Here is a 57,671-nt window from a genome sequence, read left to right as displayed (position 1 = left end):
TCCTCGACGAGGGTCGCCGGGACCCACTCGAGCGGTGAGTAGGCGCCCATGCCTCCGGTGTTCGGACCCTGGTCGCCGTCGTGGATGCGCTTGAAGTCCTGGGCCGGCGCGAGCGGGACGACGGTCCGCCCGTCGGAGAGGACGAAGAGGGACACCTCGGGTCCGTCGAGGTATTCCTCGATCACCACCGTGCCCCCCGCCGCGAAACAGGCGGACGCATGGGCGCGGGCTTCGTCGAGGTCGTCGGTGACCACGACTCCCTTACCCGCGGCGAGGCCGTCGTCCTTCACCACATAGGGGGCGCCGAAGGTGCAGAGCGCCTCACCGGCCTCCTCGTCGGTCGCGGCGACGCGCGCCATCGCCGTCGGCACACCGGCAGCAGCCATGACCTGTTTCGCGAAGGCCTTGGAGGCCTCGAGCTGCGCCGCTGCCCTGGTAGGGCCGAAGACGGGGATGCCCTCGTCAAGGAGCGCATCAGCGATACCCGCGGCGAGCGGCGCCTCGGGACCGATGACCACGAGGCCGACGCCGAGGCGTCGGGCGAGGCCTGTCACCGCGGCCGGATCGCTGGCATCGATGTCGTGGGTCGGCACGTCCTCGGCGATCCCGGCGTTGCCGGGTGCTGCGTGCACCTCCCGGACGAAGGGGTCGGCCAGCAACGCCCGGACGATGGCATGTTCGCGGCCTCCGGGGCCCAGCACTAGAACCTTCACAGTAGGACAGCGTACTGGAGGTGCCCGGGCCCACACAGTGTGCGGCGCCTGTTACGGAGGCCGGTACCCATACTGCCCCGCTACCTCTCCGAATACTTCGCATGAGCAACTCCACCAAGCCCCGCCGCGGCATCCCCCTCCTTGCCGCGCTCGCAGGCATCATCGCTGCGGGCATGGTGCTCGGTGTCGCCGAGCTCGTCGGCGCTTTCTTCCGTGCCAGCGCCACACCCGTCATCGCCATGGGATCCACCTTCATCGACTTCACCCCGCCTTGGATGAAGGACTTCGCGATCGCGACGTTCGGGACGAACGACAAGCTAGCCCTGCTGATCGGGATGGGTGTCACCATCACCCTCCTGGCTGCGATCCTCGGCCTCGTCGCCTTTCGGAGGTGGATGCTGGGCGCCGCCGGAGTGCTCCTCATGGGTGCGATCATCGTGGCCTGCGTCCTGACGCGCGCCGGAGCCTCGCTCCCCGACGCCATCCCCACGGTCGTCGGCACGACTGCAGGCCTGCTCGCCCTCCGCTGGCTCGTCGCCCGCCTGCGCCACGCCGCCGTCGCTCCCGCCATCGCCACACCCGCTCCCGCAGCCAAGAACCCGGGCTCGGACCGCACTCGTCCCGGCGTGACCGTCGTCGAGTCGGGCGAGGGGACACCCCGGAACGACGACGTCGCGGGCCCGGTTGCCGCAGCCACCTCGAGGACCCCCGGCAGCACCTCGCGCCGCGGGTTCTTCGCCGCCGCCGGTGTCACCGCCGTCGTCGCCGCCGCGGCTGCCGGTGGTGGGCGCCTGCTGTCGGGAGCACGCAACAACATCGCCGCCGTGCGCGACAGCCTGGAGTTCCCCTCACCGTCGAGCCCGGCTCCCGCCCTCCCCGCCGGTGTGCAGTCCCCCGTTCCGGGCGTGACACCCTTCGTCACCCCGAACGGGGACTTCTACCGGATCGACACGGCGCTCAGCGTCCCTCAGCTCACGACCGACGACTGGGTGCTCCGCGTCCACGGGATGGTGGAGGAAGAGTTCGAACTTACCTTCCAGGACCTCCTCGACGCCGACCTGATCGAGCGCCACATCACCCTGACGTGCGTCTCGAATCCCGTGGGCGGTTACCTGGCCGGCAACGCCAAGTGGCTCGGATACCCCCTGCGCGAGGTCCTCGCCCGGGCGAAACCCCTCGAAGGCGCGGACATGGTCCTGTCGACGAGCTCGGACGGCTTCAGCGCCTCCACTCCCCTGCCCGTGCTGCAGGACGACCGCGACGCCATCCTGGCAGTCGCCATGAACGGCGAGCCCCTTCCCGTGGAGCACGGCTTCCCCGTCCGGATGGTGGTGCCTGGCCTGTTCGGTTACGTCTCAGCGACCAAGTGGGTCGTCGACCTGGAGGTGACGCGGTTCGCCGACAGGACGGCCTACTGGACCGATCGCGGCTGGTCCGAGCTGGGCCCCATCAAGACGATGGCCCGCGTCGAGGTACCGCAGTCCTTCGCCTCGCTGGACGCCGGCGCGGTGATGATCGGTGGTGTCGCCTGGTCCCAGCAGCGGGGCATCACCAAGGTCGAGGTGTCCGTGGACAGCGGCGACTGGGAGCCCGTGACCCTCGCGGCCGAGGCCTCGGTGGACACCTGGCGGCAGTGGTCGCACGAGCTCACCCTGGACGCCGGGCTGCACACAGTACGGGCCAGGGCCACGGACGCGGTCGATGGCGTCCAGACCGACGAGCGTGCAGAGACCGTCCCCAACGGCGCGTCGGGCTGGCAGTCCGTGCAGTTCACGGTCAAGTAAACGGCAGACCGACCCCTGAGCCAGGAGCGGCGCGCTCCACACGACCTGCGCCCACCGGATGACCGTCCACTCCGGTGGGCGCAGCCGTGCAGGCCGGGCCCTGAACCCACAGCGATCACACGGAGAGGATAGGGAATACTGGAATCATGCCCTCCACCTTCACTACGGCTGACGCCGTGGACTTCGCCGTCCTCGAACGCAACGGCTTCATCGAGTCCCGCCACGTCGGTGCCGCCGTCGTCCTCGCAGCGGACGGTTCGGTCGTGACCGAGCTCGGGGACATCACGAGCCCGATCTTCCCCCGCTCCACCCTGAAGCCGTTCCAGGCGCTGGCCAGCATGAAGGCCGGCGTGCCGTTGCGCGGACCGCAGGTGGCTCTCGCGGCCGCCAGCCACGTCGCCAGCAAGGAGCACATGGACGTGGTGCGGACCATGCTCGATGCCGCCGGCGTCACCGAGGAGCACCTCCAGTGCCCCGAGGACTGGCCGCAGGACGAGGAAGCCCGCAACGACCTCGTTCGGGAGGGCAAAGGCAAGCAGCGCATCGCCTTCAACTGCTCGGGCAAGCATGCGGCCTTCCTGTGGGCCTGTACCGAGAACGGGTGGGACACCTCGACCTACCTCGAACCCTCCCATCCGCTCCAGCGCTCGGTGGCCTCGGTCATCGAGGAGTACACGGAGGAGCCGGTGTCGGCCTGGGGCATCGATGGTTGCGGTGCTCCCGTCGCCGCCGTCTCGCTGACGGGACTCGCACGGGGCATCGGCAAGGTGACCAGGGCGCCGTCGGATAAGCACGCTGATGCCCGCGCGGCGACCATCGCGACCGCGATGCTCGACTATCCATGGGCCGTGCACGGCAACGGGATGGAGAACTCGGTGGTCATGGAGGACCTCGGAGTCGTCGCCAAGAGCGGCGCGGAGGGCGTGCTCGTCCTGGGCGCCCGGACAGGGGCGTCGCTGGCCCTTAAGGTCCTCGACGGCAACTCCCGCGCGGCCACCCTCGTCGGCCTCACACTCTTCGCCGCGTCCGGAGCGATCGACGCCGAGAAGGTGGGCGCCGTCCTCGAGAAGGTCGTCCAGCCGGTCTTCGGTGGAGGCCGTCCGGTCGGCAGCCTGCGCCTCGCCGCCCCGGTCATGGCCCTGCTCGACTAGGGACGGCCCGGACCATGGCACGACGACGCATCACGCCGGAGGACGGCCGGCGGGCACTGACGTCGGTTGCCGCCGGGTCGGCCGGCCGCCCGGACCTCGCGATGGCGGTGCGCTTCACCCTCGAGGAACTCGCCGAGCTGGCGCCCGGCAACAGCGTCGAGGTGCGCGTGCCACCCTTCGGCGTGACGCAATGCGTCGAGGGCCCGCGCCATACCCGCGGCACTCCCCCGAACGTCGTCGAGATGGATGCGTCCACGTGGCTGGCCCTCGTCGAGGGAAGGACGACGTGGCCGGATGCCGTCGCCGCAGGCAAGGTCGCTGCGTCCGGACAGCGGGCCGACCTGAGCGCCTGGCTGCCTCTCTTCGGACCTCGGGGATGAGTACCGACCGACCGTCCGCGGCGGGAACGACCGGAGCCGGCACTGCAGGGCGCGCCTCCACGGCAGCCGGCCACCGCTCGTCCGGCGATCGGGCGGACCGGCTCCGAACCCTCCGCGAGCGCTCCGTCGCAGCCCTGCACCGCCAGCCCCTCGGAGCCTGGCTCACCGGCCTCGCCGCGACGCTCATCTACTCGGTCTTCTCGGTGACCCAGTGGAACACCCTGGAGTCGCCGTCGTGGGACCTCGGGATCTTCACGCAGCTCGCGAAGGCATACGCGGGCTTCGGCACACCGATCGTCCCGATCAAGGGGGAGGGCTTCAACCTCCTGGGGGACCACTTCCACCCCCTCCTCGTGCTGCTGGGACCTGCCTACGCGCTGGCGCCCTCGGGCCTCACCATCCTCATGGTGCAGAACCTCCTCTTCGGGCTGTCGGTGGTGGTGATCGCCCGAACCGGCATGCGCCTGGTCTCACCGGTGATGGGGATCGCCGTGGGGGTCGCGTATGCCCTGTCCTGGGGGCTGCAGTCCGCCGTCGCGGCGCAGTTCCACGAGATCGCCTTCGCCGTCCCGCTCCTCGCCCTGAGCCTGGAAGCCCTGCTGCGGCGGCGCATGCTGCCCGCCGTCGTCTGGGGCGGGCTGCTGGTCTTCGTGAAGGAGGACCTCGGGCTCACGGTCATGGCCCTCGGACTGGTCATCGCCTGGCGGCTCCGGACCGCGGCGGGGCTGTGGCTGTCCCTGTGGGGGGCACTCTGGCTGATCGCCTCGGTCCGCCTGATCCTGCCCGCCCTCAACGCCACCGGCCAGTACGACTACTCGGACCGGATCGACCTGGGCTCGATGATCGCCGACCCCGGAGGCGCCGTCGTCGACCTCGTCTCCGGCACCGCGAAGCACGAGACACTCCTGCTGCTCCTGGTCTCCGGCGGCTTCCTGTTCCTCCGGTCCTCGCTCACCCTCGTCCTCCTGCCGACGCTGCTCTGGCGGTTCGCCTCGGGCCAGGAGGGCTACTGGGGTCCCGAATGGCACTACAGTGCGGTCCTCATGCCCGTCCTGTTCCTCGCCTTGCTCGACGGCGTGCTCTCGCTCCGCAGGAGCCGCCGCAGCTGGGTCCGCGCCGTCACCCTGATGGGGGTCCCGGCCGCCGTCGCAGCCTCCCTGGTGCTGCTGCCCAGCCAGAAGTTCGCCGTCCTCGCCGAGCCGGAAACCTACCGGCAGTCGGAGCGCTGGGACGCGGCGCACCGCATGATGCGGCTCATCCCCCAGGCGTCGACGGTCGAAACCGGCGTGGTGCTCATGGCGTACCTGGTCCCCGAGACTCGGGTCTACTGGCTGGGCAACCTCAACCCGCCGCCGGACTACCTCATCGTCGACGCCGATGACTGGAGCTGGGGGCCGGTCAGGCCGGGGAACGCCGAAGCCCACGCCGAGCAGCGCTATCCGGGGTCCGACTACACCCTGGTGTTCAGCGAAGCCGGCTACCAGCTCGTCCAGCGGGAACGCTGATGCCCGGTAGCCTTAAAGCATGACCTCCGAGCAGCCCACGCCGAGCAGCACCCCCGAGCAGCCCGATACGCGCGGCGCCGTGCCGGCGGACGGGCAGCCCGGGCCTGCCGACCGCGTGGCACCGCCGGTCGGACAGCCGTCGGAGCCCGCCGCCGCGGCCCGGATCGATCCTTCCGCCTACCGCGAGGTGACCGTGCGCCGGGCTCCGAAGTTCGTGCCGTTCATGGCGGTCGGTGCGATCGTCGGCTTCCTGGCCGCGCTCGTCGTCGCCTACACCGGTCCGGTTGATCCCACCCTCACGCGTGAATCCGTACTGGGCTTCTTCACCGTCGCCTTCGCGCTGCCGGGGCTGCTCCTGGCAGCCCTGCTGGTCCTCGTCTTCGACCGCCGCAGCATCAAGAAGGCGGAGCGTGCCCGGGCGGAGCGCACGTTCGACGACGACGCCGCCTGACGCCGCAGGGCTCGACAGGGCTCGGCAGGGCCGGACGCAACCGACTCTTCGCTCGGGTGGCGTTGCGTGCCGTGAGAGAATGGCCGAATGGTGCGCGGCGACGGACAACTTTCCCACGATCTTCTTCCCGGCGAAAAAGGACCACAGGATGCCTGCGGTGTTTTCGGCGTCTGGGCGCCCGGTGAGGAGGTGGCGAAGCTCGCCTACTACGGCCTGTACGCGCTGCAGCACCGCGGCCAGGAATCGGCAGGCATCGCGACCAGCGACGGCCGCCGGATCAACGTCTACAAGGACATGGGCCTCGTCTCCCAGGTCTTCGACGAGTCCACCCTCAATACCCTGACCGGGCACATCGCCGTCGGGCATTGCCGGTACTCGACCACAGGGTCCTCGCACTGGGCCAATGCGCAGCCCACGCTCGGCGCCACCGCTGCCGGCACCGTGGCCCTCGCCCACAACGGCAACCTGACGAACTCCGCCGAGCTCTACCAGATGGTCCTCGCGCGCCACGGCAAGCCCCGGGCCGGTGAACTCGCCCAGGGCAACACCACCGACACCGCACTGGTGACCGCACTCCTCGCCGGCAACGACGGCCGCTCGCTCGAGGATACGGCGATGGAACTCCTGCCGAGCATCCGCGGTGCCTTCTGCTTCGTCTTCATGGACGAAGGCACCCTGTACGCCGCCCGCGACGCCTACGGCGTCCGTCCCCTCGTCCTCGGTCGCCTCGAGCGCGGGTGGGTGGTCGCGTCCGAGCAGGCAGCCCTCGCGACCGTCGGTGCGAGCTACATCCGCGAGATCGAGCCCGGCGAGGTCATCGCCATCGACGAGGACGGCGTGCGCAGCAGCCGCTTCGCGACGCCGACGGCCGCCGGCTGCGTCTTCGAGTACGTGTACCTCGCCCGGCCCGACGCCGCGATCGCGGGCCGCTCGGTCTACGAGTCCCGTGTCGAGATGGGCCGCCAGCTGGCCCGGGAGAACTCGGCGGAGGCGGACATCGTGATCCCCGTCCCGGAGTCGGGTACACCCGCCGCCGTGGGGTTCGCCGAGGAATCGGGCATCCCCTTCGCCCATGGGTTCGTGAAGAACGCCTACGTGGGCCGGACCTTCATCCAGCCCAGCCAGACCCTCCGACAGCTCGGCATCCGGCTGAAGCTCAATGCCCTGGAATCCGTCATCCGCGGCAAGCGCATCATCGTCGTCGACGACTCGATCGTCCGCGGCAACACGCAGCGCGCCGTCGTCCGGATGCTCCGCGAGGCGGGGGCAGCTTCGGTGCACGTGAAGATCTCGTCGCCGCCCGTGCGCTGGCCCTGCTTCTACGGCATCGACTTCGCCTCCCGCGCCGAACTCATCGCCAACGGCGCCGCGATCCACGAGATCAGTGCGTCGATCGGAGCCGACAGCCTCGCGTACATTTCCGAGGACGGCATGATCGACGCCACGCAGCAGCCCCGCGAGCGCCTGTGCACGGCGTGCTTCACCGGCACCTACCCCATCGAACTGCCCGATGACGACCGTCTCGGCAAGAACCTGCTGGAACGCCTCGACCCGGCCGACAAGTCCGGTGCCACGGGATGCGATCCCGGGCCGGATGCCGAGTTCGAAGCGGTCCTGACCGACGAAGACAAGAAAGAGCGGGTATGAGCGCGTCCAACCCCACCACGTATGCCAGCGCCGGAGTGGACGTCGAAGCGGGTGACCGGGCCGTCGAGCTGATGAAGGACGCCGTGCGCGCGACGCACGGCGAGCAGGTCGTCGGCGGGGTGGGCGGTTTCGCCGGTCTCTTCGACGTCTCCCGCCTCCTGACCTACACACGGCCCCTCCTGGCGACGTCGACGGACGGCGTCGGCACGAAGGTCGCCATCGCCCAGGCCATGGACATCCACGACACCATCGGGTTCGACCTCGTGGGCATGGTGGTCGACGACATCGTGGTGGTGGGCGCGGAGCCGCTCTTCATGACCGACTACATCGCGTGCGGCAAGGTGGTCCCCGAGCGGATCGCCGATATCGTCCGCGGTATCGCGGCCGGTTGCTCCGCCGCCGGCACCGCCCTCGTGGGTGGGGAGACCGCGGAACATCCGGGACTGCTCGGCGAGCACGAGTACGACGTCGCGGGTGCGGCGACCGGCGTGGTCGAGGCCGACCGCGTGCTCGGCCCCGAGCGCGTGCGCGAGGGCGACGTCGTCATCGGCATGGCCTCCTCGGGACTGCACTCCAATGGCTACTCCCTGGTGCGCCGGGTGATCAACCAGGCGGGCTGGGCGCTCGACCGGCAGGTCTCGGAACTCGGACGGACACTGGGCGAGGAACTCCTCGAGCCCACGCGCATCTATGCCGCGGACTGCCTCGCACTGACCCGCAACGACGCCGCACAGGTGCACGGCTTCAGTCACGTCACCGGTGGCGGACTGGCGGCGAACCTCGCCCGCGTGCTGCCCCGCGGGCTCGAAGCCTCGGTAGACCGTTCCACCTGGGAGCTGCCGCCGATCTTCACGCTCGTCTCCCAGCTCGGCAACGTGCCGCTGCCGGACCTCGAGCGCACCCTCAACCTGGGCGTCGGCATGGTCGCGATCGTCGGGGCGTCGGGCGCGGATGCCGCGCTCGCCCAGCTGAACGCCGCCGGACTGCCGTCCTGGGTCATGGGAAGCGTGCGCGCCGCGAGCGGCGGGAGCATCGACGGGCCCGATTACATCCAGGGCGCCAAGGGCGTCGACGGCGGGTCGGTACGGCTGCTCGGCAGCTACGCCTGACCTCCCCTCGGTCTCCGGGGAGTCACCCGGACCTCGCTCCGCGCGCGGCTCTGCCCACTCATCGGCCCCCTTCAGTGGGCAGGAACAACTCCTGCCCACTCATCGGGTCACTACAGTGGGCAGGAACAACTCCTGCCCACTCATCGGGTCACTACAGTGGGCAGGAACAACTCCTGCCCACTCATCGGGTACCTACAGTGGGCAGGTTCGAACATTCCCACCGAACGACGTCGATCAGTGGGAGGAAGCGCACCGCCAACCGGCATCGGACGACACGACGAAGCCCCTGCCCTCCAGGAGGACAGGGGCTTCGTCGTGCAGCGGGACCCGTCAGGGCTTCCCGTGCAGCGTGCGTGTGACGACGACGTCGAACGAACTGGTCCGGACATTGCCCGCCTCGTCCGCAGCCGTGCAGGTGACCGTCGTGACGCCGATCCTGAAACGGGTACCCGGAGCGGGTACGCAGTCCAGCTGGACGGCGCCGTCGAGGGTGTCGATGGCGGACGGCAGGGTGTACGCCACCTTGGCGCCGCTGGCACCGTTGGAGACGGCCTGGACGTCCGACTGGTCGGCGATCCGCGGCGGCAGCACGTCGGCCGGACGGGCCGGGAGCCGCGACGGATCGACGATGCCCCAGTAGGCCGGAGTGACCTGCAGGTCGTCGTCGAAGGGCAGCGGCTGCTCCCATGGCCGGGCCATGGGCCACGTCCGCAGCCAGGTGCGCGCGTTGCTGATTCCCCAGAACGTCACCGAATCGACGGACTCGTTGTGCTCGCGAAGCATCGAGAACAGGTCCCGGTAGTAGTAGCCCACCTCGGCTGCCGCGTCCTCGTCGTTCTCGAAGGCGGGACTGTAGGGGTCCACCGGCGCGCCACTGACATCGGCACCCTGGTTCTCCGTCGAGGCGTTGACGTCGAGTTCCGTGATGGCCTGCAGGAGCTCGGGGTTCAACGCCTCCACGGCCTTGATGGAGTCCTCGAGCCACTGCACGGGCCGGGCGACATCGACGTGGGCCTGGTGCCCGACGCCGTCGATCGGTACGTTTCGGGCCTCGAGTCCGCGGATCAGGTCGAGGTAGTCCGCGCGCTTCTCGGGCATCTCGGTGTTGTAGTCGTTGATGAACAGCGCGGCGTCGGGGAAGTAGCGGTCGGCCAGGCGGAAGGCCTCGTCCACGAAGCCCTCACCCAGGACCTGGAACCAGCGGCTGTCCCGCATGTCGTGCGGGTTCGCCGTGTCTCCGTCCGCGATGACCTCGTTCACGACGTCCCAGGCCCAGATGGGGCTGTCGCCCTCGGGATAGCGCGCATCGATGTGATCCGCGATGCCCTTGATATGGGCCTCCATGCGGGCTTTCAGCAGCGCCTGGTCGGCAGGGCTGTTCGTCAGGTCCCGGGTGCCGTCCTTGAAGAACCAGGCAGGCGTCTGCGAGTGCCAGGCGAGGACGTGTCCGTACACCTCGACGCCGTTCGCGTCCGCGAAATCCAGGAGCTGGTCGAGCTGGGTGAAGGCGAACTGACCCTCGACCGGCTGCACGCTCTCGGGCTTCCCGGCATTTTCCGGGGTAAAGGCGTTGAAATGCTTCCGGATGAGGTCCGCCGCTGTTCCCGTGGTTTCGCGTGCATCGATGGCGACACCGACGTGCTCGATGCCGTCGGCGCCGAGGACGTCCTTCAGCCCCGGGACGTCCGTCTGGATCGGCTTCTCCGCGAAGGGAGCGAGGCTGAAGTCGTCGAGGACGAAGTCGACGCCGACGGGGCCCTCCACGTAGACCTGAGCCTTGTCCGCCTCGCCGCCGAGCGTGTAGGTGCCCTTCAGCTGCGTCCAGCCGTCGGCGGTGACGGTCGCGCCTGCACCGGCCACGCCGTCGTAGGCGCTCCCTCCGCCGTTGTCACGCTGCACGGACACCTTGAGGGAGGCCGGCTGCTGTCCCGGTGCGAGCTTCGCCCAGACCGACACCTCCACCGCTACTCCCACGGGTAGTCCCGCGGTGACGTCGAGGGCCGCGCCGTGCCAGGGCTGGGTGCGGTTGGTGACGAGCAGGCTCCCGGTCCCGGTGCGTGCGTCGCTTCCGGCGGTGACCTGCACGCCGTCGCCCCGCGCCGTCCAGCCGTCCGTGCCCGACTCGAAGCTGCTCGTGATCCCGGTTGTCTCCCCGGCGCTCGCTCCACCACTCGGCAGCGCGAAGGTCCAGCCTTCGGCCAGCTTCTCACCGACGACGGTCGTCACGGCCCGAACCGTGTTCGACCGGTCGCCGCCGCCGTCGTGTGCGAGCACGACGGCTCCGGGGGTGAAGGCTTTGCGGAGATTCTCCGTGAGCGTTGCCTCGCTGAGGTCGTTGCCGTCCCAGTCGAAGATGACGTTCCCGAGACCGAGCGGCTGCATGCCGAGCGCTGCGGCCACCTCGCCCGTGGCGCCCCAACTGCCGTTGGGTGCCCGGAAGTAGGGCACCGCCAGCGCAGGGTCGCCCACGGCTGCGCGGATGATGCGGAGGTTCTCCTTCAGATCGGACTCGACCTGCGCCTGTGTCCACGAGCCCATGTCCGCGTAGGACGTCCCGTGGTTGCACAGGGTGTGCCCTTCGGCGACGATGCGCCGCAGCAGTTCGGCTCCGCCGTCGGCCTGAACGTTCTGGCCGATGATGCAGAAGGTCGCGGTGATGCCCTTGTCCCGCAGGAGGTCGAGGATCGCGGTTGTCTCGCCGGGGTTGGGGCCGTCGTCGAAGGTGAGGGCGACGACGTTCCCGGTGCCGCGGGCCGTCGCGACGGGTGTGGCGGTCGGGTTGACGGCACCGCCGGGCACGAAGGCCGGGTCCGGGGTGGGCTGCCAGGTTCCGCCATCGCCCGGTTCGGCGGTGCCGGTGATCACGACGTCATCCACGAGGTAGTCATAGGGCGCCCCGAGATCCCCTGTTCCCAGGTAGGCGCGCAGGGTGGCGGGATCCGCACCGGCAGGAGCATTAAAGGTTCCGCTCACCGTGGTCCACGCATCGGCGGACACCGTCGTGTTTCCCACCCAGCTGTACGCGGGTTCGACGACGAAGCGGGCCGACGTCGTCGTTCCGGCGGCGGCGGACAGCTTCACCTGCGCCGAGAAGGAGTACGTGCCACCGGCCTGCAGGAGGTTGGCCGGCGTCTTCACGCCGTCGTAGTCGTTCGCCCTGCCCTTGACCAGCAGTGCTTTGTCACCGTCGGCGTCGACCACGGACAGGGCAGCCCCGCCGTTCTGGGTCAGCGGACCGAAGTCACCGTCCTCGAAGTCCTCGCTCAGGAGCACTGCCGGCTCCTCGGCGTTCGCCGCCGGCAGCGCCAGGGCACCGGCTCCGGCCACCAGGCCGAAGGCCGTGGCGCCCGCAATCAGACAACGTCGTCTCATCATTCTCCTTGTTCTGTCGCCCCGCTCCCGGTCAGGGGCGAGGCGGCGGCCGCGGGCATTCCGCGGCCGCCGGGGGTGCTGCTCTTCTTGTTTCATGACGTGCTTCGTGTCGAACAACCGATTCCGCTACGGTCCGGGCGGGCCCCCTGCCCGCCCGGACCAGCGGGCTGGCCGGCTAGCGGTTGCCGCGTCCCGAGGATGCCTGCTCGAGGGTGTCCTGCAGCGCGTAGTAGGCGGGCTTGCGCGTGAAGTCGTTCCACATGACCGTCGCCTCGCCCTCGCCGCTGAAGAAGACGGGCACCCAGGAGTACTTGTCGGTGAAGCCCCAGATGGTGAAGGAGTTGCACTCCTCGACCGAGACGCAGGCCTCGAGGGCCCGCTGGTAGTAGCTCGCCTGGGTCGCGAGCTGCGCGTCGGTGGGTGTTGTCCCCGCCGCGACATCCATGCGCACGTCGATCTCGGTGATCGCCGTCTCGAGGCCGAGGGCGTCGAAGCGCTGCAGGTTGGCCTGGAGATCGCCCGGGAACCCGTAGCGCGTGCTGAGGTGCCCCTGGATGGCGAAGCCGTCCACCGGGACGCCCTGTGCCTGCAGCTTCGGAATCAGGTCGAGGTAGGCATTGCTCTTCGCGTTGATGCCCTCCACGCCGTAGTCGTTGAAGAACAGCTTGGCCTTCGGATCCGCTTCGTGCGCCCAACGGAACGCGTCGGCGATGATCTCGGGGCCGAGCTCACGAATCCAGATGTTGTCCGTCGTCCGCAGCGTCCCGTCTTCGTTGAAGATCTCGTTGGCCACGTCCCACTGCTGGATCTTCCCCGCATAGCGGCCGACCACGGTCTGGATGTGGTCCTTGAGGATGGCGCGCAGCTCGTCCTTCGAGAAGTTGCCCTCCTCGAGCCAGGCCGGATTCTGGCTGTGCCAGAACAGGGTGTGGCCGCGGACCACCTGCTTGTTCTCCTGGGCGAACTGCACGATGGCGTCCATCTCCGCGAAGCGGTAGGTGTTGCGCTCCGGGTGGACGAACTCCCACTTCGACTGGTTCTCGGGGGAGACGGAGCTGAACTCGGCCGCGAGGCGCTGCCGGTACTCCTGGTCGAAGGTGAACGGGGCCGGGTAGGGCTGCGTCTCGTGGTGGCCGCCTCCCGCGACGGCCGTACCGATCTTCAGGTCCTGCGGCGCCACCCAGCGGAGGGTGTCCTTCTTCTCGACCGCCTGCGAGCGGGACGGCTGATCGGGGGCCGCGAGTGCCGGGGCTGCCATGGGGAGGATCATGGCCGACGCGAGGACTGTTGCGGCGATGGATGAACGAACCTGCATGAGCTCTCCTTTGAGGTGCTGAGGTGCGGTGACCGATACTTCGGTCTCTGATTTCCGGAAGTTTCCGGAAATACCCTTGCTGTAGGTTAGGAACATTGCACCCGAGAGGTCAAGGGTGAAATGTATTTCGCTTCCGGGGGTGCGCAATTGCAGCGTCGGTGTTCCCGAGGAGGATGAGTGCAGGACAATGCCCAACCAGTGGTGACCATCTCCGCCATCGCCTCTGCGGCGGGCGTCTCCGTTCCCACCGTGTCCCGTGTCCTCAACGGCCGGTCCGACGTCGCCCCCGCCACGCGCGAGCGCGTCGAGACGTTGCTCCGCGAGTACGGCTACCGGCGCCGCGGCACTACCACCCCCACTCCGTCTGGCCTCGTCGACCTCGTGTTCAACGATCTCGACAGCCCCTGGGCTGTCGAGATCATCCGTGGCGTCGAGGAATCGCTCAACGGCGACGGCCTGTCCGTAGTCGTCTCGGCGATCCACCGGCGCGGAGGCGCCGACTCGACACGCAAGTGGCTCGACATCCTGGCGGCCCGGGCGAGTGACGGGGCCATCCTCGTCACCACCGACCTCGACTCGTTCCTGCACGCGGAACTCCAGCGCCTCAACCTCCCTGTCGTGGTGATCGACCCTGCAGGAGTGCCCGACCTCGAGGTACCCACCATCGGTGCCACCAACTGGACGGGTGCCGTGACGGCCACCGAGCACCTCCTCGGACAGAACCACCGTCGCATCGGCTTCGTCGCCGGACGGCCGGGACTGTGGTGCAGCAGGGCACGGCTGGACGGCTACCGCGCAGGGCTCGACGCCGCCGGCCTGGCCTTCGACCCCGCCCTGGTCATCAGCGGCGACTTCGACTACCACTCGGGTTTCTCGGCCGGGACCGAGCTCCTCACCCTCGCGGAACCCCCCACCGCCATCTTCGCCGCGAGCGACCAGATGGCCCTCGGGGTCTACGAGGCCGCGCGCCAGCAGGGGCTGCGCATCCCGGACGACCTCAGCGTGATCGGCTTCGACGACCTGCCCGAGGCATCCTGGGCATCGCCGCCCCTGACCACCGTCCGGCAACCGCTGTCGGAGATGGGGACGCTTGCCGCCCGCACCCTCGTACGTCTGATCAGGGGCGAGCCGGTCGAGAGCCCCCGCATCGAGTTGTCCACCCGGCTGATCCCCCGGGCCAGCGTCCGCCCACGGCCCGCCTGACCGGATAGCACCGGAACGACGCCACCGGAACGCAAGCACATGGTTCCCCTTGACTCCCCCAGCGCGGAACGAATATGTTTGTAACGGCAACATATTGGTCACACACACTTCCTGGAGCACTCAATGGCGATCGAGCCCACTCGCGACGACAAATTTTCCTTCGGACTCTGGACGGTGGGCTGGGAAGCCCAGGACCAGTTCGGTTCCGCTACCCGCGCCCCCCTCGACGCAGTCGAGGCCGTCGAACGCCTGAGCGACCTCGGCGCATACGGCATCACCTTCCACGACGACGATCTCTTCCCCTTCGGTTCCACCGCCGGTGAGCGCCGGGCGCAGATCGACCGGCTGAAGGGCGCCCTCGACTCCACCGGCCTGATCGTGCCAATGGTGACGACGAACCTCTTCAGCCACCCCGTCTTCAAGGACGGCGGTTTCACGAGCAACGACCGCGGCGTCCGCCGCTTCGCCCTGCGCAAGGTCCTCGACAACATCGACCTCGCAGCCGAGCTCGGCGCCAAGACGTTCGTCATGTGGGGCGGGCGCGAAGGCAGCGAGTACGACGCCGCCAAGGACATCCGCGGAGCCCTCGAACGCTACCGCGAAGCCGTCAACTTGCTCGGCGACTACGTCACCGACAAGGGCTACGACATCCGCTTCGCGATCGAACCCAAGCCCAACGAACCGCGCGGCGACATCCTGCTGCCCACGCTCGGACACGCGATGGCGTTCATCGAGACGCTCGAGCGCCCTGAACTGGTAGGCATCAACCCGGAGACCGGCCACGAGCAGATGGCCGGCCTGAACTTCACGCACGGAATCGCCCAGGCCCTATACCAGGGCAAGCTGTTCCACATCGACCTCAACGGCCAGCGCAGCATCAAGTTCGACCAGGACCTCGTGTTCGGTCATGGCGACCTGCAGAACGCCTTCTCCCTCGTGGACCTGCTGGAGAACGGTGGCCCCACGGGTGGGCCGTCCTACGACGGACCGCGTCACTTCGACTACAAGCCGAGCCGCACCGAGGACATGGACGGAGTCTGGGATTCTGCCGCCGCGAACATGCAGACCTACCTGCTGCTCAAGGAACGCGCCGCAGCTTTCCGCGCCGATCCCGAGGTGCAGGCGGCACTCACCGCGTCCCGCGTGTCCGAGATCAACGAGCCCACGCTCAACGAGGGTGAGGGCTACGAGGTGCTGCGCGCCGACCGCTCCTCCTACGAGGACTTCGACACCGATGCCTACTTCAATGGCAAGGGCTTCGGCTTCGTGAAGCTGCAGCAGCTCTTCATCGAGCACCTGCTCGGGGCCCGCTGACCCATGGCGCTCGTCACGGGCGTCGACTCCTCGACGCAGAGCTGCAAGGTCGTCGTCGTCGACACCCTGACCGGCGCCGACATCCGCAGCGGCCGTGCCCTCCACCCGGAGGGCACGGAGGTGGACCCGGAGTCGTGGTGGCAGGCCCTGCTCGCCGCGCTGGTGGCCGGGAACGGGCTCGGGAACGACGTCGATGCCCTCTCCATCGCGGGCCAGCAGCACGGCATGGTGCTGCTGGGTCGTGACGGCCGGGTCCTCCGCGACGCGCTGCTGTGGAACGACACCCGTTCCGCAGGTGCTGCCCGGGATCTCATCGCTGAACTGGGCGTCGACCAACTCGTCGCCCGCACAGGACTGGCGCCCGTCGCATCCTTCACCAGCACCAAGGTGCGGTGGGTGCGCGATGCCGAGCCCGACCTCGTTCCGCGGATCGCCGCTGTGGCGCTCCCCCATGACTGGCTGACGTGGCGCCTCCGCGGCTTTGGACCCGAGGGCGAGGCGCCCCTGGGTCCGGTCCTCGAGGAGCTCGTGACCGACCGCTCGGATGTGAGCGGCACCGGCTACTGGAACCCCGCCACGGGTGCGTACGATCTCGAGCTGTTCGAGCAGCTCCTCGGTCGACCTGCCCGTGAAGGTGGAAGCCAGGGTGGGAACGGCCCGGACGCGGTGGTGCTTCCCCGCGTCCTCGGAGCAGACGAATCCGCCGGCGTCGTGCACCCGTCGTACACGGCATCGGGCGGCCGCCGCGTCGTGCTGGGAGCGGGAGCCGGCGACAACGCCGGCGCCGCCCTCGGGCTGGGCGCTGTGGAGGGCGACGTCGTCGTGTCCCTCGGCACCAGCGGCACCGTCTTCGCGGTCACCGCGAACGCAGTGGCGGATGCGAGCGGGACGGTTGCGGGCTTCGCCGACGCCGGCGGACTGTTCCTCCCGCTCGTTGCGACCCTCAACGCGGCACGTGTGCTGTCCTCGGTGTCAGGGATCCTCGGCGTCGATCACGATGGCTTCGCCGCACTGGCGCTGGCTGCGGCTCCGGGCGCGGGCGGCGTGGTCCTGCTGCCGTACTTTGAGGGCGAGCGCACACCCAACCTCCCCACGGCGAAGGCGAGCTTCCACAACCTCAGCATCGCCTCGAGCACCCGGGAGAACATTGCCCGGGCCTCGATCGAGGGGATGCTGTGCGGACTGGCGGATGCACTGGACGCCGTGCGTGCAACGGGCGTGACACCGCGCCGGCTGCTCCTGATCGGCGGAGCCGCACAGAATGCTGCCGTGCAGCAGGTGGCGGCTCAGGTCTTCGATCTGCCCGTGAGCATCCCGGCTCCGGGAGAGTACGTGGCCCGCGGTGCCGCAGTGCAGGCCGCCTGGGTCCTGACGGGGTCGAGGCCTTCGTGGACGGTCGACACCGTGGAGGACCGCCCTTCCGATCACCGGTCGGTCATCCGGGAACAGTATCGGACAGCGGTGGCGTCCCTGACGTTCTAGCCCGCTCTCCGGACATGCCGAGAGGCACCGCCCATCCGGGCGGTGCCTCTCGCGTTGTGCGGGGTCCGTGCTAGACCAGGCCGGCCTGGTGGTCGATGCCCACCTGGTCCACCTTGCGGTGGAAGCGCATCCCGGCCTTGCCTCCGAGGATCGCCCCGATCAGCGGGATCAGGATTGCGATGGCGAGCCCGATCAGGCCGCTGGTGGTCAGTGCACTGCCGTCCACGGGGATGCTAGGCGCGCCGTTCAGGTTGGAGAGCACGTTGAACCGGTCGCCCGCAACAGCTGCGAGGATGGCCAGGACGATCGCGATGATGATGCCCCAGAGCCAGACCGCGAGGCCTTGCTTGACGCCGTCGAACCGTGCCATCCGGCCGGCGACGTAGCCGCCGCAGTAGTAGGCGACGAAGAGGATGATCGCGAGCACGATCCCGCTGATGATCCCGATGGTCTGGGCGTTCTCCTGCGCCTGACTGGCAGCGTCATTCGCAGTGCTCGAGTTCGCCGCTCCGACGCCGACGCCGATCGCCGCGGCGAGCGCACTGAGGATGACAGTGAGGCCGATCGCGGTCAGCCAGCCGAAGAACGCCGAGCCGAACTTGATGCCGCCGAACTGCTCCTTCTCCGCAGTGACGACGTCGTTGCGCCTGCTCTTCGGGGTACTCGCGCCCGATGTGTTGTCTGCTGATGCCATGATGCTCGTACTCCCTGGTAGGTGTGGATGATCCGGCGCCCGCAGCAGTGCTGCTGGACAACATGATCAGTCTGCTTACTACCCTGAACGCTGCGTGCACGCGGATGCAAGCCGCTTAAGGCGCCCGCCATCCATGATGCGAGGGCCTGTTGGACAGGAACACCTTCGATTTCCGCGCGGTGGTGCGGACCCACGACCTCTGAGCAGGAATTCGAGAGGTGCGACACCGCGGCTGAAGAAGCCGACCACTTTCGTGACCTCTTTGTTCGTTGCCTCGAGGGCCTGCTGAGGGTATGGAGCGCGGAACTATCATCCCGTCACCCCGCCCGGCGGTCGTCGTCGTGGCGGTCGTCGTCGTGGCGTCGTCGTCGTGGCCGACCGCAGGAGTACCTGTCCCTGCGCGCACAAAGGCCACGACCCGCTACCGCCGAAGCGGAAGCAGGCCGTGGCCTTGACGAGACGTGCCGCCGCTGTCAGAGCGGTGTGACCTGCACATCACAGTGCAGGCGCCGGGTGTGGTCGACGGTCCGGACGGCCCCGGTCAGCGTGAGCGGGACAACCGCGCGGATGTCACTGCTCGAGGCACTCAGCCGCAGCTCGAGCGCACCGGGTTCGACGATCCGCACCCGGTCCCGGCCGGTGAAGGCCGTGACGTCGGCGGGGACCGTGAACGCGATCCTCGCCGAGGATCCCGCGGCGAGGGGGACCCGCGCATAGCCGATCAGCCGCTGGACCGGTCGCACGACGGACGCCACCGGATCGTGCAGGTACAGCTGCACCACCTCGACCCCATCGCGCTCGCCCGTATTCGTGACCGTGACATGTACGCCGGCCTCACCGTCGGTCGGGGCGGAGTCCGCAGCCGATCCCGCGTCATCCCAGCTGAAGCTGGTGTAGCTGAGGCCGTGACCGAAGGCGAACGCCGCCGTCGGATCGATGTTCGACACCCCGCTGGACTGCGCGAGGGGCGCAGCGAGGTAGGTGGACGGCTGTGCGCCGGGCGACCGGGGAATGCTGACCGGAAGGCGCCCGGCCGGATTGATCCGTCCGCTGAGCACCCCGGCGACGGCGGCGGCTCCCTCCTCGCCCGGGAAGAAGCCCTGGACGATGGCGGCCGCGCGGGTCACGGCAGACCCGAGCGCGTACGGCCGCCCGGTCAGCAGCACGACGACGACGGGCTTCCCCGTCGCCAGCAGGGTGTCGAGGAGCTGCTGCTGCACCCCCGGCAGTTCCAGCGACTCCGCGTCGCACCCCTCGCCGCTCGTTCCACGGCCGAACAGCCCGGCCCGGTCACCGAGGACCGCGACGACGACGTCGGACCCGTTCGCGACGGCGAGAGCCTCGTCGAAGCCGGTGGTCGCGGTGCCGTCGATGGTGCAGCCCGTGGCGATCGTGATGTCGCTGTCGGGGAACTCCTGCTCGAGTGCTTCCGCGACCGTGGGAATTGCCAGGCCGAGCTCGACCTCGGGGTGCTGCTCGCCCACGTGCGCGGGGAACGAGTAGCAGCCGAGGAAAGCGCGGTGCGTGGCGGCATTCGGTCCGATCAGGCCGATGCGGGGAGCGGCGGTGAGGGGAAGGATGCCGCTGTTGCCGACCAGGACGATCGACTGCTCGGCGAGCTCCGCGGCGATCGCCCGGTTGCCCGGCGTGTCGAGATCGACGATCGGAACTCCCCCGCCCGCCAGGGCCGGCGGGACGGGCGACCAGTCCGGATCGAGCAGGCCGAGGTCCAGCTTCTGCCGCAGCACCCGGCGGAGCGCCTGATCCACCACGTCCTCGGACAGCCGGCCGTCGTCGATCTCCGCGACGAGGTGCTCGCCGAACGTGTGGATGGTGGGCAGTTCGACGTCGACCCCTGCGGTGAGCGCCGCGGCAGCGGCCTCCCCGAGGGTCGCCGCGACCCGGTGGAGTTCCTTGAGGAAGGCGATGCCGAAGTAGTCGGCCACGACCGTGCCCTGGAAGCCCCAGGTGTCGCGGAGCAACGTCGTGAGGAGGGATCCGTCGGCCGCCGTCGGGACGCCGTCGATGTCCGTGTAGGCGTGCATGACCGAACGGACGCCCGACTCGCGGACGGCCATCTCGAACGGCGGGAGAAGCACGTCGGCGCGCTCCCGCTCGCCGATCGACACGGGGGCGAGGTTACGGCCCGCCTTCGACGCCGAATAGCCGACGAAGTGCTTGAGCGTCGCCACGATCCCGGCGCGCTCGAGCCCCTGCACGTAGGCCGTCGCGACGGTCCCGATGAGGTACGGGTCCTCGCCGATGGTCTCCTCGACCCTGCCCCAGCGGGCGTCGCGGACGACGTCGAGCACGGGGGCGAGCCCCTGGTGCACGCCCACGGAGCGGAGGTCCGCGCCGATGGCCGAGGACATGGTCCGCACCAGGTCCGGGTTGAAGGTGGCACCCCAGGCGAGGGGCACCGGATACGCCGTCGCCTTCCAGGCCGCGAAGCCTGCGAGGCACTCCTCGTGGACGAGCGCGGGGATGCCGAAACGGTTCGCCGCCGTGATGCGCTCCTGCGTGCGCTGCAGGGACAGGGCGCCGAGTCCGGGTTCCACCGGCGCCGTCCCGAAGGGGCGCGTCAACTGGCCCAGGCCGTGCGGCAGGAGTTCGTCGAGGTCCACCGCCTCGTTCATCTCGTGCTGGTGCGGGGCCACCTCGCCACCCTCGGTGTTGGCGCCGACCCAGACGCCGACGAGCTGCGCGACCTTCTCGCGCAGGGTCATCATTCCGACCAGGGCGTCCACCCGGTCCTCGGGGGTGGCGGCGGGATCGCGCCAGCGGGCGTCATTCAGTGTTGTCTCAGTCATGGTCACTTTCCGCCAGCGCCCATGAGGCCCTGGACAAGCGCGCGGCGCGCGAACAGGTAGACGAGCAGGACGGGCACCATCGAGAGCGTCACCGCGGCCAGCAGCCCCGGGATGTTGATGCCGTACTGGGTCTGGAAGTTGAACAGCCCGAGGGTCACCACGCGGGTGCTCTCGGACTGGGTGAGGATCAGGGGGAACAGGAAGCCGTTCCAGGCCTGCAGCGCCGAGAAGACGGCGATCGTGGAGATGCCTCCCTTGGACAGCGGCAGCACCAGCCGGAAGAAGGCCCGCGCAGGACTCGCGCCGTCCATCGCCATCGCCTCGTACAGCTCGCCTGTGATGTCCCGCATGGTGCCACTGAGGATCAGCGTGCAGATGGGCAGCGCGAACGCCGCGGTGGGGAGGATGATTCCGAGCAGGTTGTCATAGAGCCCTACGGCGTTGATCAGGTAGAACACCGGGACGATCACGGCCTGCGCGGGGATCGCGAGGCCCAGGAGGAAGAAGCGGAACACGAACGACGCCCCCTTGCTTCGGCTGCGCACGATCGCGTAGCTCAGCGGCGGGACGAGCAGGAGGACGATCGCGACGACGCCGACCGTCACCACGACGGTGTTGAGGAAGTACCGGCCGAAACCGCTCGTGATCGCGTCAGCGTAGTTCTGCAGCGTGAAGCTCGTGGGGAAGGACAGCGGACCGTTGTCGCCGAACTCCTCCCTCGTCTGGAACGTGCCCGAGATCATCACGTACAGCGGGATGGCGACGATCAGCAGCCAGACGAACGAGCCGATGCCGGCGGCGTAATTGGGACGGGTCTTCATCAGAGGCCTTCCAGCGAGCTGTTCATCTTGTCGTAGCCGGACACCTTGACCACCACGAGGGAGATCAAGGTCGCGACGACGACGAGCACCAGGGCGATCGCGCTGCCTACACCGAAGTCGAAGCTCTGGAACGCCTCCTGGTACATGTAGAAGGCGGTGATCGTGGTGTCGGTACCGGGTCCGCCGTTGGTCAGGATCAGGACCGTCTCGAAGGTCGTCAACCCGCCGACCACCATCAGGATGATCGAGGTGATGGCCGTGTTGCGCAGTTGCGGCAGGGTGATGGCGAAGAACTGGCGCATCGTCCCCGCTCCGTCGATCGCCGCCGCCTGGTACAGCACGGTCGGAATACCCTTCGCTGCACCCTGGTAGATCAGGGTGTGGAACGGAGTGAACTGCCACATGCCCACGAAGATGAGCACGCCGATCGCGCCGGACTGCGTGCCGAGCAGGTTGCCGTCACCGAAGAGCCAGGAGAGCTGGCCCGGTATCCCGAAGTTGGGATCCAGCAGTGCCCGCCAGAGGACGGAGATCGCCGCCGAGGACAGCAACAGCGGGATGAAGTAGATGGCACTGAGGATTGCGCGGTTGCGCTGGTTGCCGGCGGCCCACACCCCGAGCAGGATGCTCAGCGGCGTCTGGGTCACGACGCCGAGGACGATGAACAGCAGGCTGAGCCAGAGGCTTTTCAGCATCACCGGATCGGCGATCAGCGTCTCCCAGTTCTCGAACCCGACGAATTCCGGGTCACCGAGCCCGCTCCACGAGGTGAAGGACAGGACGGCGACCGCGGCGAGCGGCACGAGGGCGAAGAGGGCGAAGAAGATGGTGGCGGGCAGGGCCCAGGCGAAACCGGGGCGTCCCACGGACGAGGCGCCCGAGCGGGCCGGGCGGCTCGTGGTGGAGCCGCCCGGCGCTGCCTGCCTGCGCGTAGCAAGCGTTGTCATGGTGATGTCCTAGAGGCTCTGCATGGCCTTGATGAAGCCGTCTTCATCGATCTGGCCGCTGAAGAACTGCGCCACGGCGGTATGGATGGTCACTGTCGCCTCGGGAGGGTAGGCCTGGTCCCAGGAGAGCTGGAAGTGGGGCGCTTCCTTCACGAGGTCGAACTGGTACTTGGCGTACTCCGGGTTGGAGGCCTCGCCGAGGAATTCCTCGGTGTTGGTGGTGGTGGGCAGGTTGCCGATGGCGATCTGCTCCTGCACGAACTCGTCGGAGTACATCAACTTCAGGAACTCGGCTGCCTCCTCGGGGTACCGGGTGTCCTTGTGGATCGAGTAGAAGTTGTTGGTGTTGCCCGCGAGGTTGTCGGGATCGCCCTCTCCGCCTTCGATCGCCGGGAACTCGCTGTAACCGAGCACGTTCTCGGCGAACTCGGGGTTGGCATCCAGATGCGTCGCGTACGCCCATGAGCCCATGAGCTCGAAGCCGGCCCGGCCGCTGGAGAGCAGGGTGGGAGACCCGCCGTCGGTGAACTTCACGGAGTCGAAGTTGGTGCCGAAGGCACCTGCGTCGATCAGTTCCCGCAGCTTGCCGAGCGCCTCGCGGCTCTCCTCGGAGTCCCACACCTCGGTGTCGCCGTCGAGCGCGGCCTGGAAGAGGCCCTCACCCGCGACGCGGTCGAAGACGTACTGGAACCACATCTGGGTGGGCCACTGGTCTGCGCCGCCGAGTGCGATGGGCGTAACACCGGCCGCCTTCAGCTTCTCGACGTCCTCCAGCAGTTCGTCCCACGTGGCGGGGGGTGCATCGATGCCGGCCTGCTGCAACACCTCGGAGTTGTTGAAGAGCATCACGGGCTGCGTGCCACGCATCGGGATACCGTAGCTCTTGTCGTCGACCACGGCCGTCTCGAAGACGGACGGCAGGAAGGCTTCCTTCAGCTGGGGGTCCTCCTCGATGAGGTCGTCGAGGGGCATCAGCAGATCCGCCTCGACGAAATTCGCGATGCTTCCTCCGCCCCAGTTGAAGAAGATGTCCGGAGCCGAGTCGGTGTCGATGATGGTCTGCAGCTTGGTCTGGTAGTCCGCGCCGGGGATCGTATCGAGCACGATCTTGACGTCGGAGGTCTCATTGAACGTGTCGACCATGGCCTGCTCGACCTTGTTGCTGGCATCTCCGTAGACCGCCAGGTGAAGCTCGTTCTCGGGCCGACCGGACGCGTCGCCGCCTCCGCCGCCGCATCCCGCAAGGGTGAAGCCCAGCATCATGACCGCGGTGCCCGCAAGGCTGCGGGACATCCAGGTTCGGTTGTTCATCGTTGAACGCCTCTCGAAAGTTTCGACGATTCCGTCGAAAGTTATGTGATGCGCTGAGTCTACGTAGCAGTTGCCGGGATGCGCAAGGCCAGATGTGCAGCCGGTCACATTTCGCGGTCAATGGCTTCGCGGGCGCCGCGCGCCGCAGGGGTAGGCTGTGGGGCATGTCGATTCCGGCGGAAGAACCGCGCGTCACACTCGCCCAGCTCGCAACGGTGGCCGGCGTTTCCCTTTCCACGGTCTCCAAGGTGCTCAACGGGCGGACCGACGTGTCGCCGAAAACACGGGCGAAAGTTGAGGAGCTCCTCGAGGAGCACGGCTACAGGCGGCGGAAGGTCTCGGTAGCCAGGGCGGGACTCGTCGAACTCGTGTTCCACGAGCTCGAGAGCGCCTGGGCGCTCGAACTCATCCGCGGCGTGGAGAACGTGGCACGCGAGCACGGCCTGAGCGTGGTGCTGACCGAGACCGGTACGCGCCATGCCCCCGGTTCAGAATGGATCGAGGGCGTCATGGCGCGCCGCCCCGCCGGCGTCGTCCTCGTCTTCTCCGACCTGCCACAGGACTTCCGGAACAAACTCGACTCGCGGTCGATCCCCTTCGTCATCATCGATCCTGCAGGGGACCCGTCCCCCGACGTCCCCTCCGTGGGCTCCGCCAACTGGTCGGGCGGCATGATGGCCACGCGCCACCTCATCGACCTCGGCCATACACGCATCGCCGCGATCAGCGGTCCGGAGGACATGATGTGCTCCCTTGCCAGGATCGACGGTTACCGATCGGCCATGGGCATGGCGTCCCTGCCCATCCCTCCTGGCTTCATCCGGTACGGGAACTTCCATGTCGACGGCGGACGCGACCACGCCTTCTCGTTGCTCCGCAGTCCCCACCCCCCGACGGCGATCTTCGCCGGCAGCGACCTCCAGGCCCTGGGCGTACTCGACGCCGCCCGGCAGATCGGACTCCGCGTACCCGATGAGCTCTCGATCGTCGGCTACGACGACCTGCAGTTGGCGCAATGGTCCAGCCCGGCCCTGACGACGGTCCACCAGCCGCTCATCCAGATGGCGGAGGAAGCAACGCGGATGGTCCTGCGCCTGCGCGACGGCGAGCGTCCCAACAATCTGCGGCTCGACCTCGCGACCAGCCTCGTGGTGCGCCAGAGCACGGCGGCTCCGTCCAGCGGCAGCGCCCGGACCACGAGGGCAGCGCAGCAGCGGGCCTGAGAGAAGCACCCTCCGCCGCTGGTTACGATGGGAGCCAGGCCAGGTGCGCAGAAGGCTCCTGCAGGACGAAGGAGAACCAGGGCTGTGCGGTCACTACCCGGCGTGGCGAACGGCACCGAGGGCCTTCGCGCACAGAACCTGTCCCAGATCCTGACAATGGTGCACCGGTACGGCCCGTTGTCCCGGTCGGAACTGACACGGCGCACGGGCTTCAACCGTTCGACGGTCGGCGCCCTCGTCCTCACACTCACGGAGCGGAACCTGGTCCGTGAGACGGAGCCCGCCGTCGGTGGCCGGGTCGGTCGGCCGAGCCCGATCGTGCAGGTGAATCCCGGTGTGGCCGTGCTCGCCGTCAATCCCGACATCGATGCGCTGACGGTCGGCGTCGTCGGCCTGGGCGGCCGGGTGCACGCACGGGTGCGCCGCGAGACCCGGGGCGTCCCGACGCTCGACGACGCCGTTCAGCTCACCCTCGACATCGTGTCCGACCTGCGGCCCCTCCTCGCCGGCCTCGACAGCCTGCTCGGCGTCGGCATCGCGCTTCCCGGGCTGGTCAATGCCGGTACCGGCCGCGTCCTGGTCGCACCCCACCTAGGGTGGCAGGACGCCGACCTCACGGGGCCTTTCGGCGACGCGCTGGGGCTCCCTGCCGTCGCCGCGAACGACGCCTCCCTCGGATCCCTCGCGGAGAGCATCTTCGGGGCCGCACTCGGTGTGGCCGACGCCCTCTACCTCAACGGCAGCGCGAGCGGCATCGGTGGAGGAATCGTGACCGGAGGCGCCCAGCTGGTGGGCAGCCGCGGGTACGGGGGCGAGCTGGGGCACACACTCGTTCGTCCTGGCGGATCACCGTGCCACTGTGGCCGATCAGGCTGCCTCGACGCGGAGGTCCGGCTGGAACGGCTGCTGGGCGCAGCGGGGCTCGACGGCGGCGGTATCGAAGCGCTGGAGATCGTGCTCTCCGACGGGCCCGTCGAGGCCGTCCGCCTCGAGGCGGAGCGCCAGGTGGAACTCCTGGCCGTAGCTCTCGTGGACTTCGTGAACATCTTCGACCCGGAGCTGATCCTTCTCGGCGGCTTCCTGGGTTCCCTCGTCGGTTTCGCGGGCCAGAGCCTCGGGGATGCCGTGAACGAGGCATCCCTCGCCGGCAGGGTCCACGTGCGCCGGGCCGCGCTCGGACCCGAGCTGCTGCTGGTCGGTGCAGCCGAGCTGGCCTTCCGGCCCTTGCTCGCCTCGCCCGCCTGAGGGCACACCAAACGGCGCATCGCCCTGTCGGGCTGATGCGCCGTGTGTGTTCACAGGAGAACGGCAGACCCTGGGTCAGCCGATGCGGCGTGAGCCGCTCCCCCCACTGTCGTCGTCGATCTCGTCGGCGTACTTGTCCGCATACTCCGAGTAGTCAGGTTCAACTGGCTCGATAGCTTCGGTACGTCGGCTCGAAGCACGACTACCCGGGCCTGTGAGCTCTCGCTGCAGTGCCGAATAATCAGTGGCCGGGCTGAAGTACTTCATATCCCGGGCCTGCTTGGTAGCTTTTGCCTTTTGACGGCCGCGCCCCATGGCGTGACCCCCTTTGTGCGTCGATCCGGAGGTGGTCACTGGGGCACAAAGGCCCAAGGCTGCAGCGAGGCCCCGGATTATTCGGTCAATTTGTCGTAACTATAGGTTACATGCTTTCAGGGCCACCCGAATGCCGGTTGTCCCTGGCGCTCCGGAGCCGGACGCAGGGGGCCGGGGACGCGCTGGCCCGAGACGCCGTGGAACCCGATGACAGTCGATCTTGGATAGAGTCAAAACCGCGTCGGAGCCTCCCGACGGCGAGTAAGAGGACTACAAGGAGACAGCGGCCCACAATGAGCAATGAGGAGCAGGCAGCGCGGCGTCCGGGCCACGAGCCAGGGCCCGGGCCGGAGCCGACGCAAGGCGCCGAGGAGCACCAGCCCGTCGGAGGCCCCTACGCCTTCGCGCCGCAGGGCGGTGAACCGGGCCTGGGGGATCCTGGGCTGTACCCGGGTATTGACCCAGCGTCCGTGGGACCGGCACGACCGACGGACCCTGCGGAATCGGGCAGCACCTCGCCGTCGGCGCTCGACCAGAGTGGTGGTGCGGCAGCCCGCGGCGGATGGATCCCGACACCTCCGGACCCGGGCGAGGAACCGGCAGAGCACCCCAAGCGTGACCGCGCCCGGTCCACGGGCACCCGCCTCCCGCTGCTGCTGATCATCGGCGGCGCAATCATCCTTCTCGGGCTCCTCATCTGGCTGCTCGTCTCCCTCTTCGGCGGAGCGGATGATGAAGCGCGCGTGGACCCGTCGTCGCTCGCGGCCGGTGAGTGCCTCGCTGACTTCGCGGGCATCACCGAGGATGCCGTCCTGGTGGACTGCACGGAGGCCCACAATGCGCAGCTCGTGGCGAGCGAGGACTATCCCGATGACGCCCAATTCCCTGGTCGCGACCAGCTGGGCATCCGCGCCGAGGCCGCCTGTGCCGCAGCCTCCGCGGACATCAACCCGGACGTCGTCACCCAGGAACTGCAGGTGACGCTGCTCCGCGCCACCCCCACCGCCGAGACCTGGGCAGATGGCGACCGGACGGTGGACTGCTTCGCCGTCGTCGAGAATGGCGACACGCTCACGCAGAGCCTGCTCAACCCCTGACGGGTCGGGCCCCGGACGCACGAGAGGGAGGAACCGCAAGGCCCCTCCCCCTCGTGCGTCAGGCTAGCGGGCCGCGTGCACCAGCAGGCCGCCCGTGTCCGGTCCGGCGTCGCCGAGCGCATCCGTGGCCACCTCCCGGCGGTCCACCACGACGGTGTCCCCGTCGACGATCTCACCGGCGAGGATGCCGCGCGCGAGCCGGTCGCCGATCTCCCGCTGGACGAGCCTGCGCAGCGGGCGGGCGCCGTACGCCGGGTCGAACCCGGTGAGGGCGAGCCACTCGCCGGCTGCCGCACTGACGTCGAGTGTCAGCCGGCGGTCGTGCAGCCGCTCACCCAGCGCCCGGACCTGCAGGTCGACGATCCGCGAGAGCTCGTCGAGGCCCAGCGGATCGAAGATCACGACGTCGTCCAGCCGGTTGAGGAACTCCGGCCGGAAGTTCGCGTTGACCGCGGACATGACGGCCGAGCGCTTCGCGGCCTCGTCGAGCGACGGGTCCACGAGGAACTGGGAGCCGAGGTTCGAGGTCAGCACGAGGATGACGTTCCGGAAGTCGACCGTCCGGCCCTGGCCGTCCGTCAGGCGACCGTCGTCGAGCACCTGCAGGAGCAGGTCGAAGACCTCGGGATGCGCCTTCTCCACCTCGTCGAGCAGCACCACGCTGTAGGGCCTGCGCCGCACGGCCTCCGTGAGCTGGCCGCCCTCCTCGTAGCCCACGTATCCCGGAGGAGCACCGACGAGGCGCGCCACGGAGTGCTTCTCGGAGTACTCGGACATGTCGATCCGGATCATCGCGCGCTCGTCGTCGAACAGGAAGTCCGCGAGCGCCTTCGCCAGTTCCGTCTTGCCCACACCCGTGGGGCCCAGGAACAGGAACGAGCCGGTGGGCCGGTTGGGATCGGACACCCCTGCCCGGGCGCGGCGGACGGCGTCGGACACTGCGGCCACCGCCTTCTGCTGACCGATGAGGCGGGCACCGATGGCCTGTTCCATGGCGAGGAGTTTCTCGCTCTCGCCCTGGAGCATGCGGCCGGCCGGGATGCCGGTCCAGGCAGAGATCACTTCGGCGATGTCATTCGCCGTGACCTCCTCCGCGACCATGAGCTCCGGTGTGCTGGCCGTCTGCTCCTCTGCGGCCTGCGCCTCGCGGAGCTCGCGCTCCACCTGCGGGATCTCCCCGTAGAGGATGCGGGACGCCGTCTCGAGGTCGCCCTCGCGCTGGGCGCGGTCTGCGTGCGAACGCAGGTCGTCGAGCGACGCCTTCAGGTCACCGACGCGGTTCAGGCCCGCCTTCTCGGCCTCCCACCTCGCGTTCAGCGCATCGAGTTCCTCCTGCCGGTCCGCCATCTCTGCACGCAGCGCCTGCAACCGTTCGGCGGACGCCTCGTCCTTCTCACGGGAGAGGGCCATCTCCTCCATGTGCATGCGCTCGAGGGACCGGCGCAGCTCGTCGATCTCCACCGGTGCCGAGTCGATCTCCATCCGCAGGCGCGAGGCGGCTTCATCGACGAGGTCGATGGCCTTGTCCGGGAGCTGGCGGCCCGGGATGTACCGATGGGACAGCGTGGCTGCCGCGACGAGCGCAGAGTCCGCGATGGACACCTTGTGGTGCGCTTCGTAGCGCTGCTTGAGCCCGCGCAGGATGCCGATCGTGTCCGGCACGGACGGCTCCCCCACGTAGACCTGCTGGAACCTGCGCTCCAGCGCCGGGTCCTTCTCCACGTTCTCGCGGTACTCGTCGAGCGTGGTGGCACCGATCAGGCGCAGCTCTCCGCGGGCGAGCATCGGCTTGAGCATGTTGCCGGCGTCCATCGACCCCTCCGACGCACCCGCTCCGACCACGGTGTGGAGTTCGTCGATGAAGGTGACCACCTGGCCGTTCGACGAGCGGATCTCCTCGAGGACGGCCTTGAGCCGCTCCTCGAACTCCCCGCGGTACTTCGCACCGGCGATCATCGAGGCGAGGTCGAGGCTGATGAGCCTCTTGCCGCGCAGCGACTCGGGCACGTCGCCCGCCACCATGCGCTGGGCCAGCCCTTCGACCACCGCGGTCTTGCCGACGCCGGGCTCACCGATGAGCACCGGATTGTTCTTGGTGCGGCGGCTGAGCACCTGCACCACGCGACGGATCTCGGCGTCGCGTCCGATCACGGGATCGAGCTTGCCGCTGCGGGCCACCTCGGTGAGGTCGACGCCGAACTTCTCGAGTGCCTGGAAGGTGTTCTCCGGGTCGGGTGTGGTCACGCGTCGCTCGCCCCGCACACCGGGCAGCGCGGAGGCCAGCGCCTCGCGTGTGAGCCCGACGGAACGAAGGATGTTGCCCGCCGCCCCGCCATCGGCGGCCAGGCCCAGCAGGAGGTGCTCGGTGGACACGAACTGGTCACCCAGGGTCTCGGCCTCCTGCTGGGCGGAGCTGATCAGCTGCAGGGCGCCGCGGGAGAACTGGGGTTGCGCCACGGACGAACCCGACGACGACGGCAGGGCCTTGATCGCCGAGCTCGCCTGCACGCTCACCGTGTCCGGATCGACTCCCGCTGCCTTCAGGAGGGCGACGGCGATGCCGTCCCGCTGGTCCATGAGCGCCTTGAGGAAGTGCGCCGTATCGATCTGGGCGTTGCCCGCCGTGGAGGCGTTCATTGCAGCAGCTGACAGCACCTCACGGCTCTTGGTGGTGAAGTTGGTATCCACGCGCGGTTCCTTTCCGTTCTGCCGAGGGGTTCCGGCAGTCACATTGAGTGTACTCGACTCAACTTTGCGGACGGAACAAAAATTCCCCGCCCTTCGCGCACGGAACACCGTGATGGTGCGCGGTGGACAGGGCCGTCAGGTGACCTCGGCGCCGGTGAATTCCGTCATCGCGTCGAGCAGCCACTTCACGGTGTAGTCGCCGAAAGAGGCACGGGGCATGATCCGATACTCCTGGTCGCCGACCTGCCACAGCACCACCTGCACCGGACCGAGTGTGGTGGAGACAGCTTTCCCGGGACCGAACGCACGAGGGTGCAGATCCACATGGCATCCCTTCTCCAGCACCGCCCGCGCAGAGGGGCCGGACAGCTCCAGTGTGGTCCGGTTAGCCGACAGGTCGACGACCTGGCCGAAGGACCCGGCACGGGCGAGCTCACGGCTCATCCGCACGGTCAGCGGATGGGTCGCCAGGCTGATCAGAGCTCCGGGCTCCCGGTCCTGCCGGTCGATGAGTTCCTCGGGGATGACGGTTTCGTCGGAGCTCACGAGCAGGAACTCGTCGGGCCCGAGCCACAGGACCGTGACGGCGTCCGCGCTGCCGGTCACTACTCCGCACCTATCGGGCCACGGCACGCCTGCGACGCGCTGCTGGGGGCGGTTCTGGAGGGCGACTGCGAGAAGGCGAGCTCGATCATGCTGCGGCACGTCCAGGAGTTCGAGGCGCAGATCCGGACCGTCCTGTGACCATCGCGGCGGCACTCCCGGGGGCCGGGCACGACAGTCATTTCGGGGCCTGTGATCTCTGGGAGGATGAACTATGGCTTCGAACAATGAACGCGACGTCGGCGTCGATGTGGAGACAGGCCAGCAGGGTGGCGTGCAATCGGTGGACCGGGCACTCGCGGTCCTGGAGATCCTGGCGCGGGACGGCCATGCCGGGGTGAGCGACATCGCCGAGGAGATGGGCATCCACAAGTCCACGGTCTCCCGGCTCCTGGGTTCGCTCGTGAGCCGGGAGATGGTCTATCAGAACAGCGAGCGCGGCAAGTACCAGCTGGGTTTCGGCATCCTGAGACTGGCGAGCTCGATTCCCGGGCGATTGGGGCTGGTTCGTGAGGCGCGTCCAGTGCTGGAGAGCCTGGCCGAGGAATTCAAGGAGACGGTCAATCTCGCCGTCCTGCGCTCGGGCTACGCCGTCAATCTGGATCAGGCCATGGGGCCGTCCACCCTGGCGACGTTCGACTGGGTGGGTAGTCTGACACCGCTCCACGCCACGTCCAGTGGAAAAGTGCTGCTGGCGGCGCTGTCCGCAGAGGAGCGGGATCGGGTGCTGGGGGGAATCGGGATGCCTGCTCGGACTCCGCGGACCATCACCGACAGGAACGCGCTGGAAGCCGAGCTGCTGGAGGTCGCCCGCAGCGGCTATGGGATCGTCCGGGAGGAGTTCGAGATCGGGCTGAACGCGGCCGCGGTTCCGATCTTCAACCATCTGGGCACCGTGATCGGTGCAGTCAGTGTCTCGGGCCCTGCGTTCCGCTTCGATCCCGAGGAGGCGCCTGTGCTTCTCGAGGGTCTGAAGCAAGCCGGGCTGCGTATCAGCGCGAAGATGGGTTATGCCGGACCCGACCGCATGGCCGGTGGTTGAGCCTCCCGCAAGCGGGAGGTTCGACCACCGGGTTCATCACGGGGGCTGCGTTCAGGAGCTCGGGGTGATGTCCCCTACCTTGCCGGACACCCAGTCATGGAAGGCTCCGATGTGGTGTTCGCTGGGCACCAGGACACCGCCCTTGGCATACACTTTCGAGCTCATGGCCGGCTGACAGCGCTCGCAGGCGTCGAAGTCCTGCTGGTTGACACGGTGGAACAGCTCCACGGACGCGCTGACGTCCTTGCCGCTTTCCACGACACTGGGCACGTACAGCCAGTCACACTCCACCACGGTGCGGTCCGCGGCCAGGGGGAACATGCGGTGGATGATCACATGGTCCGGGACCAGGTTCACGAAGACCGTAGGTTTGATGGTGATGGCGTAGTAACGGCGGTCCTGGTCCTCATCGATCCCCGGAATGCGGTCGAGTCCTTCGGAGCCGTCCACCGTGAAGCCCTTGATGTCGTCGCCGAAGTCGGCGCCGTGTCCCACGAAGTACTGCGCTGCCAGTCCATCGGCGAACTCCGGCAGCACCTCCGTCAGCTCCGGGTGGATGGTGGCGCAGTGGTAGCACTCCATGAAGTTCTCGATGATGAGCTTCCAGTTCGCCTTCACCTCGTAGCGGACCCGCCGGCCCAGACTGAGGTTGGCGACGTCGTATCCTTCGATCGCTTTGAGATCGCCGAGCCGCTCCTCGATGGCGCCCATGACGTCCAGCTCGAATGACGGCGGCTCATCAGCCAGGCAGACCCATACATAACCGAGGTATTCACGGATATGCACCTTCACCAGGCCGTATTCGTCCCGGTCAATGTCCGGCATCTTGGTCAGATTGGGCGCCGCGATGAGCCTGCCGTCGAAGTCGTAGGTCCAGGCGTGGTACGGGCACTGGAACGACCGGGCAGCTACCCCCTGTTCCTCCATGCGGAGTTTCACGCCGCGGTGCCGGCACACGTTGTAGAAGGCGCGGATCCCACCTTTCCGGGTGCGGCTGATCAGGACGCTCTCGCGCCCGATCTGGACTGTCCGCCAGGCGCCCGGCCTGTCCAGATCGGCGGAACGGACGGCACAGAACCACATCTGCTCGAAGATCCGTTTTTGCTCGGCCCGGAAGATCCCCTCGTCCACATAGGTGTACCCCGGAAGGGTCGGGATCAGGCTCGGGGTGGTCAGTTCAACGGACAACTCGTTCTCCTCACGAACAGATACGAACAGCTGGATGGGGGCGGAACCGGTCAGGACGGAAGGAGTGCAGGTGCGCGGCGTCGGTCACACCAGCGCGGGAGCATCCGTGCGAGCCGCTACCCCGCTCTCCCACCCCGGCAGCGGGGCGGTCGGGGGCGAAGCCGGCCGGGCAGGAGTTCCCTGCGCCCGAACCGGGAGGCTTCGACGCCATCGGCCGAACAGCCGCGGCTGGTTCAAGGCCAGGACTGCAACCGGCGCATCCGCCTGGTAGTAGACGGCGAGGCAGCTGTAGGCGTCCATCTCGCCGGCCTCGATCTCCAGCCGATCGTAACCCGTGGAGTCGCCGGCGAATTGAAGCTTGACCCCGTACTGATCGGACCAGAAATAGTGTGGTTTGACCGGCTTCGGTTGCGCTTCGGGGTCCAGGAGCGTTTCGACCGCGAGGGCTGCGCGCTCGAAGGCCCCGGTCCAATGCTCCATGCGGTGGTGGCAACCGGTTGCGGGGTCGAGCCACGCGGCACAATCACCCACCGCCACGATTCCGGGAACGCTGGTGCGCCCCTCGGAGTCACACAGGACCCCGCCGGCCAGGTCCACGCCTGAGCCTGCCAGCCATTCGATGTTCGGTTCGGCGCCGATGCCGACGACCACGACGTCGGTTGCGATGTAACGTCCATCCTTCAGGTGGATGCCGGTGACGCCGCCTTCGTGGCCGTCGAAGGCTTCGATCACCGCGGAGGAGATCAACTCCACACCGTTCGCTGCATGGAGGCCGCCGACCAGGGCGCCCATCTGCGCACCGAGCTGGGCGCTGAACGGAACGGGCTTGGTATCGATGATGGTCACCTGCATGCCCCGCGAGGCGGCCGCCGCGGCAACTTCAGCACCGATGAAACCGGCACCGATGACTGCCATCCTGTTTCCGGACACCAGGGCGGAAGCCAGGTTCTCCGCATCGGTGAGGGTTCGAAGTGTGTGGACATTGCCGGAGCCGACGAGGGCGGGCAGCGTGCGGGCCCTCGCACCCGTGGCGATGACGATGCCGTCCGCCTGGACGGTGCGTCCGTCGTCGAGCGCGATGGTTCGTGACGATACATCCAGGAACACTGCTGCGGACCCCAGCATCCACTCGGCCCTCAGCTCCTCCGAGTCCGACTCCAGCAGGATGTCCTCGGCCTGGACCCTGCCGAGGAGGAAGTCCTTGGACAGCGGGGGCCGGTCGTAGGGCCGATGGGGCTCGTCCCCGATCAGAACAAGCCGACCCGAGAAGCCCTGGGCGCGCGCTGCCCGGGCCGCGGACAGGCCGGCCAGGGAAGCTCCTACGATTGCCAGCGTCTCCATCTACCAACATCCTTCGATCGCATTTTGCGCAACACTGATCGCTATATGCAACAGCGTCCTTGGATCGGATAACAGTGTCAAGAGTGAAGTGGCGGTCCGAACGGGATGGAGGACACATCGGCAGGAGGCGGTCTTGACAGGGCACGAGGACTGGCCCAGCCTGTTGCATATAGCGATCACGGTTGTTCAGTACGGAACAGCGCCGTACGGAGTGGCTCGACGCGATTCGCCCGCAGTAGGCCATGGAGAAGAGGTTCCGCGTGCACAAGGCTTGTCCACTCAGCGAACTTGCACCAGGGGAAGCGCTCCGGTTGGACACGACGCCCCCTATCGCCGTCTTCCACACGGAGGAGGGCGAACTTTTCGCCCTGGACGACACCTGCACCCATCAGGACGCGTCCCTCGCTGACGGCTGGGTCGAGGACTGCTGGGTCGAGTGTCCCCTTCACGCCTCGAGGTTCGACCTCCGCACCGGAGCCGTCGACGCCCCGCCTGCCAAGCTGCCGATCCGCTCCCACGCCGTCACCGTGATCGATGGTGACATCATGATCACGGAATCGAAGGATGCACCCAACCTTCCCCCGGGTCTCACGATGGCCTCGACACCGACACTGACGCCAGCACCCAGGAGCACGTCGTGACCATCCTGGTCGAGGGCCGACCAGCGGGCAGCACGACTGCCACGGCCGGTGCCGCAACGGCAACCAGGACCAGACGCGCCGAATTCGTCCTCACACTGTCCTGCCCCGAGTAACCCGGCATCGTCCGGGCCGTGACGGCATTCCTGGCGGACCTCGGTTTCGACATCGTGGAACACCAACAGTTCGACGACCACGTGAGCGGGAATTTCTACCTACGCACCGCCTTCACCGCCGGAGCGCCGGACGCCTCGCCGACACCTCATACCGCGGAGCTCCTCACGGAGGCGTTCGCTCCCCTCGCCAAGGACTTCGGGATGGAATTCGCCATCGAAGTCGCCAGCTAGTTGTTCGAGCAGGGTGTTCACGTCAGTGCGGTCGTGAGGGCTCAACGTTTTTACATGCGCGAAGCGCTCAAACCACTGCCGCGCGTACTGACGTGCCGTGGGGTGTGACGGAAGCTGTCGTCGTCAGAGTGGTCTTGGAGACGCCTTCACGCTGCTTGTCCGGCAGTGCCATCGTGCTGCCACGCCTAATTTGCTTCGGAAGTCAGTATGTCGCCGTCATAACGCAAGGTTATCGGCGATCGAACAACGGGAGTAGCAGTAGCTGCGGAATCCCCCGATGCAGGCGGAATTATGGCGTTTCCGTGAAAAGAGTCTGGGAAGATCTGCTTGCATGTTGAAGTCTGGGCGCAGGGCTCGAAGTTTTGGACAGGATCCTTGTTCCAAGGTGCTCCCCCACAACTCAACTGGCTCGGTTCTGAGGTCGCATTGGGGACCCGAACATCGGGAGTACCACATGAACCGCCAAGAGACAGCTATGACCTGTCAGGAGCAGGGCCCTAATAAGGGGTTTTGCATCCCGCCTAATCACATGTCCAACAAGCATCGCTCCACCGGAGGACACCGGCGGAGGGATGCCAAGGGATCTCTTCACAATCTATGCACTGGGCCGCGCCGCTCTGGTCCGGTCTGAGTCCGACACCATTGAAGTAACTGCTGAGGTGCCGGTTCGGGCGGAGCTTGGCGACGATTGACCGGTGATGCCCGCAGCGTGCTCGGCCAAGATTCCTGTCCGGTGTCGGATCCGCAGACGATAGAGCAGTGCCCCGCCGATGGTCACGGCGGCCACGAACATGACGCCGCCCCATTGCAGGTACCACGCGAAGGGCGGGACCGAGTTGTAGATCTCCGTTCGCGGCCAGATCAGGTTCAGGGTCATGGCCCCGCCCCAGAGCACCGCGAGGATGTTCACGGGGAGGCCCCACTTGCCCAGACTAAATCCTGCTTCAGATTCACCGTTGTCCGTCCCTGTGTCGGGAAGCGGCCACATCTTCTTGAAACGCCGCCGCAGCAGCGGCACTGTGACCAGCAGGTAGGACAGGTAGATCAGGACAATGCTGATGCTGGAGAGGATTGTGAAGATCGCCGGCTGGGAGACGTTAACGATCAGCGGAATGATGGCGATGATTCCGATGACGATGGCCGCGACGGTGGGCGTCTTCCGTTGTGGGTGCACCTTGCTGAGCTGGCGGCTGAAGGGCAGGTTGTTGTCTCGGGCCATAGCGAACATCATGCGGATGGCGGCAGCGTGGACAGCGAGCGCGCAGACACTGATGGCCACGACGATGCACACCAGGAAGGCCTTTCCGAACGGACCGCCCAGTACGGATAGCACGATGTACTGCAGGCCGCCGTCGGCAGATCCCAGCTTGGGATCGTTCAGGTCCGGCGCGGCCAGGAGCCCACCGAGGAGGATCAGGCCGCCTAGCACGAAGGACGCCGTGATTGCTCGGAGAATAGCTTTGGGGGCGGTCTTCTTGGGGTTCTTCGTTTCCTCACCGAGGGAACTGGCGGTGTCGAATCCGTACATCACGTAGCCGGAGGCCATGGCGCCGATCAGGAATACCCCGAAAAAGCCGAGGTCATGGTTCTCGCCGAAGCCTGCGGTGTCGAAAAGGACCCCCGGCCCGCGCACTACGTGCCATCCGAGGGCCAAGATGAGGAGCACGGCAGCGGTGAGCTCTATGAAGACGCCGATGCTGTTGATCTTGGTCATCAGCCTGACGCCGAAGGCGTTGATGAGGGTGGAGATGGTGATCAGGACAGTAGCCAGCAGGACGCCGTTGATGGCGAAATCAAGCGGGCCGGTACCGTCCCCGACGATCTGGAACCCTGACCAGATCTGCGGCAGAGTGAGCTGCAGCGCCAGAGCGACGGCTCCCAGTGCCATGGTCGAGGAGATCAGCAGCAGCCAACCTGCCAGCCAGGACCAGGTTCCGGAGGTGAGCTGTTTGGCCCAGTTGTAGACCGAACCAGCCACCGGGTAGCGGCCCGCCAATTCGGCGAAGCACAGCGCCACCATCAGCTGGCCTGCGAAAACGAGCGGCCAGGACCACGCGTAGGCCGGGCCGGCCATGGAATAACCGAAGTAGAACAGTTGGAAAACACCGGTGAGGATGGAGATGTAGCTGACGCCGGCGGCGAAACTGGCGAATTTGCCGATGCTCCGATCCAGTGTCTGGGCGTAGCCGAACTCGTGCATGCCGCTCGTATCAATACTCTTGCTGCGTTCCACTATCTGAACTCCTAGATCGGAAAAGCACGATGGTGATGAACCGCGGTCGCCATTGGACGCAGGTGAACTCGACGGCTACGACCAAGTTCTGGTCCCCGCGGTTACGCCTCTGTTTTTGCCTGGCCCCTGTGCCTGCGCCCGCTTCTTACGGAATGGGATTTAACCAGCCTGGTTGCGACGTCCTGGCGGATGTACCGGCCTCGCGGTACTCGTCAGGCTGTGTGCGACGTTCGGACCGCACCGGTGGAGCGGCCCGGATCGTCGTCCGCGATCACCCAGGCCCGGTGTATCCGACGATCCCCGGCACCTTCAGCAATGCCTGCCCGATTATGTGGTCGACCTATTCCCAGGGGTAGCGGGAACAGGATCCGCCGAACCCACTTTTGTGCGGGCTGGGTTCGGTGTGACCTGACTCATACGATGCAGACTAGTTCGCATTGAACATGTGTTCAAGGCCTTGGTGTAACGGTCGCGTCAACAAATGTTCAAGTTCATGAGCATGGACCTGCTCGTATGCAGGCGCCTCTGGTGGAAGGAGGATGAGCCCCTTCCATCAGAAACGCTTGACGTGAGCTGAACCGCTATCGATGCCCGCAGGTCAGGCAGGAGCTACGGCGAGGTGCGTCTCCGCTGTTGTTGCGCCGGTTCGGGAAGCTCGGATGAGGTCCGCGCATCGTTCTCCGATCATCATGACGGTGATGTTGGGGTTCACCGTTATGTGTTCAGGCATGACCGAAGCATCAGCCACGCGCAGGCCGGTGACGCCCTTGACCCGCAGCTCAGGGTCGAGCGGTGACGAATCGTCGTCCACGGCGCCCATGCGCACCGTGCCGACGGGATGGTAGACGGTGTTGTGCGTCTTGCGGATGTAATCCTGCAGTTCATCGTCGGTCTGAGCCTCAATGCCGGGAGAGAGCTCACGGCCGGCCCAAGGGGCCATGGCAGGTTGGGCGGCGATCTCCCGGGCCTTGCGGATACCGGCGACCATGACGCGCATGTCGTGGCCCCCCGCATCGGTGAAGTACCGCGGGTCGACGACGGGCTTGTCGCGGAAATCCCGGCTGCGCAGCCGGACGGTGCCGCGGGAGCGGGCATGCGTGACGTTCGGGGTGAGGCTGAAGCCGTTCTCCGTGGTGGGGTAGCCGTACCGCAGGGTATTCAGATCGAACGGGACCGAACCGTAGTGCATCATTAGGTCCGGGCGGTCCAGGCCGTCCTCCGTAGAGGTGAAGATGCCGATCTCCCACCACTGCGTAGAGGTCTGCACCATCGGCTGCCTGGCTTCGAACTGCACGACCCCCTCGGGGTGGTCCTGCAGGTTCTCGCCCACGCCGGGCGAATTAACCAGGACCTCGATGCCGTGCCCGGCGAGATGGGCGGCGGGGCCGACACCGGAAAGCATGAGCAGCTTGGGTGAGTCGATGGCGCCGGTCGAGAGGACGACCTCGAGACGCGCGGAGAGCAGATGGGTCCGGCCGAATGCGGAGTCGACGATCTCGACTCCGGTACAGCGTTTGTCCGCATCGAACACCAGTCGGCGTGCGCGCAGTCCTGTCAGCAGTGTGAAGTTCTCGCGCTCGATGATCGGGTGGATGTAGGAGACTGAGCTGGAGGAACGGGTGCCATCCGCCCGGCGGTTGATCTGGAAGAAGTTGGCGCCGTTGATCACGGTAGTGCCGGTGTTGAACTTCACGCGCGGAGTGCCGACCTGTTCACAGGCGTCGAGGAGCGCGACGCCGGTGGGATCTGCTGGAGGCACGTTCATCAAATGCACGGGGCCCGAGTCACCGTGGTGCGGCGCGTCCGCACCGGCGTCCTCGTTGGTTTCCAGCCGCTGGTATAGCGGCCACGCGGACCCAGCATTCCAGCCGGTGGCGCCGTGCTTGGACTCCCACTCGTCCAAGTCCTCACGCGGGGCCCAGAAAGCGATGCAGGAGTTATGGCTGGAGCAGCCACCCATGATCTTGGCACGGGCGTGGCGCATGAAGGAGTTGCCATTCTCCTGCGGTTCGATCGGGTAGTCCCAGTCGTAGCCGGATTCCAGCAGCTCCATCCAGCGGTCGAGCTGCAGGACCTCGGGTACGCCGCGGTCATCCGGGCCGGCTTCCACCAGCGCGACGGACACGGCCGGGTCCTCGCTCAGCCGGGCAGCGACTGCAGCTCCGGCGGATCCACCGCCGACGATGATGTAGTCGAACTCGCGGTCGTCGAGGTTCTCGATGTTGTCGATATGCATCTAGTTCTCCTTACCGTGGTCGGCGAACCAGCCGGTCACTTGCGGGGTGATGTTCTGGTAGATGTGCTTGGCTTCCTGATACTCGGCGAGGCCGGTCGGCCCGAGCTCGCGGCCAACGCCGGACTGGCCGAAGCCGCCCCATTCGGCCTGTGGCAGGTAGGGGTGGTAGTCGTTGATCCAGACCGTGCCGTGCCGCAGCCGGTTGGCGACGCGCTGCGCCTTCCCGGCGTCCTGCGTCCAGACCGCCCCGGCCAGCCCGTAGATGGTGTCGTTGGCGGTTGCCACCGCCTCCTCTTCGGTACGAAAGGTCTCGACGGTCACCACCGGGCCGAAGGCTTCGTCGACGACGACGGACATTCCCCTCTGCACGCGGTCGAGGATGGTCGGCTGATAGTAGAACCCGGCGTCGTACTTCTCCCCTTCGGGTGCCGCACCGCCGCACCGCAGCCGTGCACCCTCCTCCACCCCACGCTGGACGTAGGTGGATACCTTCTCGCGGTGGGCCGCGGAGATCAGAGGTCCGGTTTCCGCAGCCTCGTCGAACGGGCCACCGATGCGGATGTCCTGCGCGCGGCGGACCAGTTCGTCGACGAAGCGCTCGGCGATCGATTCCTCCACCACCAGCCGCGCTCCGGCGGAACAGACCTGACCGGAGTGCACGAATGCCCCGTTCAGTGCGTTGTCCACGGCGGAGTCAAAGTCCGCGTCGGCGAACACCACGTTGGGGTTCTTGCCGCCGAGCTCCAGGGCCACCTTCTTCACGGTACCGGCGGCAGCAGCGGCAATACGCTTGCCGGTCTCCAGACCCCCGGTGAAGGAGACCAGGTCGACGTCGGGGTGTTCCGAGAGGGGCGCGCCCGCCTCGGCGCCGGGGCCCGTCACGAGGTTGGCGACGCCGTCCGGCAGGCCCAGGTCCTGCAGCAGCTGCATGGTCAGGATGGCGGTGGACGGGCTCAGCTCGGAGGGCTTGAGGACGAAGGTACAACCGGCGGCCAGCGCCGGGGCGATCTTCCAGGCGGCTTGAAGCAGGGGGTAGTTCCAGGGCGTGATCAGGCCGCAGACACCCACTGGCTCGTACACGATCCTGCTGATGACGACGGGGTTCCCTGCATCGACCACGCGACCCGACTGCTGGCCCGCGAGCCTTCCAAAGTATTCGAAACACGCGGCGATATCGTCCATGTCGATCCGGCTCTCGATGATCCTCTTGCCGGTGTCCAGTGATTCGGCGCGGGCGAACTTCTCGCGGCGGTTCCGCAGTTCCGCGGCGACCCTGAGGAGGAAGGCGCCGCGCTCGGGCGCCGGTACCGAGGACCAAACACCGGAGTCGAAGGCTGTCCGGGCCGCAGCGATGGCGCGCTCGGCATCCTCCCGGCCGGCCTCGGACACGGTGGCGACCAGTTCGCCGTCGGCCGGATTGCGGATCTGCCGCACCGCGCCGGACGCGGCCGGCTCCCATGAGCCGTCGATGAACAAAGTGGCTGCGGTATCGGTCAATGTGTCTCCTTGAGTAGTACGGCTTCGGTGATGCAGCGACGGCCCCGCTTGGAGTTCATGGCGACGGGTGGGCCCGCACCACCGGCGCGCCCCGGTCCGTGAGTCCCGGCGCAGGAAGGTGTCTGGATGAAGGGATGGTCCGGAGGGTTCAGATCCGCGCTATCGACCGCGCAGCCGACCGTGCAGCCGACCCTGCAGCCGGGACGGGGCGCCGAAGTCCTCGGACAGGCGTACCGGCCCAAGGTGTCGGTGGGGTCGACGTCCGTCGGACGGGAACCGGAGGACTGTGGCGTAGGTCATACGACGTACAGTAGTTCAGGTTGAACAACTGTTCAATAATTCTACTGAACAAATGTTCAATCTCGGCCATGAGGCCCCATCCGCCCGGTGCGACGGTGGTCAGGATTCTCGCGGTCTGTCCGGGTCGTGCTCGTTCGCTCCTTGACCGGCGAAGGCGATGTGTTCGGTGCGGAGGATGCTTCTCTGGATGGCTGCCTTGTCGATGCCGAGGAGCGCCGTCAGCCACATGCCGTTCTGTATGACGACGATGTCATCTGCACGCTCCCTGCACTCGGCGCGGGTGAGCCCGGTGTTGGCATTGCCGATGAGCGTCGCGAGCGCGTCGAGATACCGGTCGAACGCCGTCGCATTGATCAGCGCGAAATCCTCGTGGGCCTGCGCGAGAGCCCACAGGTGGAGACGCAGGGACAGGTAAGGAGTGGTCAGGAGGTCGGCGCCCGCAACGCGTCGTAGGGCGTTGCGGAGTTGTTCGTCCGGCGGCGAGCCCGGGTCTGGCTCGACGAGCATCCGGTCGTGCTCATCGATCCGGTGCAGGATCGCCCGGATCAGGCTTGCCTTGTCCTCGTAGTAGTAATTCACGAGTCCCAGTGCCACATCGGCCTCACGAGCCACAGCGCGCATGCTGACACCTGAGATGCCATGTCGTGACAGTACGGTCAGCGCCGCCTCGAGGATGCGGGACTGCCTGTCAACCTGTTCGCCTGGGTTCACGGTCCTTGTATCCACCCGGCCAGACTATGGCGAAACCCGGAAGGGTGCATCCCGAATGCACCTGGTTCCGCGGCTGCCGCCGGCATCAGCCGCCTTCCCTCTAGTTGATCGGCGCGGGTGGTCGTTGGTCGCTGAGTACGGCGAGGGTGTTGTCTGCTGCGAGCATCGCCATGGCGGTGCGGGTCTCGACGGTGGCGGATCCGAGGTGTGGGACGAGCGCAACGTTCTCGAGCTCGAGCAATCCAGGGTGCACGCGGGGCTCGTTCTCGTAGACGTCGAGTCCGGCGCCGGCGATCTGTCCGTCGCCCAGGGCAGAAGCGAGGGCTGCTTCATCGACGATGGGTCCGCGGGCGGTGTTGATGAGGTAGGCCGAATCCTTCATGATGGCGAGTTGTTCGGCGCCGATCAGGTGATGGGTGGCGGGCCCATAGGGGCAGTGCACGGAGACGATGTCGGAGACGCTCAGCAGCTCGTCGAGGTCGACGCGCCGGGCGCCCAGTTCTGCGGCGATCCCGGGATCGATCTCACTGCGCGACTGGTAGATGATCTCCATGCCGAAGGCTCTGGCCCGGCGCGCGGTGGCCTGGCCGATGCCACCCATGCCCACGATGCCGAGGGTCTTGCCGCGCAGGCTGCTACCGAGCAGGAAGAACATGCCCCACGTCCAGGGCCGGCCGGAGCGGACGAGTCGTTCGCCCTCGCCGAGCCGGCGGGTCGCCATGAGGATCAGGCCGAGCGCGATGTCGGCTGTAGCGTCCGTGAGTACGCCAGGGGTGTTGGTGGCCACGATGCCCCGTTCGGTGCAGGCCGCCACGTCGATGTTGTCGTAGCCGACGGCGACGTTCGCGACCACCTTGAGCTGCGGGCCGGCGGCGTCGAGCAGCTCGGAGTCGATGCGTTCGGTGAGCAGGCTCACCACGGCGTGGGCCCCGGCAACCCGGCGCAGGAGCTCCTCGCGGCCGATCGACTCCGGCCCCTGCCAGGCATCGACCTCGTGCTCGGCGCGAAGCTTCTCGACAGCGGCTTCGGGTATCCGTCCCGTGACGACGACCCGGCTCATGCCGTCTCGATCCACTTGCGCAGGAGGCCCAGGCCCTCGCGGATGCCGGCGACGTCGATGCCCGAGTAGGCGAGCCGGATGTACTGCCGCTCTTCGCCGGGCTGGCGGCGTCCGAAGTGCTCACGGGTGCAGAAGGAGACACCGGTCTCGCGCAGGGCTGCGGAGGCGAAATCACCGACTGCCGTGTATCCCATCCGCTGCATGGCCTCGGTGACGTCGGGGAAGAGGTAGAACGTCGACGTCGGCACGGCGACCTGCACGCCGGAGATGTCATTCACGAGTTCGCATGCGGCATCCCGTCGCTCGCGCAGGACGTCAAGCATCTGCTGTACGGGCTCCTGGGTGCCACGGAGTGCTTCGATGCCGGCCCATTGAACGTAGTGCGTCGTGCACGATTCATCGTTGGTGTTGAGGGTGCTGAGAATTCTGGCGATCTCGATCGGGGCGACGGCGCAGCCCAACCGGGATCCGGTCATGGCGAACTTCTTGCTGAACGTGTAGAGGATCACGGTGCGCTCCATCATGCCGGGAAGCGAGGCGATGGAGCTGGAGACACCTTCGTAGCGCGTCTCGAAGTACGCCTCATCGGAGAGTACCCAGAGGTCGTGCTCCTGGGCGAGCTGTGCGACAGCCTCCCGCTCAGCCGACGTCGACTCGGCCGAGATGGGGTTCTGCAGGTCGTTGTAGATGATCGCGACGGTATTCGGGGTGATCGATGCGCGCACCTGGTCGAGATCGATCGCGAAGCCCTCGCTCGTGGGCAGGTAGCGGTACGGCACCGCTGTCCCGCCGAGGTACTCGATCTGCGATTCGTAGATCGGGAAGCCGGGGTTGGGATAGAGCACTTCCTGGCCGGGGTTCATGACCGCCTGCAGGAATTTCGTGATCACGGGTTTGCCTCCCGTCATCACGACCACGTTGTCAGGAAGGAACTCGATACCTCGGCGGGCCCCGATGTCGTCCGCGAGTGCCTCGCGCAACTGCGGGATACCGGGGCCCGGGCAGTACCCCGTGTAGCCGTCGGCGATGGCCCGGTTCATGGCTTCGATGATGTGCGGGGCCGTCGGGATGTTGATGTCGCCGAGATGGAAGGGGTACACGAGGTTCCCCTTCGCCTTCCAGGCGGCCGCTGCCTGGGCGACGCTGAAGGCGGTCTCGGTGCCCAGACGTTCGAGCCGGTTCGCAAGTTGCTGCATGCTGTTCCACTCCTCATCGAGATTGTGATCGATCTTCTTCGGCAATGATCGCTGCTGTGCGCATTGGGGCGGTCGGGCAGGGTTGACGGGTGCCTTTCCCGAACCGACAGCCCTGACCTTTTTGGGGACGTGATTCCTGGTCCGTTTCCGGGCCTACGCGGTTACCAGCCGTTGTACTGCGCCGTGAAGTACAGGAGAACCGACATGATGGACAGGGCAGAGAGCGCGACGCAACAGTCTGTGACCTGTTGCCGCGCACGCGGTGTCCGGAAACGGGCTCCTGGAGGTGGTTCGGGGTATGCACCCCGACCGTCGACCTTCCCATGTCCTGTCATTGCTGCTCAGCACTCCACGACGTTGACGGCCAGCCCACCCATGGCTGTCTCCTTGTACTTGGAGCTCATGTCCTTGCCTGTCTCCCGCATGGTGATGATGACCTCGTCGAGGGACACCCGGTGTATACCGTCTCCCCAGAGCGCCATCTTGGCGGCATTGATCGCCTTCGCCGCGGCAATGGCATTCCGCTCGATGCAGGGCACCTGCACCAGACCACCGATGGGATCGCAGGTCAGTCCGAGATTGTGCTCCATCGCGATCTCGGCCGCGTTCTCGACCTGCGACGGGCTGCCACCCATCACTTCGGCCAAGCCGGCAGCAGCCATGGACGATGCAGAGCCCACCTCGCCCTGGCAGCCCATTTCCGCACCCGAGATCGAGGCCTGTTCCTTGTAGAGGACTCCGACGGCACCAGCCGTCAGGAGGAACTTGACCACCACGTCGTCACGATCCTGCTGGTCGGCATCCCGCATGCCGGGCGCGAAATGCAGGGCGTAGTACAGCACGGCCGGGATGATGCCCGCCGCCCCGTTCGTGGGCGCGGTGACCACCCTGCCCCCGGATGCGTTCTCCTCGTTGACGGCGAGGGCGATGAGGTTGACCCATTCCTGCCAGTACTTCGGGTCGCGGTCCTTGTCCTCCTTGAGCAGGCGATCATGCCAGTCCGGAGCGCGCCGACGCACCTTGAGCCCGCCGGGTAGCAGCCCTTCGCGCGTGAGGCTGACCTCCGCACAGCTTTCCATGACCGAGTAGATGTGGAGTAGGCCCTTCCGGATCTCCTCCTCCGTGCGGCTGTCCTTTTCGTTGGTCAACATCACCTCGCTGATACCGAGAGAGGTTCGACGGCAGTGTTCCAGCAATTCCGCAGCGGTGCGGAACGGTAGCGGAAGCACCTTCTTCGACGTGTCGAGTTCCTGTTGGGCGGCGTCCTCCTCACCCTCCCGCACGATGAAACCTCCGCCGACCGAGAAGAAAGTAGCCGCGTGGAGGACCTGCTCGGCCGAACCGTAGACGGTGAACGTCATGCCGTTGGTGTGCCGCGGCAGGATCGTCAGCGGGCGCAGGACCATGTCCCTGACCCCGTAGGGCAAGGACACGCCCTGACCGAGCTCCAGAATGCCGGTGCCGGCGATGGCTGCCAGCCGCTTCTCCACTTCCTCGGGCTGGATCAGCTCCGGATGGAAACCTTCGAGACCGAGAAGGATCGCCGTCATGGTTCCGTGTCCGTGTCCTGTCGCCGCCAGGGACCCGTAGAGGTCGACCCGCAGTGATTCCACATCGGCAAGGATGCCGGCGGCCTTCAGCTCTTCGCTGAACACTGCTGCGGCCCGCATCGGTCCGACGGTGTGCGAGCTCGAGGGTCCTATCCCGATGGAGAAGAGGTCGAAAACTCCTACAGCCATGTTGTCGTTCCTTCGTTCTCAATGGCCCGGCAGAACATCCTGTCGGAAGGGCGTCGGTCATCCCGCCGACGCGTGACTCGGAGGAACACAGCAGGCGGATCCAGGACGCTGAGCGCTGTCAGGGGACCTCGGGCGAGGCGTATTCACGCATCGCATCGAGGAGCCACCGGCCCAGGAAGTCCGCGAAGGAGGCGCGGGGGAAGAGCCGGTAGCTTTCCTCACCGGTCTTCTCGAGGACCACCGGGATGTTACCCACCTCGGTGTTCAGGGCTGTTCCCGGAGGAAAGGCGCGGGGGTGCAGGTCCAGGGAGCAGCCCTTCTCCAGCACGGCTCGGGCGCGGGTGCCGGAAAGTTCGAAGGTGGTGCGGTTCGCGGACAGGTCCACCACCTGGCCCGGTGACTCGCCCAGGGCAGCGTGGAGGGAACCGATAAGGTCGCCGCCGAGAAAGTCGTGGGCCTCTTCGGGTGCGACCACCAGGAACTCGGACGGCCCCAGCCAGAGGACGCTGACGCCGTCGGCGCCGCCCACTCCACCGCAGCGGGTCGGCAGGCCGCCTGCCACGGCGGCGACCCGTGCGCCCTCCTCGGAGCGGGGGTCCACGCGGAGGCCCACCATGGTCTGGAATGGGCCCTCCTCGAGGATCACCGTCCCCTCGACGGAGCCAGCCTCCATCGCGGCGGCCAGGTGGGAAGCAGGGCTGCGCCGGATGTCCCGGAGTCCATGAATGCCGTTGAGTGCTGCTGTGTTAGCCATCCTTGCGGGTCCCTTCGGGGTCGAAAAGCACGGTTTCGGCGACGATGACGTCGACCAGCTGGTCACCTGCGGCGGCCACCAGGGTCTCCCCGATACGGTTGCGGCCGTTCTTGATCAGTGCCAGGGCGAAGGTCCGGCCCAGGGCGGCACTGGAGTAGCTGGAGGTGACGAAGCCCTGCATCGACACGGGACCGGCGGCAGGGTCGACGTCGATGCCGTGCTCCACCAGCTGGGTGCCTTCGGGGAGCCGGAAGGCACGATCCACGGGCAGCACGCTCACCAGGTGCTTGCGGTCCTCGCGCTGGGCATCGGCCCGGGCGAAGGATCGCTTGCCGATAAACTCCTTGGCCTTGGAGACCACCCATCCCATGCCCGCGTCCTGCGGGGTGACGGTGCCGTCGGTGTCCTGGCCGACGATCGGGTAGCCCTTCTCGGCACGGAGCACGTGCATGGTCTCGGTGCCGTAGGGGGTGATGTCGAATTCAGCGCCGGCGGCTGCCACGGCTTCCCAGGTGTTCAGCCCGTACCAGGCCGGCACGTTGATCTCGTAGGCCAGTTCGCCGGAGAAGGAGATCCGGCAGACCCGGGCCTGCACGCCGGAGGCGAGGGTGGTCTCTCGGAAGGTCATGAACGGGAAGGCTTCTGCCTCGAGCCCGCCATCCGCTGCGAGTTCCGGTGCGAGCTTGGCGATGACCGCTCGGGATCGAGGCCCGACGACGGCGATCGTGGTCCACTGCTCGGTGACCGAGGTGCAGTGCACGTCGAGGTCGGGCCATTCGGTTTGGAGCCATTCCTCCAGCCAGTCCAGCACCTTCGCGGCACCGCCGGTAGTGGTGGTCATGAAGTAGCGGTCGTCATCGAGACGCAGGGTCACGCCGTCGTCGAAGATCATGCCGTCCGCCGTGCACATGACGCCGTAGCGGGCAGAGCCCGGGGCGAGCTTCTTGAAGGCGTTGGTGTAGATGCGGTTGAGGAATTCACCGGCGTCCCTGCCGCGGATCTCGATCTTCCCGAGGGTGGTGGCGTCCATGAAGCCGACGGAGTCGCGGACGGCAGCGCACTCGCGCAGCACGGCCGCGTCCATGTCCTCGCCGGCCTGCAGGTAGTACCAGGGGCGCTTCCACTGTCCCACGTCCTCGAACAGGGCCCCCCTGGCCTCGTGCCACGGGTGGATGGACGTCTTGCGGGCGGGGTCGAACAGTTCACCGCGCTGGCGTCCGGCGAGTGCTGCAAAGGCCACCGGGGTGAACGGCGCACGGTACGTGGTGGTCCCGATGTCACCGATGCCCCGCGACGCTTCACCGGCCGTGCGGAGTGCGGCGGCGATGACGCCGATCGCGTTGACGCCGGAGGTCTTGCCCTGGTCGTTGGCGGTGCTGATGGAGGTGTAGCGCTTGATGTGTTCCACCGAGCGCATGCCCGCCCCGGTGGAGCGCAGGACGTCGGCCACGGACTGGTCGCGCTGGAAATCCACGAAGTGGGAGTGCCAGTCATCCGGCGTGCCGGTCTGACCCGGGACCAGCCACAGCTGGCGGGTCGGGGCGGACGCCTTCGGCTCGCCGGGAACGGACGGCTGCGTAGCCGACTCGAAGCCCACGGCCGTGGCGGCGGCTACTCCGGCGGAGATACCCTCGGCCAGGACATCCGCGAGGTCGAAACTGCCGCGGCCGGAACCGATCGTCTGCTGGTTGGGGACCACCGTGCTCGGCACGAAAGCGGCCAGCTCGTCGTCCCAGCGCAGCTTGCCCTGCCGCTGCGAATGCAGGTGGACCAGCGGGCTCCAGCCACCGGAGACGGCCAGGAGATCGCAAGCTATCTGCTCGGTCGGCGCGGTGAGTTCGCCGTCGTCGTTGATGCCGCGGACCGTGACGGTGTTCAGGCGACCGGTGCCGTCCGCAGAAGTGTCGACTACCGCGCTGCCGATCAGCACCCGTGTGCCGGCTGCGACGGCGGCAGCAGCCACATCGGTGAGCTGCGGACGGGCGTCCGCGACAGCTGCGATCTCGACACCGGCGGCGCGCAGGTCTGCGACCAAAGCGTAGGCGCTGTCATTCGTGGTGCTGACGACGACGCGGTGTCCGGCGGCGACGGCGTAGCGGTTGAGGTAGCTGCGGACGGCGGAAGCCAGCATGATGCCCGGACGGTCGTTGTTCTCGAAGACCAGGGGGCGTTCGTGGGCGCCGGGGGCCAGCACCACCTGCGCGGCACGAATGTGCCAGATACGCTGGCGGGAGACGCCGGGTGCGGCGGGGCTCGACAGGTGGTCGGTGCGGTTCTGGACGGCGATGACGTAGTTGGCGTCGTAGGCGCCGAACGCGGTGGTCCGGTTGAGAACGGTGGATTCGGAGCCTGAAACGAGCTCGGTTTCGACGTCCGCCACCCATTCCAGGGCAGGCTTGCCTTCGATCGACTCGGCCAGCCCGGGGGCGGTCGACCCGGACAGCAGTGACCCTCCGAGCTCGGGCTGGTCATCCAGGAGCATGACGCGGGCGCCGCTGCGGACGGCTTCGCGGGCGGCGGCCAGGCCGGCAGGCCCGCCGCCGATGACCAGGACATCGGTGTGGACGTACTTCTTGTCGTACTCGGCGCGGTCGTCCTCCGGGTCCAGCCTGCCCAGTCCGTTGAGCAGCTCTGCCTTCAGGCCGTCCACCAGGGTGACGGTCGTGGCCGGGAGCATGGACTCGGCCACGTGGCCCGGGAATCGGGGTTCGATACGAACCAACGCGTTGGATTCCTCCACGCCGGCGGACATTATGCCGCGGGCGCGGTTCTCGTACAGCGAGTTGCCGACGGCGATGCGGCCGTTGGCGAGCAGGGCCGAGGCGAGGGTGTCGCCGGGGTGACCGGTGAACTCCTCGCCGTCCACGGTGAAACGCCAGGAGATGGTGCGGTCGATGCGCCCGCCGGCGGCGAGGCGGGCGTTGTGGGAAGTCACGTTGTTGCTCCTTCCGGGGCGGGAGTGCTGGCGGGGGTCGTGCTTGTACCGGAGATGTCCGGGGCCGTAGTCCCGGTGGTGGTGCTGTCCGGGGCGGTGCTGGCGGTGCCGGAGTCAGGTGCCGCGGCGGCGGCTGCGTCCGGACGGGCCGTGCCCATCGGGTAGACGGCCTGGATCTCGTAGGTGACCGTGTCGCGGAGCATGTTGAACCACTGGCGGCAGCCGGTGCTGTGGAGCCAGCGTTCGGCGAAGGCACCCTTGGTGTTGTCGCGGTAGAACAGGAACTCGGCCCATTCGCGGTCGTTCAGCTCGTTCGGGTTTTCGGGGTAGGGCACGTGGGCCTGACCCCCGTAGTGGAATTCGGTCTCGTCCCGGGAGCCGCAGTTGGGGCATGAGATGAGGAGCATGTCCGGACTCTCTTCTAGTGGGCCACGGCGGCTGCGCCGTGTTCGTCGATGAGGGCGCCGGTCTCGAACCGCTCCAGCGCGAACGGCCTGTTCAGTTCGTGGGGTGTTCCTGTGGCGATGGTGTGGGCGAAGGTGAGCCCCGCCGCGGGGGTCCCCTTGAAGCCGCCGGTGCCCCAGCCGCAGTTGACGAACATGTTGTCCACCGGGGTAATGCCGACGATGGGTGAGGCGTCGAGCGTGGTGTCCACGATCCCGCCCCAGGTCCGGAGTACGTGTGCCCGCGCGAAGATGGGGAACAGCTCGACGGCGGCGGCCATCTGGTGTTCGATCACGTGGAAGGAGCCGCGCTGGCCGTACCCGTTGTAGGAGTCGACGCCGGCGCCCATGACCAGTTCGCCCTTGTGGGCCTGGGAGACGTAGACGTGGACGTGGTTGGACATGACGACGGTGGGGTGGACTGGTTCGTGGAGTTCGGAGACCAGGGCCTGCAGGGGGTGGGACTGGATGGGGAGCCGGAATCCGGCCATCTCGGCCAGGACCGAGCTGTGGCCGGCAGCGCACAGCCCCACCTTCTCGGTGTGGATGGTCCCCTGGCTGGTCTTGACGCCCACGACGCGGTTCCCGTCCTTCAGGAAGCCGGTGACCTCGCAGTTCTGGATGATGTCCACGCCGAGCTCGTCGCATTTGCGGGCGAAGGCCCAGGCCACGTGGTCGTGCTTCGCTATGCCGGCGCGAGGCTGGTACGTGGCACCCATGACCGGGTACCGGATGTTGTCGCTGATGTTCAGGATGGGGCACAGTTCCTTGACCTGCTGGGGGTCGAGCCACTCGGCGTCCACGCCGTTGAGCTTGTTCGCTCCGACGCGGCGCATGCTCTCGCGGACATCGCTCAGGGTGTGCGCGAGGTTCATCACGCCGCGCTGGCTGAACAGGAAGTCGTACTCCAACTCCTCGGGCAGGATCTCCCAGAGCTTGAGGGCGTGCTCGTAGATGGCCGCGCTCTCGTCCCACAGGTAGTTGGAGCGGATGATCGTGGTGTTCCGGGCCATGTTGCCGCCCGCCAGCCAGCCCTTCTCCAGGACCGCGATGTTGGTCATGCCGTGGTTCTTGGCCAGGAAGTAGGCGGTGGCCAGGCCGTGCCCGCCGCCGCCGACGATCACGGCGTCGTAGCTCTTCTTGGGGGTCGGGTTGTGCCAGAGGAATTCCGGGTGCTCCGGAAGCAGATCGGCCATCATGCCACCTCGGTCGCGTCGGAGGAGAGGTTCGGGTAGAGGGGGAACTTCCCCGCCAGGATTTCGACCCGCTGCCGGAGTTCCGCCACGGTTTCGTCGCTGAACTCGCGCTTGAGTGCTGCGGCGATGATGTCCGCGACCTCGGTGAATTCCGTCTTCCCGAAGCCACGCGTGGCCAGCGCCGGCGTGCCGATCCGAAGACCGGAGGAGACCATCGGCGGACGCGGGTCGAAGGGCACGGCGTTGCGGTTGACCGTGATCCCGATTCGGTGCAGGCGGTCCTCGCCCTGCTGGCCGTCCAACTCCGAATTGCGCAGGTCCACCAGGACCAGGTGCACGTCGGTGCCACCGCTGACGACGGTCACGCCGGACTCTGCGACATCGGCGGACAGCATGCGTTCTGCGATGATGTGGGCTCCTTCGAGGGTGCGTTCCTGGCGGTCGCGGAACTCCGGCTCGGCAGCGAGCTTGAAGGCAACAGCCTTCGCGGCGATGACGTGCTCCAGCGGACCACCCTGCTGTCCGGGGAACACCGCGGAGTTGACCTTCTTGGCGATACCGGCGTCGTTGGTCAGGATCACACCACCGCGCGGGCCACCAAGGGTCTTGTGGGTGGTGCTCGTGACGATGTGGGCGTGAGGCACGGGGTTGGGGTGGAGTCCTGCGGCCACCAGGCCTGCGAAGTGCGCCATGTCCACCATCAGGTAGGCGCCTACCAGGTCGGCGATGCGGCGGAACTCGGCGAAGTCCAACTGCCGGGAGTACGCGGACCAGCCGGCGACAATCAGCTTCGGCTTGTTCTCGACCGCCAGGCGCTCGACCTCGGCCATGTCGATCAGGAAATCGTCTTCACGCACTCCGTACGGGACGATGTTGTAGAGCTTGCCGGAGAAGTTGATGCGCATGCCGTGGGTGAGATGGCCGCCGTGCGCGAGATTCAGTCCGAGCAGCGTGTCCCCGGGCTGGATGAGGGCGAACATCGCCGCTGCATTGGCCTGGGCCCCCGAGTGAGGCTGCACGTTGGCGAATTCGGAGCCGAACAAGGACTTCAGGCGGTCGATGGCGAGCTGCTCGACCACGTCCACGTGTTCGCATCCGCCGTAGTAGCGCTTGCCCGGGTAGCCCTCGGCGTACTTGTTGGTCAGGACGGACCCCTGCGCCTCCATGACCGCGGTCGGCGCGAAGTTCTCGGAGGCGATCATCTCCAGGGTGCCCTGCTGGCGCAGCAGTTCCTGCTGAACAGCGGCATGCACCAGAGGATCGGTCTCTTCGAGCGAGCGGGTCAACACGTCGACCATCGTTTCTCCTAAGTCTGCTAGCTAATATCCCGTTGATATATTAGTTGAGTGATTCTAGTATTATACCTCCAGCGGGAGGTGTCAACAGGTGACTGCAGCTCCCCGGCGGAGCCAGGAGTAGACGCACAGTTCACGAGGACGTGGAACGCAGCATTACAGGGCAGGGCTCCATTCCTGCCCTGGAGAACGGCCCTAGGCGGCGAAGAGGGTCTCGCGTACAGCGTGCTCGAAGCCGCTGACGTGGAGACGCGCGAGCTCTCCGGCCCGGACTTCGTCCCCGTCGATGACGGCACGGAGCAGGTCCACATGCTCATGCACGTGGTGCGACAGGTCGGGAAGGCGATCCAGGACCATGCACCAGATCCGTGTCGCAAGGTTGTCGTAGCGGATCAGGACGTCTTCGAGGTGGGGATTGCCGGCGGCTGCGTAGATGCCCTGGTGCACACGGGCATCCAGGCGCAGGGTCTCCACGACGGACGCCGCACTTGCGTCGAAGGACTCGACAGCGTGCATGACAGCCCTCAACTGCTCTCTCACCGGCTGCGTCGCCACCCGCGCAGCCCGGGAGGCCGCAAGGGGCTCGAGCTGGGTACGGATCTCGGAGATGAACGCGAGATCGGTGACCTCCACCCAGGTCGCGAAGGTCCCCCTCCGCGGATAGGAGATCACCAGGCGATCCAGCTCCAACCGCTTCAGGGCTTCACGCACCGGCGTCCGGCCCACGCCGAGGTCCTTGGCGAGGTCGTCGTCATTGATCAGGTCGCCGGGCTTGATGTCCAGCATGAGCAGCCGGTCCCGGATGCGCTCGTAAGCCACCTCGGCCAGCGACCTCTTTGCCGCATCAGCGATTGCCAGAACTTCGTGAGCCATAGCGTGGACCCTTTCTCATTCGAGCCAACAGGCTGTTGACCTTCACTCCTGACCAGTATACGCTCACTGTCAGTTCTAATATATCAGTCTCATGTTGCGGCATATATTCAAAGGAGGGGACATGACCCTAGTGGCGACAGACCCATCGACCAGCACGTTGCCTCAGTCGGAGGTTCACCTGGAGGAACAGACGAGGAAGTTCGTACTCACCCTGTCGTGCGTTGAACGGGCGGGCATCGTCCAGGCCGTGACCACCTTCCTCTTCGAACGTGGCTTCAACATCGACGAGCACCAGCAGTTCGATGACGGCCTCCGACAGACACTCCATCTGCGCTCCGCCTTTTCCGGCTCGTCGGCCTACACCCCGGAGAGGCTTGAGGAGGAATTTCGTTCGATCGCCGACCGCTTCGACATGAAGTTCAGTTTCCATGACCAGACGAAGCAACGCATTCTCGTGATGGTGTCCAAGTTCGGCCACTGCCTGAACGACCTGCTCTTCCGCTGGCGGGGCGGAAGCCTCGGGGGCGATATCGCCCTGGTGGTCTCGAACCACGAGACCCATCGGGCCATGGCCGACGCCGCCGGCCTCCCCTTCATCTACCTTCCGGTGACCTCCGAGACGAAGGCGGCTGCCGAACAGCGCCTGCTGGAACTGGTGGACGAGCATGACATCGACCTCGTCGTGCTCGCCCGGTACATGCAGGTGCTGTCCGACGACCTCTGCCGCGCTCTCGAAGGCCGGGCGATCAACATCCACCATTCCTTCCTTCCGGGATTCAAGGGTGCACGCCCTTACCACCAGGCCTACGATCGGGGCGTCAAACTAGTGGGCGCGACGGCCCACTACGTAACTGCGGAACTGGATGAGGGTCCGATCATCGAACAGGAAGTCATCAGGGTCGACCACAGCTATGGACCGACTGCCCTCTCCACCGTTGGCCAGGACGCCGAAGCACTGGCACTGTCACGCGCCGTGCGGTGGCACTGCGAGCACCGTGTGCTGCTGGATCGGACCAGCACCGTCGTGTTCCGGTAAATAAGAACTTCCATATCAGCAGAGCCACCACACGAACATCAGCAGGAGAAGCTACATGGCATCGACGCCAAGCATTGTCATCATCGGAGCCGGAATTGTCGGCACGAACCTGGCCGATGAACTGGTCGCCCGGGGGTGGAACAACATCACGGTCCTGGATAAGGGACCGCTGAACATGCCCGGGGGCTCCACATCCCACGCCCCGGGTCTGGTCTTCCAGACGAACCCTTCGAAGACCATGGCCGAATTCGCCAAGTACACCGTCGAGAAGTTCCTGTCCCTGACCGAGGACGGCGTCAGTTGCTTCGACCAGGTCGGTGGTCTCGAAGTCGCCACCACCGAGACCCGCCTGGCAGATCTGAAGCGGAAGCTCGGATACGCCGCATCATGGGGTATTAGTGGAAAAATTCTGTCCCGCGCCGAGTGCAAGGAGCTCTACCCGCTCCTGAATGAGGAGGACATCCTGGGCGGGCTCCATGTACCCACTGACGGCTTGGCACGTGCCGCGCGGGCCGTTCAGTTGCTAATCAAGCGCACGGAGGCCGCAGGTGTCACCTACCGAGGCAACACCACGGTCACGGGCATCGCGCAGGCCGGCCGTCGTGTGACCGGTGTCGAGACCTCCGAAGGTGTCATCCCCGCCGACATCGTGGTGTCCTGCGCAGGTTTCTGGGGCGCCAAGATCGGCGAGATGATCGGCATGGTCGTTCCCCTTCTCCCCCTGGCGCACCAGTACGTCACGACTACTCCGGTGCCGGCACGGAAGGGCTGCAACGAACTGCCCAACGGCGCTTCACTGCCGATTTTGCGCCACCAGGACCGGGACCTCTATTACCGCGAACACGGCGACCGCTACGGCATCGGCTCGTACGCGCACCGTCCCATGCCCGTGGATCTCGCCGACCTCGGCTCCTACGACGCCGATAGCATCAGTGACCACAACATGCCCTCCCGTCTCGACTTCACCCTGGAGGACTTCCTCCCGGCGTGGGAGGACACCAAGCAGCTGCTTCCAGCGCTGCGGGAGAGCGACATCGAGGATGGCTTCAACGGCGTTTTCTCCTTCACTCCCGACGGCGGGGCCCTGGTGGGCGAGTCCAAGGAGCTCGATGGCTTCTTCGTGGCCGAAGCCGTCTGGGTGACCCACTCGGCCGGTATCGCCCGGGCTGTCGCCGAGCTCCTGATCACCGGCAAGTCCCAGGTCGACCTCGGTGAATGCGACGTCCACCGTTTCGAAGCGGTCCAGCTGACCCCTGAGTATGTCAGCGAGACCTCCCAGCAGAACTTCGTGGAGATCTATGACGTCCTGCACCCGCTGCAGCCCAAGCTTTCCCCCCGGAACCTTCGTGTCAGCCCTTTCCATGCCCGTCATAAGGCACTGGGAGGGGTCTTCCTGGAGTCCGGCGGTTGGGAGCGACCCTACTGGTTCGAGGCCAATGCGGAACTGCTGAAGGAGATGCCAGCCGAGTGGCAGCCCCCGGCCCGTGATGCCTGGTCCGCGATGTTCAGCTCGCCCATCGCAGCAGCTGAAGCCTGGAAGACCCGTACGGCGGTGGCCATGTACGACATGACCCCGCTCAAGCGCCTCGAAATCTCCGGTCCGGGAGCACTGAAGCTACTGCAGGAGCTCACAACAGCGGACATGGCGAAGAAGCCCGGGGCCGTCACCTACACCCTCCTGCTGGACAACGCCGGTGGCATCCGAAGTGACATCACCGTGGCCCGGCTGAACGAAGACACCTTTCAGCTTGGAGCCAACGGAAACATCGACACCGCATACTTCGAGCGGGCCGCACGTCACCAAACCGAAACCGGAACCGCCGGCGACTGGGTACAGGTGCGCGACACGACAGGCGGCACCTGCTGCATCGGCTTGTGGGGCCCCCTCGCCCGGGACCTGATCAGCACCGTCAGCAGCGACGACTTCTCCAACGACGGTCTCCGATACTTCCGGACCAAGCAGGTCGTCATCGGCGGCGTCACCGTGACCGCGATGCGCCTGTCCTATGTCGGTGAACTGGGCTGGGAACTGTACACGAGCGCGGACAACGGCCAGCGCCTGTGGGATGCCCTGTGGAAGGCCGGGCAGCCCCACGGCGTCATCGCCGCGGGCCGGGCCGCCTTTAGTTCACTGCGACTGGAGAAGGGTTATCGCTCGTGGGGCACTGACATGACCACCGAGCACGATCCTCTTGAAGCCGGGCTCGGATTTGCCGTGAAGATGACCAAGGAGAACTTCGTCGGAAAGGCCGCCCTGGAAGGCCGCGCCGAGGAGGACTCCGCCCGCCACCTGCGCTGCCTGACCGTCGACGACGGCCGGAGCGTCGTGCTGGGCAAGGAACCGGTCTTCTATAAGGACCAGGCAGTCGGCTACGTCACCAGTGCAGCCTACGGCTACACCGTCGCCAAGCCGATCGCCTACGCGTATCTT

The 57,671-nt window shown here is 67.1% G+C and carries 44 protein-coding genes (2 of these 44 cut by a window edge); 18 read left to right on the top strand and 26 right to left on the bottom strand.

Annotated elements, in window-relative coordinates; all coding sequences use genetic code 11:
* A protein-coding gene (gene purD, locus RCH21_RS05225) for a phosphoribosylamine--glycine ligase (protein WP_326963485.1) crosses the window boundary here: on the bottom strand, window positions 1-713 show its 5' portion. Its footprint begins 580 nt before the window's first position; only the first 713 of its 1,293 coding nucleotides appear in the window; the start codon lies at window positions 711-713; the stop codon falls past the left edge of the window.
* A gap of 101 nt (window positions 714-814) precedes the next feature.
* Between purD and RCH21_RS05220 the strand changes: the two genes are divergently transcribed.
* From RCH21_RS05220 to purM, 7 genes are all read left to right on the top strand, one after another.
* Window positions 815-2,497 (top strand): molybdopterin-dependent oxidoreductase, encoded by a 1,683-nt coding sequence (locus RCH21_RS05220; RefSeq protein WP_326963484.1) that lies wholly within the window; start codon window positions 815-817, stop codon window positions 2,495-2,497.
* A gap of 146 nt (window positions 2,498-2,643) precedes the next feature.
* A complete protein-coding gene (locus RCH21_RS05215; RefSeq protein ID WP_120147326.1) occupies window positions 2,644-3,648 on the top strand; it encodes an asparaginase in 1,005 nt (334 codons plus the stop codon).
* A gap of 14 nt (window positions 3,649-3,662) precedes the next feature.
* The gene (locus RCH21_RS05210; RefSeq protein ID WP_120147327.1) at window positions 3,663-4,028 is read left to right on the top strand and encodes a sterol carrier family protein; all 366 of its coding nucleotides are present in this window, start codon (window positions 3,663-3,665) and stop codon (window positions 4,026-4,028) included.
* Window positions 4,025-5,533 (top strand): DUF2079 domain-containing protein, encoded by a 1,509-nt coding sequence (locus RCH21_RS05205; protein ID WP_326963483.1) that lies wholly within the window; start codon window positions 4,025-4,027, stop codon window positions 5,531-5,533. Before RCH21_RS05210 ends, RCH21_RS05205 begins: the two co-directional genes overlap by 4 nt.
* A 19-nt stretch (window positions 5,534-5,552) precedes the next feature.
* The gene (locus RCH21_RS05200; protein ID WP_326963482.1) at window positions 5,553-5,984 is read left to right on the top strand and encodes a hypothetical protein; all 432 of its coding nucleotides are present in this window, start codon (window positions 5,553-5,555) and stop codon (window positions 5,982-5,984) included.
* 87 nt (window positions 5,985-6,071) lie between these two features.
* The gene (purF, locus tag RCH21_RS05195) at window positions 6,072-7,631 is read left to right on the top strand and encodes an amidophosphoribosyltransferase (RefSeq protein WP_326963481.1); all 1,560 of its coding nucleotides are present in this window, start codon (window positions 6,072-6,074) and stop codon (window positions 7,629-7,631) included.
* Window positions 7,628-8,740, top strand: a complete 1,113-nt coding sequence (purM, locus tag RCH21_RS05190; protein WP_326963480.1) for a phosphoribosylformylglycinamidine cyclo-ligase — start codon at window positions 7,628-7,630, stop codon at window positions 8,738-8,740. The genes purF and purM overlap by 4 nt, the downstream gene beginning before the upstream one ends.
* Before the next feature lie 330 nt (window positions 8,741-9,070).
* On the opposite strand, the gene RCH21_RS05185 is transcribed toward purM, so the two are convergent.
* On the bottom strand, window positions 9,071-12,112 hold the full coding sequence (locus RCH21_RS05185) for an endo-1,4-beta-xylanase (RefSeq protein ID WP_326963479.1): 3,042 nt from the start codon (window positions 12,110-12,112) through the stop codon (window positions 9,071-9,073).
* Window positions 12,113-12,287: 175 nt separating this feature from the next.
* On the bottom strand, window positions 12,288-13,427 hold the full coding sequence (locus RCH21_RS05180) for an endo-1,4-beta-xylanase (RefSeq protein WP_326963478.1): 1,140 nt from the start codon (window positions 13,425-13,427) through the stop codon (window positions 12,288-12,290).
* Window positions 13,428-13,604: 177 nt separating this feature from the next.
* Between RCH21_RS05180 and RCH21_RS05175 the strand changes: the two genes are divergently transcribed.
* The 3 genes from RCH21_RS05175 (at window position 13,605) to RCH21_RS05165 (ending at window position 17,426) form a co-directional block, all read left to right on the top strand.
* Window positions 13,605-14,630 carry a LacI family DNA-binding transcriptional regulator gene (locus RCH21_RS05175; RefSeq protein ID WP_326963477.1) on the top strand — a complete coding sequence of 342 codons (1,026 nt, stop codon included), beginning with the start codon at window positions 13,605-13,607 and terminating at the stop codon, window positions 14,628-14,630.
* A gap of 123 nt (window positions 14,631-14,753) precedes the next feature.
* Window positions 14,754-15,944: a xylose isomerase gene (gene xylA / locus RCH21_RS05170; protein WP_326963476.1), complete on the top strand. Its 1,191-nt coding sequence runs from the start codon at window positions 14,754-14,756 to the stop codon at window positions 15,942-15,944.
* 3 nt (window positions 15,945-15,947) lie between these two features.
* Window positions 15,948-17,426 carry an FGGY family carbohydrate kinase gene (locus tag RCH21_RS05165; protein WP_326963475.1) on the top strand — a complete coding sequence of 493 codons (1,479 nt, stop codon included), beginning with the start codon at window positions 15,948-15,950 and terminating at the stop codon, window positions 17,424-17,426.
* A 70-nt stretch (window positions 17,427-17,496) separates the two neighbouring features.
* Here the strand turns inward: RCH21_RS05165 and RCH21_RS05160 are convergent, their stop codons facing one another.
* From RCH21_RS05160 to RCH21_RS05140, 5 genes are all read right to left on the bottom strand, one after another.
* Complete coding sequence (locus RCH21_RS05160) at window positions 17,497-18,120, bottom strand: hypothetical protein (RefSeq protein WP_326963474.1); 624 nt, start codon at window positions 18,118-18,120, stop codon at window positions 17,497-17,499.
* Window positions 18,121-18,593: 473 nt separating this feature from the next.
* Complete coding sequence (locus RCH21_RS05155; protein WP_326963473.1) at window positions 18,594-20,930, bottom strand: glycoside hydrolase family 3 N-terminal domain-containing protein; 2,337 nt, start codon at window positions 20,928-20,930, stop codon at window positions 18,594-18,596.
* Window positions 20,931-20,932: 2 nt separating this feature from the next.
* Window positions 20,933-21,751, bottom strand: coding sequence for a carbohydrate ABC transporter permease (locus RCH21_RS05150; RefSeq protein WP_326963472.1), 819 nt, complete (start codon window positions 21,749-21,751; stop codon window positions 20,933-20,935).
* Window positions 21,751-22,698, bottom strand: coding sequence for a carbohydrate ABC transporter permease (locus RCH21_RS05145; RefSeq protein ID WP_120147338.1), 948 nt, complete (start codon window positions 22,696-22,698; stop codon window positions 21,751-21,753). Before RCH21_RS05145 ends, RCH21_RS05150 begins: the two co-directional genes overlap by 1 nt.
* A 9-nt stretch (window positions 22,699-22,707) precedes the next feature.
* Complete coding sequence (locus tag RCH21_RS05140; protein WP_120147339.1) at window positions 22,708-24,009, bottom strand: extracellular solute-binding protein; 1,302 nt, start codon at window positions 24,007-24,009, stop codon at window positions 22,708-22,710.
* A 164-nt stretch (window positions 24,010-24,173) separates the two neighbouring features.
* Between RCH21_RS05140 and RCH21_RS05135 the strand changes: the two genes are divergently transcribed.
* Window positions 24,174-25,232: a LacI family DNA-binding transcriptional regulator gene (locus RCH21_RS05135; protein ID WP_326963471.1), complete on the top strand. Its 1,059-nt coding sequence runs from the start codon at window positions 24,174-24,176 to the stop codon at window positions 25,230-25,232.
* Window positions 25,233-25,316: 84 nt separating this feature from the next.
* Window positions 25,317-26,477, top strand: a complete 1,161-nt coding sequence (locus tag RCH21_RS05130) for an ROK family transcriptional regulator (protein WP_326963470.1) — start codon at window positions 25,317-25,319, stop codon at window positions 26,475-26,477.
* Window positions 26,478-26,552: 75 nt separating this feature from the next.
* On the opposite strand, the gene RCH21_RS05125 is transcribed toward RCH21_RS05130, so the two are convergent.
* Window positions 26,553-26,792 carry a DUF3073 domain-containing protein gene (locus RCH21_RS05125; protein ID WP_120147342.1) on the bottom strand — a complete coding sequence of 80 codons (240 nt, stop codon included), beginning with the start codon at window positions 26,790-26,792 and terminating at the stop codon, window positions 26,553-26,555.
* 293 nt (window positions 26,793-27,085) lie between these two features.
* Between RCH21_RS05125 and RCH21_RS05120 the strand changes: the two genes are divergently transcribed.
* Window positions 27,086-27,889: a septum formation family protein gene (locus RCH21_RS05120; protein ID WP_326963469.1), complete on the top strand. Its 804-nt coding sequence runs from the start codon at window positions 27,086-27,088 to the stop codon at window positions 27,887-27,889.
* Between the two features lie 63 nt (window positions 27,890-27,952).
* On the opposite strand, the gene clpB is transcribed toward RCH21_RS05120, so the two are convergent.
* Both clpB and RCH21_RS05110 read right to left on the bottom strand, forming a co-directional pair.
* The gene (clpB, locus tag RCH21_RS05115; RefSeq protein WP_326963468.1) at window positions 27,953-30,577 is read right to left on the bottom strand and encodes an ATP-dependent chaperone ClpB; all 2,625 of its coding nucleotides are present in this window, start codon (window positions 30,575-30,577) and stop codon (window positions 27,953-27,955) included.
* Between the two features lie 135 nt (window positions 30,578-30,712).
* Window positions 30,713-31,183: a sarcosine oxidase subunit gamma gene (locus tag RCH21_RS05110; protein WP_326963467.1), complete on the bottom strand. Its 471-nt coding sequence runs from the start codon at window positions 31,181-31,183 to the stop codon at window positions 30,713-30,715.
* A gap of 211 nt (window positions 31,184-31,394) precedes the next feature.
* Here RCH21_RS05110 and RCH21_RS05105 point away from each other — a divergent pair, with 211 nt between their 5' ends.
* Window positions 31,395-32,222 (top strand): IclR family transcriptional regulator, encoded by an 828-nt coding sequence (locus tag RCH21_RS05105; RefSeq protein ID WP_326963466.1) that lies wholly within the window; start codon window positions 31,395-31,397, stop codon window positions 32,220-32,222.
* Window positions 32,223-32,273: 51 nt separating this feature from the next.
* Here the strand turns inward: RCH21_RS05105 and RCH21_RS05100 are convergent, their stop codons facing one another.
* The gene (locus RCH21_RS05100; RefSeq protein WP_326963465.1) at window positions 32,274-33,410 is read right to left on the bottom strand and encodes an aromatic ring-hydroxylating oxygenase subunit alpha; all 1,137 of its coding nucleotides are present in this window, start codon (window positions 33,408-33,410) and stop codon (window positions 32,274-32,276) included.
* Window positions 33,411-33,494: 84 nt separating this feature from the next.
* Window positions 33,495-34,751, bottom strand: a complete 1,257-nt coding sequence (locus tag RCH21_RS05095; RefSeq protein WP_326963464.1) for an NAD(P)/FAD-dependent oxidoreductase — start codon at window positions 34,749-34,751, stop codon at window positions 33,495-33,497.
* A gap of 260 nt (window positions 34,752-35,011) precedes the next feature.
* Between RCH21_RS05095 and RCH21_RS05090 the strand changes: the two genes are divergently transcribed.
* Together RCH21_RS05090 and RCH21_RS05085 are read left to right on the top strand one after the other, a co-directional pair.
* A complete protein-coding gene (locus RCH21_RS05090) occupies window positions 35,012-35,392 on the top strand; it encodes a bifunctional 3-phenylpropionate/cinnamic acid dioxygenase ferredoxin subunit (protein WP_326963463.1) in 381 nt (126 codons plus the stop codon).
* A gap of 131 nt (window positions 35,393-35,523) precedes the next feature.
* Window positions 35,524-35,736, top strand: a complete 213-nt coding sequence (locus tag RCH21_RS05085; RefSeq protein ID WP_326963462.1) for a hypothetical protein — start codon at window positions 35,524-35,526, stop codon at window positions 35,734-35,736.
* Window positions 35,737-36,331: 595 nt separating this feature from the next.
* Here the strand turns inward: RCH21_RS05085 and RCH21_RS05080 are convergent.
* The 13 genes from RCH21_RS05080 to RCH21_RS05020 form a co-directional block, all read right to left on the bottom strand.
* A complete protein-coding gene (locus RCH21_RS05080) occupies window positions 36,332-37,936 on the bottom strand; it encodes an APC family permease (protein WP_326963784.1) in 1,605 nt (534 codons plus the stop codon).
* A gap of 631 nt (window positions 37,937-38,567) precedes the next feature.
* Complete coding sequence (locus tag RCH21_RS05075) at window positions 38,568-40,205, bottom strand: GMC family oxidoreductase (protein ID WP_326963461.1); 1,638 nt, start codon at window positions 40,203-40,205, stop codon at window positions 38,568-38,570.
* The gene (locus RCH21_RS05070) at window positions 40,206-41,702 is read right to left on the bottom strand and encodes an aldehyde dehydrogenase family protein (protein ID WP_326963460.1); all 1,497 of its coding nucleotides are present in this window, start codon (window positions 41,700-41,702) and stop codon (window positions 40,206-40,208) included.
* A gap of 399 nt (window positions 41,703-42,101) precedes the next feature.
* A complete protein-coding gene (locus tag RCH21_RS05065; RefSeq protein ID WP_120147351.1) occupies window positions 42,102-42,728 on the bottom strand; it encodes a TetR/AcrR family transcriptional regulator in 627 nt (208 codons plus the stop codon).
* 85 nt (window positions 42,729-42,813) lie between these two features.
* Entirely contained in the window at window positions 42,814-43,773 is a 960-nt protein-coding gene (locus tag RCH21_RS05060; protein ID WP_326963459.1) for a 2-hydroxyacid dehydrogenase, read from the bottom strand.
* Entirely contained in the window at window positions 43,770-44,969 is a 1,200-nt protein-coding gene (locus RCH21_RS05055) for a pyridoxal phosphate-dependent aminotransferase (RefSeq protein ID WP_326963458.1), read from the bottom strand. Before RCH21_RS05055 ends, RCH21_RS05060 begins: the two co-directional genes overlap by 4 nt.
* A 341-nt stretch (window positions 44,970-45,310) precedes the next feature.
* Window positions 45,311-46,708: an L-serine ammonia-lyase gene (locus RCH21_RS05050; RefSeq protein ID WP_326963457.1), complete on the bottom strand. Its 1,398-nt coding sequence runs from the start codon at window positions 46,706-46,708 to the stop codon at window positions 45,311-45,313.
* 118 nt (window positions 46,709-46,826) lie between these two features.
* Window positions 46,827-47,462 (bottom strand): sarcosine oxidase subunit gamma, encoded by a 636-nt coding sequence (locus RCH21_RS05045; RefSeq protein WP_326963456.1) that lies wholly within the window; start codon window positions 47,460-47,462, stop codon window positions 46,827-46,829.
* On the bottom strand, window positions 47,455-50,397 hold the full coding sequence (locus tag RCH21_RS05040) for a 2Fe-2S iron-sulfur cluster-binding protein (protein ID WP_326963455.1): 2,943 nt from the start codon (window positions 50,395-50,397) through the stop codon (window positions 47,455-47,457). The genes RCH21_RS05045 and RCH21_RS05040 overlap by 8 nt, the downstream gene beginning before the upstream one ends.
* Complete coding sequence (locus tag RCH21_RS05035) at window positions 50,394-50,804, bottom strand: sarcosine oxidase subunit delta (RefSeq protein WP_326963454.1); 411 nt, start codon at window positions 50,802-50,804, stop codon at window positions 50,394-50,396. Before RCH21_RS05035 ends, RCH21_RS05040 begins: the two co-directional genes overlap by 4 nt.
* A gap of 14 nt (window positions 50,805-50,818) precedes the next feature.
* A complete protein-coding gene (locus tag RCH21_RS05030; protein WP_442784667.1) occupies window positions 50,819-52,039 on the bottom strand; it encodes a sarcosine oxidase subunit beta family protein in 1,221 nt (406 codons plus the stop codon).
* Complete coding sequence (gene glyA / locus RCH21_RS05025; protein WP_326963453.1) at window positions 52,036-53,334, bottom strand: serine hydroxymethyltransferase; 1,299 nt, start codon at window positions 53,332-53,334, stop codon at window positions 52,036-52,038. The genes RCH21_RS05030 and glyA overlap by 4 nt, the downstream gene beginning before the upstream one ends.
* 192 nt (window positions 53,335-53,526) lie before the next feature.
* Window positions 53,527-54,204, bottom strand: coding sequence for a GntR family transcriptional regulator (locus RCH21_RS05020; RefSeq protein ID WP_326963452.1), 678 nt, complete (start codon window positions 54,202-54,204; stop codon window positions 53,527-53,529).
* A gap of 121 nt (window positions 54,205-54,325) precedes the next feature.
* Between RCH21_RS05020 and purU the strand changes: the two genes are divergently transcribed.
* Window positions 54,326-55,240 (top strand): formyltetrahydrofolate deformylase, encoded by a 915-nt coding sequence (gene purU, locus RCH21_RS05015; RefSeq protein ID WP_326963451.1) that lies wholly within the window; start codon window positions 54,326-54,328, stop codon window positions 55,238-55,240.
* 55 nt (window positions 55,241-55,295) lie between these two features.
* A protein-coding gene (locus RCH21_RS05010; RefSeq protein ID WP_326963450.1) for a GcvT family protein crosses the window boundary here: on the top strand, window positions 55,296-57,671 show its 5' portion. 117 nt of this gene lie beyond the right edge of the window; the window shows 2,376 of its 2,493 coding nt (coding positions 1-2,376); it begins with the start codon at window positions 55,296-55,298; the stop codon falls past the right edge of the window.

This window comes from Arthrobacter sp. PL16, from assembly GCF_035985055.1.
In the GTDB taxonomy this organism is placed as follows: domain Bacteria; phylum Actinomycetota; class Actinomycetes; order Actinomycetales; family Micrococcaceae; genus Arthrobacter_D; species Arthrobacter_D cheniae.
The sequence above is the reverse complement of the archived record's forward strand: the minus strand, read 5'-3'. Positions and strand labels throughout refer to the sequence as shown.

Bases quoted from the DNA above. Each gene is read 5' to 3' on its own strand.
- RCH21_RS05155 (WP_326963473.1), bottom strand. From the start codon at position 20,930: ATGACTGAGACAACACTGAATGACGCCCGCTGGCGCGATCCCGCCGCC.
- RCH21_RS05050 (WP_326963457.1), bottom strand. From the start codon at position 46,708: ATGGCTGTAGGAGTTTTCGACCTCTTCTCCATCGGGATAGGACCCTCG.
- purM (WP_326963480.1), top strand. From the start codon at position 7,628: ATGAGCGCGTCCAACCCCACCACGTATGCCAGCGCCGGAGTGGACGTC.
- RCH21_RS05135 (WP_326963471.1), top strand. From the start codon at position 24,174: ATGTCGATTCCGGCGGAAGAACCGCGCGTCACACTCGCCCAGCTCGCA.
- RCH21_RS05145 (WP_120147338.1), bottom strand. From the start codon at position 22,698: ATGACAACGCTTGCTACGCGCAGGCAGGCAGCGCCGGGCGGCTCCACC.
- RCH21_RS05165 (WP_326963475.1), top strand. From the start codon at position 15,948: ATGGCGCTCGTCACGGGCGTCGACTCCTCGACGCAGAGCTGCAAGGTC.
- RCH21_RS05095 (WP_326963464.1), bottom strand. From the start codon at position 34,751: ATGGAGACGCTGGCAATCGTAGGAGCTTCCCTGGCCGGCCTGTCCGCG.
- RCH21_RS05080 (WP_326963784.1), bottom strand. From the start codon at position 37,936: ATGCACGAGTTCGGCTACGCCCAGACACTGGATCGGAGCATCGGCAAA.
- RCH21_RS05185 (WP_326963479.1), bottom strand. From the start codon at position 12,112: ATGAGACGACGTTGTCTGATTGCGGGCGCCACGGCCTTCGGCCTGGTG.
- RCH21_RS05055 (WP_326963458.1), bottom strand. From the start codon at position 44,969: ATGCAGCAACTTGCGAACCGGCTCGAACGTCTGGGCACCGAGACCGCC.
- RCH21_RS05210 (WP_120147327.1), top strand. From the start codon at position 3,663: ATGGCACGACGACGCATCACGCCGGAGGACGGCCGGCGGGCACTGACG.
- RCH21_RS05160 (WP_326963474.1), bottom strand. From the start codon at position 18,120: ATGGCATCAGCAGACAACACATCGGGCGCGAGTACCCCGAAGAGCAGG.
- RCH21_RS05125 (WP_120147342.1), bottom strand. From the start codon at position 26,792: ATGGGGCGCGGCCGTCAAAAGGCAAAAGCTACCAAGCAGGCCCGGGAT.
- RCH21_RS05215 (WP_120147326.1), top strand. From the start codon at position 2,644: ATGCCCTCCACCTTCACTACGGCTGACGCCGTGGACTTCGCCGTCCTC.
- RCH21_RS05140 (WP_120147339.1), bottom strand. From the start codon at position 24,009: ATGAACAACCGAACCTGGATGTCCCGCAGCCTTGCGGGCACCGCGGTC.
- RCH21_RS05205 (WP_326963483.1), top strand. From the start codon at position 4,025: ATGAGTACCGACCGACCGTCCGCGGCGGGAACGACCGGAGCCGGCACT.
- RCH21_RS05035 (WP_326963454.1), bottom strand. From the start codon at position 50,804: ATGCTCCTCATCTCATGCCCCAACTGCGGCTCCCGGGACGAGACCGAA.
- xylA (WP_326963476.1), top strand. From the start codon at position 14,754: ATGGCGATCGAGCCCACTCGCGACGACAAATTTTCCTTCGGACTCTGG.
- RCH21_RS05120 (WP_326963469.1), top strand. From the start codon at position 27,086: ATGAGCAATGAGGAGCAGGCAGCGCGGCGTCCGGGCCACGAGCCAGGG.
- RCH21_RS05105 (WP_326963466.1), top strand. From the start codon at position 31,395: ATGGCTTCGAACAATGAACGCGACGTCGGCGTCGATGTGGAGACAGGC.
- RCH21_RS05180 (WP_326963478.1), bottom strand. From the start codon at position 13,427: ATGCAGGTTCGTTCATCCATCGCCGCAACAGTCCTCGCGTCGGCCATG.
- glyA (WP_326963453.1), bottom strand. From the start codon at position 53,334: ATGGTCGACGTGTTGACCCGCTCGCTCGAAGAGACCGATCCTCTGGTG.
- RCH21_RS05020 (WP_326963452.1), bottom strand. From the start codon at position 54,204: ATGGCTCACGAAGTTCTGGCAATCGCTGATGCGGCAAAGAGGTCGCTG.
- RCH21_RS05045 (WP_326963456.1), bottom strand. From the start codon at position 47,462: ATGGCTAACACAGCAGCACTCAACGGCATTCATGGACTCCGGGACATC.
- RCH21_RS05030 (WP_442784667.1), bottom strand. From the start codon at position 52,039: ATGATGGCCGATCTGCTTCCGGAGCACCCGGAATTCCTCTGGCACAAC.
- RCH21_RS05060 (WP_326963459.1), bottom strand. From the start codon at position 43,773: ATGAGCCGGGTCGTCGTCACGGGACGGATACCCGAAGCCGCTGTCGAG.
- RCH21_RS05200 (WP_326963482.1), top strand. From the start codon at position 5,553: ATGACCTCCGAGCAGCCCACGCCGAGCAGCACCCCCGAGCAGCCCGAT.
- RCH21_RS05075 (WP_326963461.1), bottom strand. From the start codon at position 40,205: ATGCATATCGACAACATCGAGAACCTCGACGACCGCGAGTTCGACTAC.
- RCH21_RS05150 (WP_326963472.1), bottom strand. From the start codon at position 21,751: ATGAAGACCCGTCCCAATTACGCCGCCGGCATCGGCTCGTTCGTCTGG.
- purF (WP_326963481.1), top strand. From the start codon at position 6,072: ATGGTGCGCGGCGACGGACAACTTTCCCACGATCTTCTTCCCGGCGAA.
- RCH21_RS05220 (WP_326963484.1), top strand. From the start codon at position 815: ATGAGCAACTCCACCAAGCCCCGCCGCGGCATCCCCCTCCTTGCCGCG.
- purU (WP_326963451.1), top strand. From the start codon at position 54,326: ATGACCCTAGTGGCGACAGACCCATCGACCAGCACGTTGCCTCAGTCG.